This window comes from Pseudomonas paraeruginosa (assembly GCF_003025345.2).
Classification (GTDB): domain Bacteria; phylum Pseudomonadota; class Gammaproteobacteria; order Pseudomonadales; family Pseudomonadaceae; genus Pseudomonas; species Pseudomonas paraeruginosa.
This window is the reverse complement of sequence record NZ_CP020560.1, coordinates 4827678-4883734: the sequence shown is the minus strand read 5'-3', so window position 1 is coordinate 4883734 and position 56057 is coordinate 4827678. Positions and strand designations below refer to the sequence as shown.

Annotated in this window: 54 protein-coding genes (2 of these 54 cut by a window edge); 33 read left to right on the top strand and 21 right to left on the bottom strand. The window is 66.6% G+C overall.

Features of this window, described 5'->3' with window-relative positions:
- Positions 1-342, bottom strand: partial view of a transcriptional regulator PsdR gene (psdR, locus tag B7D75_RS23140; RefSeq protein ID WP_012077255.1) — the 5' portion only. 222 nt of this gene lie to the left of the window's left edge; the window shows 342 of its 564 coding nt (coding positions 1-342); the start codon lies at positions 340-342; its stop codon lies off the left edge, out of view.
- A 168-nt stretch (positions 343-510) separates the two neighbouring features.
- Here psdR and B7D75_RS23135 point away from each other — a divergent pair, with 168 nt between their 5' ends.
- Positions 511-1728, top strand: a complete 1218-nt coding sequence (locus B7D75_RS23135) for a M24 family metallopeptidase (protein WP_033998188.1) — start codon at positions 511-513, stop codon at positions 1726-1728.
- 57 nt (positions 1729-1785) lie between these two features.
- On the opposite strand, the gene B7D75_RS23130 is transcribed toward B7D75_RS23135, so the two are convergent.
- The 3 genes from B7D75_RS23130 to B7D75_RS23120 form a co-directional block, all read right to left on the bottom strand.
- Positions 1786-3384 (bottom strand): ABC transporter substrate-binding protein, encoded by a 1599-nt coding sequence (locus B7D75_RS23130; RefSeq protein WP_053817740.1) that lies wholly within the window; start codon positions 3382-3384, stop codon positions 1786-1788.
- 93 nt (positions 3385-3477) lie between these two features.
- The gene (locus B7D75_RS23125) at positions 3478-5091 is read right to left on the bottom strand and encodes an ABC transporter substrate-binding protein (RefSeq protein WP_033998184.1); all 1614 of its coding nucleotides are present in this window, start codon (positions 5089-5091) and stop codon (positions 3478-3480) included.
- Between the two features lie 253 nt (positions 5092-5344).
- Positions 5345-6055, bottom strand: coding sequence for an SIMPL domain-containing protein (locus tag B7D75_RS23120; protein WP_107114458.1), 711 nt, complete (start codon positions 6053-6055; stop codon positions 5345-5347).
- A 277-nt stretch (positions 6056-6332) separates the two neighbouring features.
- On the opposite strand from B7D75_RS23120, the gene B7D75_RS23115 reads away from it, so the two are divergent.
- The 8 genes from B7D75_RS23115 (at position 6333) to B7D75_RS23080 (ending at position 18621) form a co-directional block, all read left to right on the top strand.
- The gene (locus B7D75_RS23115; RefSeq protein ID WP_012077251.1) at positions 6333-7601 is read left to right on the top strand and encodes an ATP-binding protein; all 1269 of its coding nucleotides are present in this window, start codon (positions 6333-6335) and stop codon (positions 7599-7601) included.
- Positions 7602-7626: 25 nt separating this feature from the next.
- Positions 7627-8187 (top strand): response regulator transcription factor, encoded by a 561-nt coding sequence (locus B7D75_RS23110; protein WP_003094419.1) that lies wholly within the window; start codon positions 7627-7629, stop codon positions 8185-8187.
- A gap of 161 nt (positions 8188-8348) precedes the next feature.
- Positions 8349-9158 (top strand): YfaP family protein, encoded by an 810-nt coding sequence (locus B7D75_RS23105; RefSeq protein WP_058146789.1) that lies wholly within the window; start codon positions 8349-8351, stop codon positions 9156-9158.
- Between the two features lie 39 nt (positions 9159-9197).
- Positions 9198-10967 carry a DUF2138 domain-containing protein gene (locus B7D75_RS23100; RefSeq protein WP_107114457.1) on the top strand — a complete coding sequence of 590 codons (1770 nt, stop codon included), beginning with the start codon at positions 9198-9200 and terminating at the stop codon, positions 10965-10967.
- Positions 10964-11602 carry a DUF1175 domain-containing protein gene (locus B7D75_RS23095; RefSeq protein ID WP_003152479.1) on the top strand — a complete coding sequence of 213 codons (639 nt, stop codon included), beginning with the start codon at positions 10964-10966 and terminating at the stop codon, positions 11600-11602. The genes B7D75_RS23100 and B7D75_RS23095 overlap by 4 nt, the downstream gene beginning before the upstream one ends.
- Positions 11603-11628: 26 nt before the next feature.
- Complete coding sequence (magD, locus tag B7D75_RS23090) at positions 11629-16179, top strand: alpha-2-macroglobulin MagD (protein ID WP_107114456.1); 4551 nt, start codon at positions 11629-11631, stop codon at positions 16177-16179.
- Positions 16176-17825 (top strand): YfaQ family protein, encoded by a 1650-nt coding sequence (locus B7D75_RS23085; protein WP_107114455.1) that lies wholly within the window; start codon positions 16176-16178, stop codon positions 17823-17825. The genes magD and B7D75_RS23085 overlap by 4 nt, the downstream gene beginning before the upstream one ends.
- A 4-nt stretch (positions 17826-17829) precedes the next feature.
- Positions 17830-18621 carry a YfaP family protein gene (locus B7D75_RS23080; RefSeq protein ID WP_107114454.1) on the top strand — a complete coding sequence of 264 codons (792 nt, stop codon included), beginning with the start codon at positions 17830-17832 and terminating at the stop codon, positions 18619-18621.
- A 135-nt stretch (positions 18622-18756) separates the two neighbouring features.
- Here the strand turns inward: B7D75_RS23080 and B7D75_RS23075 are convergent, their stop codons facing one another.
- The 5 genes from B7D75_RS23075 to gatC all read right to left on the bottom strand — a co-directional run bounded on the left by B7D75_RS23075 (position 18757) and on the right by gatC (position 22921).
- Positions 18757-19143, bottom strand: a complete 387-nt coding sequence (locus tag B7D75_RS23075) for a carboxymuconolactone decarboxylase family protein (protein ID WP_058130325.1) — start codon at positions 19141-19143, stop codon at positions 18757-18759.
- 31 nt (positions 19144-19174) lie between these two features.
- Positions 19175-19552 (bottom strand): septal ring lytic transglycosylase RlpA family protein, encoded by a 378-nt coding sequence (locus B7D75_RS23070; protein WP_012077245.1) that lies wholly within the window; start codon positions 19550-19552, stop codon positions 19175-19177.
- A gap of 59 nt (positions 19553-19611) precedes the next feature.
- Positions 19612-21072 carry an Asp-tRNA(Asn)/Glu-tRNA(Gln) amidotransferase subunit GatB gene (gene gatB, locus B7D75_RS23065; protein ID WP_260394497.1) on the bottom strand — a complete coding sequence of 487 codons (1461 nt, stop codon included), beginning with the start codon at positions 21070-21072 and terminating at the stop codon, positions 19612-19614.
- A 91-nt stretch (positions 21073-21163) separates the two neighbouring features.
- A complete protein-coding gene (gatA, locus tag B7D75_RS23060) occupies positions 21164-22618 on the bottom strand; it encodes an Asp-tRNA(Asn)/Glu-tRNA(Gln) amidotransferase subunit GatA (protein WP_079977092.1) in 1455 nt (484 codons plus the stop codon).
- Positions 22619-22633: 15 nt separating this feature from the next.
- Positions 22634-22921 (bottom strand): Asp-tRNA(Asn)/Glu-tRNA(Gln) amidotransferase subunit GatC, encoded by a 288-nt coding sequence (gatC, locus tag B7D75_RS23055; protein WP_003094397.1) that lies wholly within the window; start codon positions 22919-22921, stop codon positions 22634-22636.
- Between the two features lie 238 nt (positions 22922-23159).
- Here gatC and mreB point away from each other — a divergent pair, with 238 nt between their 5' ends.
- The 8 genes from mreB to tldD all read left to right on the top strand — a co-directional run bounded on the left by mreB (position 23160) and on the right by tldD (position 34132).
- Complete coding sequence (mreB, locus tag B7D75_RS23050) at positions 23160-24197, top strand: rod shape-determining protein MreB (RefSeq protein WP_003094393.1); 1038 nt, start codon at positions 23160-23162, stop codon at positions 24195-24197.
- Between the two features lie 31 nt (positions 24198-24228).
- Positions 24229-25269, top strand: coding sequence for a rod shape-determining protein MreC (mreC, locus tag B7D75_RS23045; protein ID WP_071537173.1), 1041 nt, complete (start codon positions 24229-24231; stop codon positions 25267-25269).
- The gene (gene mreD, locus B7D75_RS23040) at positions 25269-25763 is read left to right on the top strand and encodes a rod shape-determining protein MreD (RefSeq protein WP_012077241.1); all 495 of its coding nucleotides are present in this window, start codon (positions 25269-25271) and stop codon (positions 25761-25763) included. Before mreC ends, mreD begins: the two co-directional genes overlap by 1 nt.
- Positions 25764-25850: 87 nt before the next feature.
- Positions 25851-26456: a Maf family protein gene (locus B7D75_RS23035; RefSeq protein WP_058146795.1), complete on the top strand. Its 606-nt coding sequence runs from the start codon at positions 25851-25853 to the stop codon at positions 26454-26456.
- A 33-nt stretch (positions 26457-26489) separates the two neighbouring features.
- Positions 26490-27947, top strand: coding sequence for a ribonuclease G (rng, locus tag B7D75_RS23030; RefSeq protein WP_003156999.1), 1458 nt, complete (start codon positions 26490-26492; stop codon positions 27945-27947).
- A gap of 14 nt (positions 27948-27961) precedes the next feature.
- Positions 27962-31789 (top strand): YhdP family protein, encoded by a 3828-nt coding sequence (locus tag B7D75_RS23025; protein ID WP_107114685.1) that lies wholly within the window; start codon positions 27962-27964, stop codon positions 31787-31789.
- Between the two features lie 49 nt (positions 31790-31838).
- Positions 31839-32687, top strand: a complete 849-nt coding sequence (locus tag B7D75_RS23020; RefSeq protein ID WP_003156636.1) for a carbon-nitrogen hydrolase family protein — start codon at positions 31839-31841, stop codon at positions 32685-32687.
- Between the two features lie 2 nt (positions 32688-32689).
- Positions 32690-34132 carry a metalloprotease TldD gene (gene tldD, locus B7D75_RS23015; protein WP_003156635.1) on the top strand — a complete coding sequence of 481 codons (1443 nt, stop codon included), beginning with the start codon at positions 32690-32692 and terminating at the stop codon, positions 34130-34132.
- Positions 34133-34162: 30 nt separating this feature from the next.
- Here tldD and yjgA read toward each other — a convergent pair whose 3' ends face one another.
- The gene (gene yjgA, locus B7D75_RS23010) at positions 34163-34687 is read right to left on the bottom strand and encodes a ribosome biogenesis factor YjgA (protein WP_322887928.1); all 525 of its coding nucleotides are present in this window, start codon (positions 34685-34687) and stop codon (positions 34163-34165) included.
- Between the two features lie 98 nt (positions 34688-34785).
- Between yjgA and pmbA the strand changes: the two genes are divergently transcribed.
- The 6 genes from pmbA (at position 34786) to B7D75_RS22980 (ending at position 40124) form a co-directional block, all read left to right on the top strand.
- A complete protein-coding gene (pmbA, locus tag B7D75_RS23005; RefSeq protein ID WP_058130329.1) occupies positions 34786-36135 on the top strand; it encodes a metalloprotease PmbA in 1350 nt (449 codons plus the stop codon).
- A gap of 150 nt (positions 36136-36285) precedes the next feature.
- The gene (locus B7D75_RS23000; protein WP_003155111.1) at positions 36286-36681 is read left to right on the top strand and encodes a hypothetical protein; all 396 of its coding nucleotides are present in this window, start codon (positions 36286-36288) and stop codon (positions 36679-36681) included.
- Positions 36674-38050, top strand: coding sequence for a class II fumarate hydratase FumC (gene fumC / locus B7D75_RS22995; RefSeq protein ID WP_107114452.1), 1377 nt, complete (start codon positions 36674-36676; stop codon positions 38048-38050). Before B7D75_RS23000 ends, fumC begins: the two co-directional genes overlap by 8 nt.
- A 28-nt stretch (positions 38051-38078) precedes the next feature.
- A complete protein-coding gene (locus B7D75_RS22990) occupies positions 38079-38528 on the top strand; it encodes a hypothetical protein (RefSeq protein WP_012077234.1) in 450 nt (149 codons plus the stop codon).
- Positions 38529-38540: 12 nt separating this feature from the next.
- The gene (locus B7D75_RS22985) at positions 38541-39155 is read left to right on the top strand and encodes a superoxide dismutase (RefSeq protein ID WP_034080946.1); all 615 of its coding nucleotides are present in this window, start codon (positions 38541-38543) and stop codon (positions 39153-39155) included.
- Positions 39156-39221: 66 nt separating this feature from the next.
- Positions 39222-40124 (top strand): ZIP family metal transporter, encoded by a 903-nt coding sequence (locus tag B7D75_RS22980; protein ID WP_034080945.1) that lies wholly within the window; start codon positions 39222-39224, stop codon positions 40122-40124.
- A 71-nt stretch (positions 40125-40195) separates the two neighbouring features.
- Here B7D75_RS22980 and B7D75_RS22975 read toward each other — a convergent pair whose 3' ends face one another.
- From B7D75_RS22975 to kdsD, 10 genes are all read right to left on the bottom strand, one after another.
- On the bottom strand, positions 40196-40468 hold the full coding sequence (locus B7D75_RS22975) for an HPr family phosphocarrier protein (RefSeq protein WP_003155102.1): 273 nt from the start codon (positions 40466-40468) through the stop codon (positions 40196-40198).
- 29 nt (positions 40469-40497) lie between these two features.
- A complete protein-coding gene (gene rapZ, locus B7D75_RS22970) occupies positions 40498-41358 on the bottom strand; it encodes an RNase adapter RapZ (RefSeq protein ID WP_003155100.1) in 861 nt (286 codons plus the stop codon).
- Between the two features lies 1 nt (position 41359).
- A complete protein-coding gene (gene ptsN / locus B7D75_RS22965; protein WP_003155098.1) occupies positions 41360-41824 on the bottom strand; it encodes a PTS IIA-like nitrogen regulatory protein PtsN in 465 nt (154 codons plus the stop codon).
- Between the two features lie 13 nt (positions 41825-41837).
- A complete protein-coding gene (gene hpf, locus B7D75_RS22960; RefSeq protein ID WP_003155096.1) occupies positions 41838-42146 on the bottom strand; it encodes a ribosome hibernation-promoting factor, HPF/YfiA family in 309 nt (102 codons plus the stop codon).
- A gap of 77 nt (positions 42147-42223) precedes the next feature.
- Entirely contained in the window at positions 42224-43717 is a 1494-nt protein-coding gene (locus tag B7D75_RS22955; RefSeq protein ID WP_034080943.1) for an RNA polymerase factor sigma-54, read from the bottom strand.
- 226 nt (positions 43718-43943) lie between these two features.
- Positions 43944-44669 carry an LPS export ABC transporter ATP-binding protein gene (lptB, locus tag B7D75_RS22950; RefSeq protein WP_003155093.1) on the bottom strand — a complete coding sequence of 242 codons (726 nt, stop codon included), beginning with the start codon at positions 44667-44669 and terminating at the stop codon, positions 43944-43946.
- Entirely contained in the window at positions 44669-45196 is a 528-nt protein-coding gene (gene lptA / locus B7D75_RS22945) for a lipopolysaccharide transport periplasmic protein LptA (protein WP_012077214.1), read from the bottom strand. Before lptA ends, lptB begins: the two co-directional genes overlap by 1 nt.
- Entirely contained in the window at positions 45183-45755 is a 573-nt protein-coding gene (lptC, locus tag B7D75_RS22940) for an LPS export ABC transporter periplasmic protein LptC (RefSeq protein ID WP_003155089.1), read from the bottom strand. Before lptC ends, lptA begins: the two co-directional genes overlap by 14 nt.
- Before the next feature lie 8 nt (positions 45756-45763).
- Positions 45764-46303, bottom strand: a complete 540-nt coding sequence (locus B7D75_RS22935; protein WP_107114451.1) for a KdsC family phosphatase — start codon at positions 46301-46303, stop codon at positions 45764-45766.
- Positions 46303-47283, bottom strand: coding sequence for an arabinose-5-phosphate isomerase KdsD (gene kdsD / locus B7D75_RS22930; RefSeq protein WP_170870649.1), 981 nt, complete (start codon positions 47281-47283; stop codon positions 46303-46305). Before kdsD ends, B7D75_RS22935 begins: the two co-directional genes overlap by 1 nt.
- Positions 47284-47692: 409 nt before the next feature.
- Between kdsD and B7D75_RS22925 the strand changes: the two genes are divergently transcribed.
- From B7D75_RS22925 to hisC, 10 genes are all read left to right on the top strand, one after another.
- Positions 47693-48502 carry an ATP-binding cassette domain-containing protein gene (locus B7D75_RS22925; RefSeq protein ID WP_003094343.1) on the top strand — a complete coding sequence of 270 codons (810 nt, stop codon included), beginning with the start codon at positions 47693-47695 and terminating at the stop codon, positions 48500-48502.
- Positions 48502-49299, top strand: a complete 798-nt coding sequence (gene mlaE, locus B7D75_RS22920; RefSeq protein ID WP_003155085.1) for a lipid asymmetry maintenance ABC transporter permease subunit MlaE — start codon at positions 48502-48504, stop codon at positions 49297-49299. Before B7D75_RS22925 ends, mlaE begins: the two co-directional genes overlap by 1 nt.
- The gene (gene mlaD / locus B7D75_RS22915) at positions 49300-49773 is read left to right on the top strand and encodes an outer membrane lipid asymmetry maintenance protein MlaD (RefSeq protein WP_003094339.1); all 474 of its coding nucleotides are present in this window, start codon (positions 49300-49302) and stop codon (positions 49771-49773) included. It abuts the gene before it with no gap.
- An 11-nt stretch (positions 49774-49784) separates the two neighbouring features.
- A complete protein-coding gene (locus tag B7D75_RS22910) occupies positions 49785-50432 on the top strand; it encodes an MlaC/ttg2D family ABC transporter substrate-binding protein (protein WP_003155083.1) in 648 nt (215 codons plus the stop codon).
- Positions 50429-50737, top strand: coding sequence for an STAS domain-containing protein (locus B7D75_RS22905; RefSeq protein ID WP_107114450.1), 309 nt, complete (start codon positions 50429-50431; stop codon positions 50735-50737). The genes B7D75_RS22910 and B7D75_RS22905 overlap by 4 nt, the downstream gene beginning before the upstream one ends.
- A gap of 116 nt (positions 50738-50853) precedes the next feature.
- Complete coding sequence (locus tag B7D75_RS22900) at positions 50854-51093, top strand: BolA family protein (protein WP_003094334.1); 240 nt, start codon at positions 50854-50856, stop codon at positions 51091-51093.
- A gap of 22 nt (positions 51094-51115) precedes the next feature.
- On the top strand, positions 51116-52381 hold the full coding sequence (gene murA, locus B7D75_RS22895) for a UDP-N-acetylglucosamine 1-carboxyvinyltransferase (RefSeq protein WP_107114449.1): 1266 nt from the start codon (positions 51116-51118) through the stop codon (positions 52379-52381).
- 16 nt (positions 52382-52397) lie between these two features.
- Entirely contained in the window at positions 52398-53033 is a 636-nt protein-coding gene (gene hisG / locus B7D75_RS22890) for an ATP phosphoribosyltransferase (protein WP_012077209.1), read from the top strand.
- A 127-nt stretch (positions 53034-53160) separates the two neighbouring features.
- Positions 53161-54483: a histidinol dehydrogenase gene (hisD, locus tag B7D75_RS22885; protein ID WP_003155076.1), complete on the top strand. Its 1323-nt coding sequence runs from the start codon at positions 53161-53163 to the stop codon at positions 54481-54483.
- Positions 54484-54485: 2 nt separating this feature from the next.
- Positions 54486-55541 carry a histidinol-phosphate transaminase gene (gene hisC / locus B7D75_RS22880; RefSeq protein WP_012077207.1) on the top strand — a complete coding sequence of 352 codons (1056 nt, stop codon included), beginning with the start codon at positions 54486-54488 and terminating at the stop codon, positions 55539-55541.
- Positions 55542-55587: 46 nt separating this feature from the next.
- Here the strand turns inward: hisC and algW are convergent, their stop codons facing one another.
- On the bottom strand, positions 55588-56057 hold the 3' end of the coding sequence (algW, locus tag B7D75_RS22875) for a Do family serine endopeptidase AlgW (protein ID WP_012077206.1). It continues 700 nt past the right edge of the window; only the last 470 of its 1170 coding nucleotides appear in the window; its start codon lies off the right edge, out of view — the gene reads right to left on this strand; its stop codon occupies positions 55588-55590.

Here is a 56057-nt window from a genome sequence, read left to right as displayed (position 1 = left end):
GCCCACCGGCATGTTCATCTTCACCGCGTTGATCAGGTTGCCGGGAAAGGAGCTGGACAGGCGCTCGTAGGCCAGCGGCTGGCCCTCGATGGTGTAGCGCACCCGTTCGCCTTCGTGGGAATCGGGCTGTGGCTGGGCCGGTTGGTCGAACAGGGCGTTGAGCGGGATGTTCAGCGACTTGGCGATGTTGGCCAGGGAGGAGATCGATACGCCGGTGAGGTTGCGCTCCGCCTGGGAAAGGAAGCTCGCGGTGAGACCGGATTCGCTGGCGACTTGGTGCAGGGTTTTCTTGGCGGCGCGGCGATAGCGACGCAGGCGTTCGCCGATGCGGTCTACGGTCATTGGGGAGACTCTTGTTGAAAGGCGCAGTATACCCAGCGCGGTGCGTCAATGAAGTCTGACAGATGAGCTACCCGAGGCAGTATTTTTTAAGTGTGACTGAAAATTTGCTTTGACCTGAATTTAAGCTCGACTTAAATTTCAGCCCGGTCCAGACGAGGAGAACAACAAATGACCGTGGGTGTTGGCGGTAGTACCCCTGAGCAGGCGCTGGCGCGTCTGCGGAACATGACGGACGGTGCGCAGCCGATCGGCCTGCCGGCCTATCGCCAGCGCATCGCCGCGGCCCAGGCCTGGATGCGTGAGCGCGGCATCGCCGCGGCCTACCTGCATGCGGGCAGCAATCTGCGTTACTTCAGCGGTGTGCAATGGCACCCCAGCGAACGCCTGGTGGGCGCCCTGCTGCCCGCCGAAGGAGCGCTCGAATACCTTGCGCCGGCCTTCGAGGAAGGTACGGTACGCGACTTCCAGGTGGTCGACGGCATCATCCACACCTGGGAGGAACACCAGGATCCCTACCGCCTGCTGCTCGAGCGCCTGGCCGCGCTCGGCATCGACGAGGCGCGTCCGGTCGCGTTGTGCCCGACCTTGCCGTTCGAGATGTTCGACCGGCTGCGCCGGCTGGCGCCGGCGCGGTCCTTCGTCAGCGCCGCGGCGCTGGTCGACCAGGGGCGGATGCGCAAGTCGGCCGAGGAACTGGCGCTGATGCAGCGGGCCAAGAACATGACCCTGGAAGTGCAGAAGGCTGCGGCGAGCATTCTCCGCGAAGGCATCAGCACCACCGAGGTCGCCGAATTCATCCACCAGGCGCACCGCAAGGTGGGCGCCCCCGGCTCGACCTTCTGCATCGTCCTGTTCGGCGCCGCCAGCGCCTTCCCCCATGGGGTGAAGCACGCGCAGGTGCTGAAGGGGGGCGACATGGTGCTGATCGACACCGGCTGCCAGCTCCACGGCTACCAGTCGGACATCACCCGCAGCTACGTGTTCGGCATGCCCAGCACTCGTCAGCGCGAGTTCTGGGCGATGGAGCGTGACGCCCAGCTGGCGGCCTTCGACGCCGCGCGCCTGGGCCAGCCCTGCGAGGCGGTGGACGCCGCGGCGCGGCGTTCGCTGGAAGCCAACGGCCTGGGGCCGGACTACCGCTTGCCCGGCCTGCCGCACCGCACCGGGCACGGCATCGGCCTGGACGTCCATGAAGGTCCCTACCTGGTGCGTGGCGACCGCACGCCGCTGGACGTCGGCATGTGCTTCAGCAACGAACCGATGATCTGCGTGCCCGGCGAGTTCGGCATCCGCCTGGAAGATCACTTCTACATGACGGCGCAGGGGCCGTGCTGGTTCACCCAGCCGAGCCCGTCGATCGACGATCCGTTCGGCCTGCAAGGCTGAGCCGCGCGCCGGCGGCGAGCGGGGGCCTGGACCCCGCTGGCATCGCCGGCTGTTCCCTCACTCCAGCGTGACCCGGGAAAAGTCCCGTGCCGACATCGGGCTCATGCGGTAACCGCCGACGTTCTTGCGTTGCGCGTCGAACATCAGCGGGTGGGCCAGCGGCAGCCAGGGCATCTGTTCGTGGAAGATCCGCTGCGCTTCCTTGTACAGCGCTACCCGTTGGCTCTCGTCGTTGCTCATGCGCGCCTTGCGGATCGCCTCGTCGAACGCCTTGTCGCACCAGCGCGCACGGTTCTCGCCGGATTCCACCGAGGCGCAGCCGAGGTTGTGGGTGAGGAAGTTGTCCGGATCGCCGTTATCGCCGATCCAGCTGTAGAGCATCATGTCGTGCTCGCCAGCCTTGGTGCGCTTGACCATCTCGCCCCATTCGAACTGGCGGATATTCACCTGCAGGCCGATCCCGGCCAGGTCGGACTGGATCAGTTGCGCCACCCGCGCCGGGTTGCCGCCGGGGCCGCTGCCGGTGCTGATGTAGAGGTTCAGCGGGGTGCCCGGGGCGACCCCGGCTTCCTTCAGCAGGGCCTTGGCCTGTGCGGGGTCGTAGGGCCAGTCGTGGATGCTGTCGTCGTAGCCGAGCAGCATCGGCGGGTACGGGCCGATGGCCGGGCGGGCCTGGTCGCCGAAGACGATCTTCAGGTAGGACGGCTTGTTGAAGCCCAGGGAGATCGCGCGGCGCACGCGGGGGTCGTCGAACGGCTTGTGCCGGGTATTGATCGCTGCGTGGGAGGTGATCATCGCCGCCTCCTGGAGCACGGTCAGCTGCGGGTCCTGGCGCAGCGCTGCGATGTCTTCCGGCTTGGGCGTCAGGGCGATCTGGCATTCGTTGCGGCGCAGGCGCTGCACGCGCACGTTGGGGTCGAGGGTGATCGCCAGCACCAGGTGGTCGATGGCCGGCTTGCCCTTCCAATAGTCGGGATTGGCCGCGTAGCGCACCTGAGCGTCCTTGCGGTAGCGGGTGAAGACGAACGGACCGGTGCCGATCGGCTTGCTGTTGAGTTCGTCGCCCTTGCCCAGGGCGATCAACTGGCCGGCGTACTCGGCGGAGAGGATCGAGCCGAACGGCATCGCCAGGTCGGCCAGGAACGGCGCCTCCGGGTGCTTGAGGACGAAGCGCACCTGGTGCTCGTCGATCTTCTCGATACGCTCGATGATCTCGCGCAGTTGCATGGCGTCGGCGTAGGGGTAGCCGCTGGGAGAAAGGTCGTGGGCGGGATGCCGCGGGTCGAGCATGCGCTGGAAGCTGAACAGCACGTCGTCGGCGTTGAATTCGCGGCTTGGCTTGAAATAATCGGTGCTGTGGAATTTCACGCCTTGGCGCAGGCGGAAGGTGTAGACGAGGCCGTCAGCGGAGATGTCCCAGCTTTCCGCCAGGGCCGGGATCACCGTGGCGCTGCCCGGAGCGAACGCGGCCAGCGCGTTGTACAGCGGATGGGCGGAAGCGTCGAAGGTATAGCCGGAGGTATAGCGGGCCGGATCGAACCCTTCCGGCGCCGCTTCGGTGCACACCGCCAGGGTCTTCGGCTGAGCCTGGATGGCGGCGCTGGCGGCGAAGGCGAGCAGCAGCAGGCTGTAGCGCAGGGCAGAGCATGGTCGCATGGATGACTCCTCTGGAACGGGACGGCCGGGTCGGACGCCCCGGGGGGAGACGCCGCCGCGCTCGTGGCGGGGCGGCGCGGCTGGCAGGCGAAGCTACTTGCCGACGCTGACCTCGTAGAACGAGTTCAGGCCGAAGGGGCTGATCTTGAAGTCCCGGACCGTCTTGCGCATCGGCTGGTAGACGGTGGAGTGGGCGATCGGGGTGATCGGCACCTGCTCCTTGAGGATGTGCTGGGCCTGCTTGTACAGCTCGGTGCGCTTGCCCTGGTCGGTGGTGCGCTTGGCGTCCTTGACCAGCTTGTCGTAGCCGGCGTCGCACCATTTCGAGAAGTTGTTGCCGTCCACCGCGTCGCAGCCGTAGAGGGTGCCGAGCCAGTTGTCCGGGTCGCCGTTGTCGCCGCTCCAGCCGATCAGCATGGCGTCGTGCTCGCCGCCCTTGGCGCGCTTGATGTATTCGCCCCACTCGTAGGTGACGATCTTCGCCTTGATGCCGATCTTCGCCCAGTCGTTCTGCAGCATTTCCGCCATCAGCTTGGCGTTGGGGTTGTAGGGACGCTGTACCGGCATGGCCCAGAGGGTGATCTCCGTGCCCTCGGCGACGCCGGCCTTCTTCAGCAGCTCCCTGGCCTTGGCCGGATCGTAGGGCGCGTCCTTGATGGTCTCGTCGTAGGACCACTGGGTCGGCGGCATGCCGTTGCTCGCCAACTGGCCGGCGCCCTGGTAGACGGCATCGATGATCGCTTTCTTGTTCACCGCCATGTCCAGCGCCTGGCGTACTTCCAACTGGTCGAACGGCTTGTGGGTGACGTTGTAGGCGATGTAGCCGAGGTTGAAGCCGGCCTGCGACGGCAGGTTCAGGTTCGGGTCTTTCTTCAGTGCGTCGAGATCGGCGGGGCGCGGGTTGAGGGTGATCTGGCACTCGCCGGCCTTGAGCTTCTGCGCGCGCACCGAGGCGTCGGTGTTGATGGCGAAGATCAGGTTGTCGACCTTCACTTCGCCCGGCTTCCAATAGTCCTTATTGCCCTTGAAGCGAATCTGCGCATCTTTCTGGTAGCGGCTGAACACGAAGGGCCCGGTACCGATCGGCTTCTGGTTGATGTCGCTGGCCTTGCCCTGCTTGAGCAGTTGCGCGGCGTATTCGGCGGACTGGATCGACGGGAAGGGCATCGCCAGGTTCTGGATGAAGGCGGCGTCGACCTCGTTGAGGGTGAACTTCACCGTGTGCTCGTCGAGCTTCTCGACCCTGGCGATGTTCTTGTCCAGGCCCATGTCGGTGAAGTAGGGGAACTCGGTGGGGTAGGCCTTCCTGAACGGATGGTTCTTGTCGAGCATGCGTTCGAAGGTGAACAGCACGTCGTCGGCGTTGAATTCGCGGGTCGGCTTGAAGTAGTCGGTACTGTGGAACTTCACGCCCTTGCGCAGGTGGAAGGTGTAGGTCTTGCCGTCGTCGCCGACCTCCCAGCTCTCCGCCAGGCCGGGGATCACCCGGGTGCCGCCGCGCTCGAACTGGGTCAGCCGGTTGAAGACGGTCTCCGCCGCGGCGTCGAAATCGGTACCGGTGGTGTACTGGGCGGGATCGAAGCCGGCCGGGCTGCCTTCCGAGCAGAAGATCAGGTTGCTGGCGAAGGCCTGGGGAACACTGGCGATCAGGGCGGCGCCGAGCAGGGACGGCATGATCGCGGAGCGGATGACGGCGTTTCTACGCATGGAATGACCTCTGGTTATTTTGATTGTCTGCGAGGGACAGCCTCGTGAGCTGTCTTGCGCGAAGCTATGCAGGGCATGTGCCGGCCGCAAGCGTCGAGGTCGGTTCAGTGTAGATGTTGTTATCTGGTTGAAAGGGAATGTCGCATTTTCGAATTTGCGCAAACGCGATCTGGGCGCGTTTGCCGCGCGAGCGACAGCGGCAACGCAAGAGGCAGCCCCTGGGCTGCCTCTGGTGGTGCGGCGAGGTTCCGGATCAGGGCATCTGCACTTCGATCACGCCGTCGGCGTTCACCGTGACCTGGCTGGTACCGGCCTCGATCTCCGGCGCCTGGGCGCCACCGAAGCTGGCGTCGGCCTTCATCGCCGCCATCCGCATCACCGGATACGGGCGCGGTGCGCCGGCGCTGTTCACGTTCAGGCTGACCAGCTTGTAGCCTTTGCCGCCGAGTGCCTCGGTGAGCAACTGGGCGCGTTCCTTGAACGCGTCCACAGCGCCTTTCATCAACTGCTCCTCGTTCTTCTTGCGGGTCGCCTCGGCGATGCTGAAGTCCATGCCGCCCATCTTCAGCTTGCCCAGCAGGTCGGCGGAGAGCTGGCCGAGGGCGGCGAAGTCGGAGCTTTCCAGGCGCAGCTCGGCGCGCTCGCGCCAGCCGGTGATCTTCTGGCCCTTGTCGTCATAGACCGGGTAGCTGTTGCGGCTGCCCAGGCTGATGGTCACGCCCTTGACCTTGCGCGCGTCGGCGACGGCGGCATTGAGGACGCTGGTGGTCTCGGCGGCGAGCTTGGCCGGGTCGCTGCCCTGGCTTTCGCTGTAGAGGGTGACCTGCATCAGGTCGTGGGCCACCTGCTGGCTGACTTCGGCGTGCAGCGAGACCTGGTTGTAGCGCGGCGCTTCCTCGGCCACCGCCGAGAGGCTGGCGGCGCAGAGGGTGACGGCGGCGGCCAGGCGGGAAATCGCGGACATTGGGCAACTCCTTGTACTTGAGGCTGAATTCACACTGTAGAGCATGGTTCCGGTGGGCGCGGCGAGCGCGCCTGCAAGCCGGTCTTGGACCCTGAGACGGAAGTTTTTCGCAAAACGGGTTAGGCGATTTCGGAAAAAACGAGAAATTTACTGATCTGGGCCCTGACAGGGTCCGGCGAAACAGGGCAGGATGGCGACCTGCGAGGTTTCTGAGTCACTTTGCCGCAGAGTTGCCGACAGTGTCTTGGCTATACTCGCGCTTATTCCGGAAGAAAACATGCGCGCACCGGTTTTCCTGCTCTCCGCCAGTCGCCAGAATCTTGGCCGTCTGCTCCTCATCCGTATTCTCGTGCTGGCCGCGCAGGCCGGCTCGGTGGGTTTCGCCTGGCTCTCCGACCTGCTGCCGCTACCCTGGCTGGCGCTGGGCCTGACCCTCGGCCTGTCCGCCGGCCTGATCCTGTTCACCGCCCTGCGCCTGCGCGCGCCATGGCCGGTGACCGACCAGGAATACGCGGTGCAACTGGCCTGCGACCTGATCATCCACAGCACCCTGTTGTATTACTCCGGCGGCTCGACCAACCCCTTCGTCTCCTATTACCTGGTACCGCTGACCATCGCCGCGGCGACCCTGCCCTGGATCTATTCCATGGTCCTCTCCGGCCTGGCCCTGACCGGCTACACCCTGCTGCTGATCTGGTACCACCCGCTGCACCTGCAGGCGGTGCAGCACGAGGCGATGCTGATCAACCTGCACCTGTTCGGCATGTGGCTGAACTTCGCCCTGTCGGCGGCCTTCATCACCTTCTTCGTGGTGAAGATGTCCGAGGCGCTGCGTTGGCAGGCGCACGTACAGGCCGAGCGGCGCGAGGAAAGCATGCGCGACCAGCAGTTGCTGGCGGTGGCCACGCAAGCGGCCGGCGCCGCGCACGAACTGGGCACGCCGCTGGCGACCATGAGCGTGTTGCTCAACGAACTGCGCCAGGAGCGTCCGCAGGATCCGACCCTGCAGGAAGACCTGGCCCTGCTGCAGGAGCAGGTCAAGCAGTGCAAGCACACCCTCCAGCAACTGGTGCGTGCCGCCGAGGCCGACCGCCGCCAGGCGGTGGAAGAGCAGAGCGCCGCCGAATGGCTGGAGTCGGTGCTGCGCCGCTGGCACCTGATGCGCCCCGAGGCCTCCTACCGCTACCAGTGCCTGGGCCTGGGCGCCGCGCCGCGCCTGACCCCGCCGACCGACCTCAGCCAGGCCCTGCTGAATCTGCTGAACAACGCGGCGGACGCCTGTCCCGACGACCTCGACATCCGCCTGGACTGGGATAGCAGCAATATCTGCCTGAGCATCCGCGACCATGGCGTCGGGGTGCCCCTGGCGATCGCCGAGCAGATCGGCAAACCGTTCTTCACCACCAAGGGCAAGGGCTTCGGCCTTGGCCTGTTTCTCAGTCAGGCCAGCGTGACCCGCGCTGGTGGAACGGTGAAGTTGTATAACCACGAAGATGGCGGCACTCTGACCGAACTGCGCCTGCCGCGCATGTACGGGATGGCTTGAGTGATCCGTCTGAGAGGCCCTGCCTATGTCTGAAGAGCTGCTCTTCGAAGGGGAAGAACATCCCCATCTCCTGCTGGTGGACGACGATCCCACCTTCACCCGCGTCCTGGCGCGGGCCATGAGCCGCCGCGGCCTGCGGGTCAGTACCGCCGGCTCCGCCGAGGAAGGCCTGGCGCTGGCCCAGCAGGACACCCCGGACTACGCCGTGCTCGACCTGAAGATGGAGGGCGATTCGGGACTGGTGCTGCTGCCGAAACTGCTGGAACTGCACGCGGACATGCGGGTGGTGATCCTCACCGGCTATTCCAGCATCGCCACCGCGGTCGAGGCGATCAAGCGCGGTGCCTGCAACTACCTGTGCAAGCCGGCGGACGCCGACGACGTGCTGGCCGCGCTGCTCTCAGAGCACGCCGACCTGGACACCCTGGTGCCGGAGAACCCGATGTCGGTGGATCGCCTGCAATGGGAGCACATCCAGCGCGTGCTCGCCGAGCACGAGGGCAACATCTCCGCCACCGCCCGCGCCCTGGGCATGCATCGACGGACCTTGCAGCGCAAGCTGCAGAAGCGGCCGGTCCGGCGCTGAAGCGAAAATGACGCCAGGGGCGCCGCAGGGCGCCCCTGGCGTTTTCGCTTTCCGTCGATTCGCGCTCGGTTTCGCGGATTCCACCGGTCGCCGGGGATATCCAGCGGGCCGAGCAATCGTTAAGATGCAACTTTCATAAATCGCACGACCAGGGATTGATCATGCGTATCTTCGGTTCGAGTGCCGGCTGCCTGTCGGTGCTGTTCGGACTGGCCTTCGGGCTGCCTGCACTAGCCGAGCCCTCGGTGGACCTGGATGGTCCGACGGCGGGCTGGCGCTATTCCGGCCTGCTCGAACAGCCCGATGCCCCGCGTGTCGCCTATCCGACTCCGCCCATCGATCGCGGCGGCCAGCGCGGCCGCAGCCTGATCGAAGGACATCTGCGCGAACTGGTCGGCACCGAGCGCGCCCAGCGCCTGGTGGTCAACGGCAATCCTCTCCCTCTCTATACCGACGGCGTCGGGCGTTTCGTCCGCCCCTATGCGTTCGGCCATGGCTCCAATGGCGTCCAGGTCGGCAGCGCCGACGGCAAGATCCTCAAGCGCGTGCAGTTCTACGAGGCCAACCGCTCCCAGGTGCCCCCGCGCGTACGCGTGGTGCTCGGCTGGGACGACCCCAAGGCCGAGCTCGACCTGCATATCGTCACCCCCGATGGCCAGCACGCCTATTGGGCGCATCCGCGCCTGAGCAACAGCGGCGGCCTGGATCCGGACGGCGTCGACGGGCCCGGCCCGGAGATGTTCACCATGGGCGCGCCGCTGCACGGCACCTACCTGATCTACGTGAACTACTGGGGCAACCTCAACAACCAGGGCTACAACTTCCAGGCCGGCAGCAACGTACAGGACGTGATCACCGCCCAGGTCAACCTGGTGTTCAACGAAAACAGCGTCGACGAGAAGCACGAGACCTTCGTCGTGCCCCTGCGCACCATCGGCGACCTGGTGCTGGTCAAGACCTTTACCTACTGAAGCATCCCCCTCGTACGGATGACACGGGATTAGCGAACCATGAGCGAGAACAATACCCCTAGCCCTGCCAACGGAACCCCTGCGCCCGCCGCTGCGCGCCCGCGAAGCGCCCTGTGGCCGGTGCTGGGGATCGTCGCCGCGCTGGCCGCCGGCGGTGTGCTGGCCTGGCAGATGGGCTGGCTGGAGCGGCTCGGTAGCGGTGGCCCGGTCGAGGAGGACCTCGGCCAGCCGATCGGCGCCCAGGCACCCGCGGACGCCGCCGCGCCACGCGCCTACCGCGACCTGCGCAAGCCCGACGCGCTGATCGAGAGCGTATCGCTGAGCCGCCTGCCGAAGGAAATCCTCGAGGTGCCGCTGCTGCGCGATACCCTCACCGAGGACTTCGTCTTCTATTACGAGAACAACGGCGACCGCCTCGGCCTGACCGGTACGTTGCGACGGATCATCTACGAACACGACCTGACTCTGAAGGACAGCCTGGTCGAGGAACTCCTCGACCAGCCGGCCCAGGTCGCCCTCTGGCGCGGCGCCGACGGCCGCCTGCGCGACTTCGTGGTGGTGCTCAAGCGCGGCGGCCTGGCACGGGTGCTCGAGCCGCTGGCACATATCGCCGCAGACGACCAGCAGTTGCGCAAGGTCGGCGAGCTGGCTGGAACCTCGGTCTATCGCCTGCGCTACGGCAACGACAAGGCGATGCTGTTCCTGTCCAAGGGCGACCGGCTGTTGCTGCTGTCGAACCCACGAATGCTCTTCGACGATGGCGGCGAAAGCGACGACAGCCCGTTGAACGGTCCGGCCAGCGAGGAACTGGCGGCGTTGATCGATGGCGACGAGCTGTTCCCCGAGCGCTTCGGCCTGCCGGACCGTGGCGAGCTGCGCCAGCGCATCACCCTAAATGCCAGCGTCCTGGCCATGGGCTACCAGCGCTTCATCCCGAGCTTCGCCGGGGTGCGCTTCGAGAAGGGCGAGCAGGGCTGGAGCAGCTACCTGGCGCTGAACGAGGTGGAGCGTCAGCCGCCGCTGGACTTCTCCCCGGTCTGGCAGGCCATGCCGATGGGCGCCAGCGCCTGCGTGGCGCTGCCGGTCACGCCCGGCCTGTACGGTGTGATGCTGGAGCGCCTGGGGGCCGAGCAGAAGATGGCCCAGGCCTTCTCCGAGCATCTCAGCGGCGCCGCCGGTCTCTGCTGGTACGCCAGTTCGCGCCTGCATTCGCCGCTGCTGGTAGGCCAGTTGAGCGCGCCGGCCAGTGTCGAGCTCGACGACGAGCTGGGCAAGCTGTTCGGCCGCGTGATCGGCGCGAAGGAAGCCAAGGTCGAGGGTGGCAGCTTCCCGGTGGACGACCGGGTGGATGGCCAGACCCGCCGCTGGACCCGCCAGGTCAGCTCGAACTTCGGCGCCTATCCGGCCAGCCAGGCGGACGACCCGGACAGCATCAGCGGCCGCGCGTTCTTCCGCATCGGCATGGCGCGGCATGGCCAGACCCTGCTGTTCTCCCTCGACGACCAGTTGCTCGGCAAGGCCCTAGACACCCTCGACAAGCGTTATCCGCCGCTCGCCGAAGTGCTGCCCAAGGATGCGCTGGTGCCAGCCTACCTGGCGCCGCAGCCGCTCTCCGAACTGCTGCAGCGGGAAACCCTCGACAGCCTGCCGCAGGACATGGAGCCGGTATTCCGCAATGCCGCCGACACCTACCTGATGCCGCGCCTGAAGACCCTCGCCGGCAAGGGCGGCTATGCCCTCGGGCTGCCTGCCGGCAGCCAGGCCAACGCGCCGTGGCAGTGGCTGCCGCTGGAATGGCGGCCGCTGTGAGGCGCCTGACGACCTTCGGCCTGGCGCTGCTCCTGCTGGCCAGCGGCGGTGCCCGTGGCGAGACCCCGGTAGCGCTCGACCCGCAGCAATCGCAGGTGTTCCGCGCCTGGTTCGTGCGCATCGCCCAGGAACAGTTGCGCCAGGGACCGAGCCCGCGCTGGCACCAGCAGGACTGCGCCGGCCTGGTGCGCTTCGCCGCCAACGAGGCGCTGAAGGTCCATGACGGCAAATGGCTGCGCGCCAACGGCCTGTCCAACCGCTACCTGCCCCCGGAGCTGGCGCTCAGTCCCGAGCAACGGCGCCTGGCGCAGAACTGGCAGCAGGGGGGCGGCCAGGTCGGACCCTACGTGAATGCGATCAAGCTGGTGCAGTTCAACAGCCGGCTGGTCGGCCGCGACCTCAACCAGGCGCGCCCCGGCGACCTGATGTTCTACGACCAGGGCGACGACCAGCACCTGATGATCTGGATGGGCCGCTCCATCGCCTATCACACCGGCAGCAGCACCCCGACCGACAACGGCATGCGCTCGGTCAGCCTGCAACAACTCATGACATGGAAGGACACCCGATGGATCCCCGACGAATCCAATCCCAACTTTATCGGCATCTATCGGCTGGCTTTCCTTTCTCAATGAATCACGTCCCAGTGAAGACCACAGCAATGAGCAACCTGCGTCGTTTCAGCCGTAGCCTGGCGGTCGCCGCCCTGGCCCTGCTGCCGTTCGCCGCCGTCCAGGCGGAAGATGCGGTGGAGCCGAGCGGCTACACGCCGATGGCCGGTGAATCCTTCTTCCTGCTCGCCGACAGCAGCTTCGCCACCGACGAGGAAGCGCGGGTCCGCCTCGAGGCGCCCGGCCGCGACTACCGGCGCTACCGCATGGAGCCCTATGGCGGGGTCGACGTGCGCCTGTACCGGATCGAACAGCCGCTGGAGTTCCTCAAGCGGCAGAAGAACCTGCACCGTGTCCTGGCCGAAGGACAGTTCAAGGGCGAAGGGCTGTCGAATACCCTGGCCTATCTCTGGGACAACTGGTATCGCAAGTCGCGCCGGGTGATGCAGCGCGCCTTCTCCTACGAGTCGCGGCAACAGGTCACCGAGGCGGTGCCCGAGCTGAAGATGGGCAACGCCATGAGCGCGCCGACGCCCTACGACGCGCAGCCGCAGTACGCGCCGATTCCCGGCCTGCCGCTGGTCAGCCAGTTCCGCTACCCGCTGTGGGACGCCAAGCCCATCGAGCCGCCGCAGGACGTCAAGCTGGCCGGCTCCTCCAGCGAGTTCATCAACGTCGTGCCGGGCAATGTCTACATCCCGCTGGGCAAGCTGAAACCGGGCCTGTACCTGGTCGAGGCGCTGGTCGGCAAGTACCGCGCCACCACCGTGGTGTTCGTCTCCAATAGCGTGGCGGTGAGCAAGGTCGCCGGCGACGAGCTGCTGGTCTGGACCGCGCGCAAGCACGAAGGCACCCCGGTGCCCGACACCAAGGTGCTGTGGACCGACGGCCTGGGCGTGATGAGCAGCGGCAATACCGACGCCGATGGCCTGCTGCGGCTCCGGCACGCCAGTCCGGAGCGCTCCTACGTGATCGGCGAGGACCGCGAGGGTGGGGTCTTCGTCTCCGAGAACTTCTATTACGACAGCGAGATCTACGACACCAAGATCTACGCCTTCACCGACCGTCCGCTGTACCGGCCGGGCGACTGGGTCTCGTTGAAGATGGTCGGCCGCGAGTTCAAGAACGCCCGCCAATCCCAGGCCGCCGCCAGCGCTCCGGTGCGCCTGAGCGTGATCGACGCCAGTGGCACCGTATTGCAAAGCCTGGACCTGCGCTTCGACGCGAAGAGCGGCGCCAATGGCCGCTTCCAACTGCCGGAGAACGCCGTCGCCGGCGGCTACGAGCTGCGCTTCGACTACCGTGGGCAGACCTACAGCAGCGCCTTCCGCGTCGCCGAATACATCAAGCCGCACTTCGAGGTTTCCCTCGACCTGGCCAAGCCGGACTTCAAGACCGCCGAGCCGGTGAAGGGCGAGATCGTCCTGCTCTATCCGGACGGCAAGCCGGTGGCCAATGCGCGCCTGCAACTGAGCCTGCGCGCCCAGCAGTTGTCGATGGTGGATAACGAACTGCAGTATCTCGGCCAGTTCCCGGTGGAACTGAGCAGCACCGAACTGACCACCGACGGCAAGGGCCGCGCCACCATCGAATTGCCGGCGGCGGAGAAGCCCAGTCGCTACATGCTGACCATCTTCGCCAGCGACGGCGCCGCCTACCGGGTCAAGACCAGCAAGGAGATCCTCATCGAGCGCGGCGCCGCGCGCTACCGCCTGAGCGCGCCGCAGCGCTTCAGCGCCGCCGGCGAGAAGGTCGAGTTCAGCTATGCCAGCGAACAGCCGACCCCGCTCAAGCCGAGCAGCTACCAGTGGATCCGCCTGGAGGACCGCGCCACCGACAGCGGTCCGCTCGCCGACGGCCGCTTCGCGCTGACCTTCGAGCGTCCCGGTACCTATTCCGTGGAGCTGCGCGACGACAAGGGCCAGCTCCTTGGCGCCACCGGCCACTCGGTGAGCGGCGAGGGCGTGAAGTCGGTGCCCGGCACCGTCGAAGTGATCTTCGACAAGCCCGAGTACCGCACCGGCGAGGAAGCTTCCGCACTGATCACCTTCCCCGAGCCGGTGGAGGATGCGCTGTTGTCCCTGGAGCGCGACAAGGTCGAGGCCACCGCCCTGCTGTCCAAGGGCGCCGACTGGCTGCGCCTGGAAAAGCTCAACCCGACCCAGTACCGCGCGCGGATCCCGGTGCGCGAGGAGTTCGCGCCGAACCTGACCTTCTCCGTGCTCTACACCAAGGGCGGCGACTACAGCTTCCAGAACGCCGGGATCAAGGTCGGCATGCCCCAGGTGGAGATCGACATCGCCACCGACAAGGAGCGCTACGAACCGGGCGAGACGGTGACCGTGACCCTGGCCACGCGCTTCGCCGGCAAACCGGTTTCCAGCCACCTGACCGTCAGCGTGGTGGATGAGATGGTCTATGCCCTGCAAGCGGAGATCGCCCCCGGCATCGACCAGTTCTTCTACCATCCGCGGCGCAACAACGTGCGCACCAGCGCCAGCCTGGCCTTCATCAGCTATGACGTGGCGCTGCCCGGCAGCACCAGCGCACCCGGACGGGCGAACCGCAGCGAGCGCGGCGTCAAGGTACTGGAGCGGCCGCGCCGCGAGGACGTCGACACCGCCGCCTGGCAGCCGGAGCTGGTCACCGACGCCCAGGGCAAGGCCAGCTTCAGCTTCCGCATGCCCGACTCGCTGACCCGCTGGCGGATCACCGCGCGGGCCATCGACGACAACGGCCAGGTCGGCCAGAAGAAGCAGTTCCTTCGCTCGGAGAAGCCGCTGTACCTGAAGTGGAGCGGGCCGACCCGCTTCCGCCAGGGTGACCGGCCAGACCTCGGTCTGTTCGTCTTCAACCAGGGCGAACAGCCGGTCAAGGCCGAACTGCTCAGCGGGCCGCCCGGCAGCCAGCGCAGCCAGACCCTGGAGCTGGCCAAGGGGGTCAACTACATTCCGCTGGCGCAACAGCCGCTCGCCGATGGCGACTGGAGCGCCGAGCTGCGCCAGGACGGGCAGGTCCGCGACCGCCTGGCGGTGCGCTTCAACCTGCTGGCCGACGGCTGGCAGGTGGAGCAGGCGCAGAACCTCAGCCTGGCGGCGGCGAGCAACCCGCTGCAACTGCCGGCGGACGCCCGCGACGTACGCCTGCGCCTGGCCGACGGACCGTCGGCGGCCTACCTGGGCAATCTCGATGATCTGCTGGAGTATCCCTACGGCGGCGTCGAGCAGACCGCCAGCCAGTTGCTGCCGCTGAGCATCGCCTATCCGGCGCTGGCCGGCGGCGAGCCGCGGATTCGCGACCGCCTGCGCCTGATCATGCAGAACAGTCGCCTGCGCCTGGTGCAGATGGCCGGCCCGGACGCCTGGTTCGCCTGGTGGGGCGGCGACGTCGATGGCGACGCTTTCCTCACCGCCTATGCCTACTACGCCGACTGGTACGCCAGCCGCGCACTGGAGATCCAGCTGCCGGCCGAACACTGGCAGCGCATCCTCGAGCCTTACGCCAAGCAGGCGGCGCAGACTCCGCTGTTGCAGCGCGCGCTGATCCTGGCTTTCGCCCGCGACATGCAGTTGCCGGTGAACACCCTGCTTGGCGGCCTGCTCAACGATCTGGCCAACGCCGGCGAAGGGCAGGCGCGCGCGCAGCCGCTGGAGGCCGATGACGGCCTGGTGCTGGGCGATCCGGACTCGGCCCTCGGCCTGGCCGCGGCGCGGGTGCTGGCGGTGGACCTGGCGCGGCAACTGCGGGTCGCGGTGCCCGCACCGCTGGCGGCGCAGTCCGAGGCGGCGACGCAGCGCCTGCGCGAGGCCGGCCTGCCGTTCACCGACGCCTTGCTGGCGTCCCGCTCGAGCGTGGACGCGCAGCAGGCCGGCGTCTTGCTGCAACGCCTGGCGCCGGCGCAATCGACCCTGGAACGCGCGCTGGCCCTGACCTGGTTGCAGGGTGTCCTGGCCCAGGCGCCTCAAGGCAAGCTGCCGCAGCCGCCGAAGGACTGGCAGGCGCAGCGCGGCGCTACTGGCGAGACCTACTGGCAATGGCGCGGCCGCGGCATCCCGAGCTGGGTCGACCTGGACGAGGCGCCGGCCCGGCCGCTGCCGGTCGCGCTCAGCTACCGCAGCGCCCAGGCGCCGAACGCGCAGTTGCCGGTGCAGATCAGCCGTCGTCTGCTACGCCTGGTGCCCGGCGAAGGGGCGTTCGAGTTCAAGGTCGAGGAGGTCGGCGACAGGCCGCTCTCCAGCGACGAGCTGTATCTCGACGAAGTGACGCTGAACGTTCCGGAGAACACCGCCCTGCGCTACGGCATGCTGGAGATGCCGCTGCCGCCCGGCGCGGATGTCGAGCGCACCACCTGGGGCATCAAGATCAGCGGCCTGGCCGGCGACGAGGCGACCACCCTGGAGCGCGCGCGCAACGAACCGGGCGAGCTGTTCTATGGGGTGCCGGTGGACAGCCTGAGTGGCGAACAGCGTTTCCGTCACCTGGTGCGTTTCTCCCAAAAAGGCAGCTTCAACCTGCCTCCGGCCCGCTACCTGCGTCTCTACGCGCCGGAACAGCAGGCCTTGGAAGCCAAGCCGGCGCTGGCCAAGGTCAAGGTCGAGTGATCGCGTTGCGCGCCTGGCTGGTCCTGCTGTGCGCCGTGCCGTTGCTGCTTCGCGCGGCGGAGGCGCCGGTGCAGCTGGCCTGGCGCACGGCCCAGGGCTACGAACTGGTGAGCCTGGATCGCCAGCGGGTGCTCGAGCGCCGGCCATTGCCGGCCGATTTGCAGGCTCCGCTGGGCAGCCTGTGGAAATTGTTCGTCTTCGCCTGGCTGAGCGACACCGGCCAGACCGAGCCGCCCTATGCCTGCCAGGGGCGCAGCCGCGAAGAGGTCTACTGCTGCGAGAATGGCCAGACGATCGGCCGTGATCGCGCCCTGGTGCGTTCCTGCGGGCTGTATTTCGACCCGCAGCGCCTCGCCGTGCGGCCGCAGGCCTGGCGCGACTACTGGCAGGCGCGCCAGGCGCCGGCCTGGCTGCTCGATCTGGAGCGGCTGCAACCGCAGACGCGGGTGCCGGTTAAAGAGCTTCTGGAACAGTTGCAGCAGTTGCCGGCCCAGGACGAAGCGCGGCGTGTGCTGCTCGACGTGGCGTTGCAGGCCGGCGATGGGCATGCCATTGCCAGTCTGGGCGGGCGCCTGCGGGTGAAGACCTGGAGCTGGCTCGATGACCGCGATCCACAGGCGCGCCAGGGCGGTTTCGCCGGCTGGCTGGTCGACGGGACGCCGCTCTGGCTCGGTGGCCCGGGGACCAGCAAGGTGATCCTGGACCGTTACGCCGAGGTGCTCGGGCGCTTCCTGCCGAGTCCGTGGCCGACCGATCCGGGCCGTTGCGTGGAAGTGAACCTGTTCAGCCGCTATCCGCTGCGTTCGGTCAGCGCTCCCGCCGGCCAACCGGCCCCCGAAGGTCTGCTGCACGGTCCGCAGCAAGTGCTCTTCGCCAACGGCAATCGCCTGGACATCGCCAGCGCCGGCGACCTCTTCCTGCAGCGGGTGGATGGCGTGCCGCGCCTGGTCGCCCGGGTTTCGCGCGAAGAGTACGTGGCGCGGGTGCTGGAGCGCGAAGCCTCGGCGCAGCCGAAGGAAGCCGCCCGCGCGCTGGCGGTGACCATTCGCACCTATCTGTTGCAGAACGCCGCACCGCGCGGCGAGTGCCTGGCCATCGATGACAGCAGCCAGCGCCAGCGCGTGGCGCCGCGCCCGGCCAGCGCGCCGGCACGGCGCATCGCCGCCTGGAGCGCCGACCTGGTGCTGGCCGGGGCGACCGTCAACTATCACTCCGACCAGCCTGGCCCGGCGCGCCTGTCCTGGAAGCAGGCGGTGGAGCAGGCCGGCCAGGGCCTGGGCTACGACAGCATCCTCGCCCAGGCCTTCCCGCGCAGCAGCCTGAGCCGCTGGGACAACCCGGTGGCCGCCTGCCAGCCGTTGCCGGCCGCCGAAGAGTGGCTGCGCAAGCAGCGCCGGCAGTGGCGCGAGCGCCTCGACCGCGAGCCCGGCTACGAGGAAATACCGAGTTTTTCCGTATGCCGCCTGGCTTCCGGGCGGCCCTATGTCGATCGCGAGCGCGAACGCATCTTCGTCCGTGGCCTGTATTCCCTCCAGGAGCGCCTGGACCTCACCCACGAATACCTGCACCTGGCCTTCCGCGCCCATCCCAGCGGCCAGGACGAAAACTATGTCGAAAGCCTGGCCCGGCGCCTGCTACTGGAATGACTCCATGAACCGAATGTCCCTTGTCGCCCTGCTCAGTTGCCTGCCCCTCGTCGCCTGGGCGGACAACCCCGTGAAACTGGATACGCCGGTCTCCGGCTGGCGCGCCGGCGACGGTTCCGCCGCCAATTACCGGCAGGTGGTGAATTACCCGGCGTCCTCGGTCAACGTCGCCGCCGACCAGGCGACCACCGCGCGCATTCGCGGCGCGATCGCGGCCCAGTCCAAGGACCGCCCGGCGACGCTGGTGGTGAACGGTGTGAGCATGCCGCTGAAGGTGGACGCCGATGGCAGCTTCGATCGCCCGTTCGCCTTCCCGTCCGGCAGCAATAGCGTCGAGGTGCGCAACGCCGCCGGGCAGTCGCGACGGGTCCAGTTCTATCACGGTGGCGGCGGCGGGGAAGTGCCGGCCAAGCTGCGCGTGCTGCTGTCCTGGGACAGCGACAACACCGACCTCGACCTGCACCTGGTGACCCCGGACGGCGACCACGTCTGGTATGGCAACCGTTCGCTGGCCAATGGCGCGACCCTGGATGTCGACGTCACTACCGGCTACGGACCGGAAATCATCGCCACGCCGACTCCGCAGAAGGGGCCTTACCTGGTCTACGTCAACTATTTCGGCGGTGGCTACGGCAGCAGCGAGGACGGCGCCGAGCAGGCCGCCCAGGACCTGACCACGGCGCGCATCACCCTGGTCACCGAGGAAGGCACGCCGAACGAGAAACAGGAAACCTTCCTGGTACCGATGCGCAAGCCCGGCGAGCTGACGCTGGTGAAGCGCTTCAGCTACCCGTAGGCGGGGGAGACGCGCCGCGCGCCGTCCCGTAGGGCGGATAACGCCCCTGGCGTCATTCGCCGTCGCTCCGGCATCGGCGCTACGAACCGCGTGGCATGACGGCGGCGCGCATGCCGCTGCGAATGGCTCCTGGGCTCAGGCGGGCTGCTCGCCTTGCCAGGTATCGATCACTTCCTGCGCCGCGCGGAACGCGTCGATCGCCGCCGGTACCCCGGCATAGACCGCGCAGTGCAGCAGCGCCTCGCGGATTTCCTCCACCGTGCAGCCGTTGTTCAGCGCGCCGCGCACGTGGCCTTTGAGCTCCTGCGGGCATTTCAGCGCGGTCAGGGCGGCCAGGGTGATCAGGCTGCGGGTCTTGAGCGGCAGCGTATCGCGGGCCCAGACCGAGCCCCAGGCATGCTCGTTGACGAAGTCCTGCAATGGCTGGGTGAAGGCGGTGGCGTTGCCCATGGCGCGCTCGACGAAGGCGTCGCCCATGACTTCACGTCGGATCTCCAGACCGGTCTTGTGGTGTTCGCTCATCGGAAGTTTCCTGTCGAGGGTAGGAGGCGGCTCAATCCAGCGACTCTATCCGAACCGGCGCCACGCCGCTGCGGATCATGCCCAGGCCTTCGGCGGCCTTGCGCGATACATCGATGATCCGCCCGCGGCGGAACGGCCCGCGATCGTTGATGCGGACCACCACGCTGCGGCGGTTGTCGAGGTTGGTTACCCGCACGCGGGTACCGAACGGCAGCGTACGGTGGGCAGCGGTCATCGCGTTGGGGTTGTAGCGTTCGCCGCTGGCGGTACGCAGGCCGGCGTGGCGGCTGCCATAGTAGGAGGCTTCGCCGGTATCCGCGGAACCGCTGCCGCCGAGGCTGGAGCAGCCGGCGAGGAACAGCGGTAGGACGGCGAGGGCGAGGCGCACGGCGGCGGATGGGTTGGGCATGGACAATAGGCTCCTGGCGGACAAGAAGACGCCGGGCGAACCCGGCGTCTGGCTTTGACTCACGCTTCGAGCTTTTTCTTCAGCAACTGGTTCACCTGCTGCGGGTTGGCCTTGCCTTTCGAGGCTTTCATCGCCTGGCCGACGAAGAAGCCGAACATCTTGCCGCGCTTGGCCTCGTCGGCGGCGCGGTACTGCTCGACCTGCTCGGCGTTGGCCGCCAGCACCTCGTCGAGCATCTTCTCGATGGCGCCACTGTCGGTGACCTGCTTCAGGCCCTTGGCCTCGATGATCTGGTCGGCGGAACCCTCGCCGTTGGCCATGGCTTCGAAGACCATCTTGGCGATCTTGCCGGAGATGGTGTTGTCCTTGATACGCAGGATCATGCCGCCCAGTTGCTCGGCGGACACCGGCGACTGCTCGATCTCCAGGCCGTCCTTGTTGAGCAGGCTGCCCAGCTCGACCATCACCCAGTTGGCCGCCAGCTTGGCGTCGCCGCAGATGTCCTGGACCTTCTCGAAGTAGTCGGCCATCTCGCGGCTGGCGGACAGCACGCTGGCGTCGTAGGCCGACAGACCGTACTGGCTCTCGAAGCGCTCGCGCTTCTGCACCGGCAGTTCCGGCAACTGCTCGCGCAGCTTCGCCAGGTACTCGGGCTCGATGATCACCGGCAGCAGGTCGGGGCAGGGGAAGTAACGGTAGTCGTTGGCTTCTTCCTTGCCGCGCATGGAGCGGGTCTCGTCCTTGTTCGGGTCGTACAGGCGGGTTTCCTGGACCACCTTGCCGCCGTCCTCGATCAGCTCGATCTGGCGCTGGATCTCATGGTTGATCGCCTTCTCGATGAAGCGGAAGGAGTTGACGTTCTTGATCTCGGCGCGGGTGCCGAACTCGGCCTGGCCCTTGGGCCGCACCGAGACGTTGCAGTCGCAGCGCAGCGAACCCTCGGCCATGTTGCCGTCGCAGATGCCCAGGTAGCGCACCAGGGCGTGGATCGCCTTGACGTAGGCCACGGCTTCCTTGGCGCTGCGGATGTCCGGCTCGGAAACGATCTCCAGCAGCGGCGTGCCGGCGCGGTTCAGGTCGATCCCGCTCATGCCCTGGAAGTCCTCGTGCAGGCTCTTGCCGGCGTCTTCCTCCAGGTGCGCGCGGGTGATGCCGATGCGCCTGGTGGTGCCGTCTTCCAGGGTGATGTCGAGGTGGCCCTTGCCGACGATGGGGTGGTCCATCTGGCTGGTCTGGTAGCCCTTCGGCAGGTCCGGGTAGAAGTAGTTCTTGCGGGCGAACACGTTCTGCCGGTCGATCCGCGCGTCGATCGCCAGGCCGAACAGGCAGGCCATGCGCACGGCCTCCTCGTTGAGCACCGGCAGGGTGCCTGGCATGGCCAGGTCGACCAGGCTGGCCTGGGTGTTCGGCGCTGCGCCGAAGGCGGTCGGGCTGCCGGAGAAGATCTTCGATTGGGTGGCGAGCTGTGCGTGGATTTCCAGCCCGATCACGGTTTCCCATTGCATGTGGTGTTCCTCAATCCTTCTGTGCCTGCGCAGTCCCGCTGCCGACCCTGCGGGCCGCCCTCTCCGTGCGGGGAGAGGGGAGGGGACTGCGCGGCGTTGCCATGGCTTAGAAGCCGGCCGGGGTGCGGGTGTGCCAGTCGCTGACCTGCTGGTACTGGTGCGCGACGTTGAGCAGGCGGCCTTCCTGGAAGTAAGGCGCGAGCAATTGGACACCCACCGGCAGGCCGTCGACGAAGCCGGCGGGCATGGACAGCCCCGGCAGGCCGGCGAGGTTGGCGGTGATGGTGTAGATGTCTTCCAGGTACTGGGAAACCGGGTCGTCGTTCTTCTCGCCGATCTTCCAGGCCGGGTTCGGCGTGGTCGGGCCGAGGATCACGTCCACTTCGGCGAAGGCGTTGACGAAGTCGTTCTTGATCAGCCGACGAATCTTCTGAGCCTGCAGGTAATAGGCATCGTAGTAGCCGGCCGACAGCGCGTAGGTGCCGACCATGATGCGGTTCTTCACCTCGCTGCCGAAGCCTTCGGCGCGCGAGCGCTTGTACAGGTCTTCCAGGTTCTGCGGGGCGTCGCAGCGATAGCCGTAGCGCACGCCGTCGAAGCGCGACAGGTTGGAGGAGGCCTCGGCCGGGGCGATCACGTAGTAGGCGGGAATGGCGTGCTGCATGTTCGGCAGGGAAATGTCCTTCACCGTGGCGCCGAGCTTCTTCAACTCCTCCACCACCGCCAGCACCGCGTCGGCGATGCGACTGTCGAGGCCGGCGCCGAAGTATTCCTTCGGCAGGCCGATGCGCAGGCCGCTCAGCGGCTTCTGCAGGGCGGCCAGGTAGTCGTCCACCGGCTGCTCGACGCTGGTGGAGTCCTTCGGGTCGAAGCCGGCCATCGCCCCCAGCATCAGCGCGCAATCCTCGGCGGTGCGCGCCAGCGGGCCGCCCTGGTCGAGGCTGGAGGCGTAGGCGATCATGCCCCAGCGGGATACCCGGCCGTAGGTGGGCTTGATCCCGGTGAGGTTGGTCAGCGCCGCCGGCTGGCGGATCGAGCCGCCGGTATCGGTGCCGGTGGCGGCCGGCAGCAGGCGCGCGGCGACCGCCGCGGCGGAGCCACCGGAGGAGCCGCCGGGCACGCGGTCGAGGCTCCAGGGGTTCTTCACCGCGCCGTAGTGGCTGGACTGGTTCGACGAGCCCATGGCGAATTCGTCCATGTTCAGCTTGCCGAGGGTCACGGTGCCGGCGGCGGCGAGTTTCTCGACGACGGTGGCGTCGTAGGGCGAGACGAAGTTGTCGAGCATCTTCGAACCGCAGCTGGTGCGTACGCCCTGGGTGCAGAACAGGTCCTTGTGGGCGATCGGCGCGCCGAGCAGGACGCCGTTCTCGCCGTTGGCGCGCCGTTCGTCGGCTGCCTTGGCCTGGGCGATGGCCAGGTCGTCGGTGACGCTGATGAAACTGTTGAGCTGGGGATCCAGCTGCCGGATGCGACCGAGCAGGGTGCGGGTCAGCTCTTCGGCGGAAAATCGCTTGTCGGCGAGGGCGCGGGCGATCTCGGCGAGGGTCAATTGATGCAGCATGTGTCCGCGTCCTTATTACTCGATGACTTTCGGAACCAGGTACAGACCTTCTTCCACGGCGGGGGCGATGGTCTGGTAGGCGTCGCGGTGATCGGTCTCGGTGACCGCGTCCGGGCGCAGGCGCTGGGTGGCTTCCAGCGGGTGGGCGAGCGGTTCTACGCCGCTGGTGTCGACCGCCTGCATCTGGTCGATCAGGCCGAGGATGTTGTTCAGGGTCTCGGTGGTACGCGGAAGATCGGCCTCGCTCAGGCCCAGGCGGGCGAGATGGGCGATTTTTTCCACGTCGGAGCGTTCAAGCGCCATCGGGAGTCTCCAGCAAAAGCGGCCTTGGAAGGGCGGCGGGCGCCATGCGATATATAAGGCAGGGAACGGATGCCGCGGTCGGCGGTCTAATTCCGCCTGGACGGGCCTTGTGGGGCCGGGAAAAGCCAGCAATTTAGCATATTGCCCGCCTTGCCCAAAATCCCCGTCGTTGTTAGAGTTTGCCGCACTTTTTTACCCGCGTATTTTTCACCCACGCTTCGCCTAGGGTTTCTTTCCCATGTTCAAAAAATTGCGTGGCATGTTTTCCAGCGATCTGTCGATCGACCTGGGTACTGCCAATACCCTTATTTATGTGCGCGAGCGCGGCATCGTCCTGAACGAACCGTCCGTGGTCGCCATTCGCAGCCATGGCAGCCAGAAGAGCGTCGTCGCCGTGGGCACCGAGGCCAAGCGCATGCTCGGCCGTACCCCGGGCAACATCGCCGCCATCCGTCCGATGAAAGACGGCGTGATCGCGGATTTCAGCGTCTGCGAGAAGATGCTGCAGTACTTCATCAACAAGGTTCACGAAAACAGCTTCCTGCAGCCCAGCCCGCGCGTGCTGATCTGCGTACCGTGCAAGTCCACCCAGGTTGAACGCCGGGCGATCCGCGAATCCGCCCTGGGCGCCGGCGCCCGCGAAGTGTTCCTGATCGAGGAGCCGATGGCCGCCGCCATCGGCGCCGGCCTGCCGGTCGAGGAGGCCCGCGGCTCGATGGTCGTCGACATCGGCGGCGGCACCACCGAGATTGCCCTGATCTCCCTCAACGGCGTGGTCTATGCCGAGTCCGTCCGGGTCGGCGGCGACCGCTTCGACGAAGCCATCGTCACCTACGTGCGGCGCAACTACGGCAGCCTGATCGGCGAATCCACCGCCGAGCGGATCAAGCAGGAGATCGGCACCGCCTTCCCCGGCGGCGACGTCCGCGAAGTCGACGTCCGCGGCCGCAACCTGGCCGAAGGCGTGCCGCGCAGCTTCACCCTGAACTCCAACGAAGTCCTCGAGGCCCTGCAGGAATCCCTGGCGACCATCGTCCAGGCGGTCAAGAGTGCCCTCGAGCAGTCGCCGCCGGAGCTGGCCTCGGACATCGCCGAGCGCGGCCTGGTGCTGACCGGCGGTGGCGCCCTGTTGCGCGACCTGGACAAGCTGCTGGCCCAGGAAACCGGCCTGCCGGTGATCGTCGCCGAGGAGCCGCTGACCTGCGTGGCGCGCGGCGGTGGCCGTGCGCTGGAGATGATGGACCGCCACTCCATGGACCTGCTCTCCACCGAGTAAGGTGGCGAGCATCGTCGTCTAGGAGCGGATCATCAAACCGCTATTCTCCAAAGGCCCGTCGCTGGGCGTTCGCCTGTTGGTGCTGGCCGTGCTGTCGGTCAGCCTGATGGTGGTGGACGCCCGGTTCGACTATCTGGAGCCCGTCCGCAGCAAGCTGGGGATGGTGCTCACGCCTTTCTACGGCCTGGCGGAAATGCCGGTGCGCGCCTGGGAAGGCGTGCGCGACCAGTTCAGCAGCCGTAGCGAGCTGATCGCCGAGAACGAGCGCCTCAAGGCCGAGTCCCTGCTGATGCAGCGTCGCGTGCAGAAGCTCGCGGCCCTCACCGAGCAGAACGTGCGCCTGCGCGAACTGCTGAATTCCGCCGCGCTGGTCGACGACAAGGTGCTGGTCAGCGAACTGATCGGCGTCGACCCGAACCCCTTCACCCAGCGCATCATGATCGACAAGGGCGAGAACGACGGCGTTTTCGTCGGCCAGCCGGTGCTCGATGCCAGCGGCCTGATGGGCCAGGTGGTCGAGGTCATGCCCTACACCGCGCGGGTCCTGCTGCTCACCGATACCACCCATAGCATCCCCGTGCAGGTCAACCGCAATGGCCTGCGCGCCATCGCCGTCGGCACCGGCAACCCGGAACGCCTGGAACTGCGCTATGTCGCCGACACCGCCGACATCAAGGAGGGCGACCTGCTGGTCAGTTCCGGCCTTGGGCAGCGTTTCCCCGCCGGCTATCCGGTGGCCACGGTCAAGGAAGTCATCCACGATTCCGGCCAGCCGTTCGCCGTGGTCCGCGCGGTGCCGACCGCGAAGATGAACCGCAGTCGCTACGTGCTGCTGGTGTTCAGCGACAGTCGTACGCCGGAACAGCGCGCCAATGACGCCGCAGAGGCCCAGGAAGAAGCGGACAAGAAGGCCGCCGCCGGCGCCCAGGCGGCCCCGCCGGCCGCCGCGCCCGCCCCGGCACCGGCACCGGCAAGCCCCGCGCCGCAGGGTGGCGCCACTCCTGCCGCCGGTGCCCCCGCCGCGCCCGCACAACCCGCCGCACCGACGGCGCCCGCCGGGGGACGTCGCTGATGGCTCGCGCGACCCAGGGTTCGAACAATGTCTGGGTGATCTGGCTGAGCCTGCTGGTCGGCCTGCTGCTGGCGGTGGCGCCGATGCCGACCTTCACCGAGATCGGCCGCCCGCTGTGGCTGGCGATGCTGCTGACCTACTGGGTGCTGCTGCTGCCCGAGCGGGTCGGGATGGTCACCGCCTGGCTGCTCGGCCTGGCCCAGGACGTGCTCTACGGCAACCTGCTCGGGCAGAACGCGCTGATCCTCGGCCTGATCACCTTCCTCGTACTGTCCCTGCACCAGCGCCTGCGCATGTTCCCGGCCTGGCAGCAATGCCTGGTGCTGGTGGTGGTCTACGGCCTGGCGCAACTGCTCCAGCTGTGGCTCAACGCTCTCACCGGAAACCGTCCGCCGACCCTGACCTTCCTGCTCCCGGCACTGGTCAGCGCACTGCTCTGGCCCTGGGTGTACGCCCTGCTGCAGTTCGTACGGCTGCGCCTTAACGTGAGGTAGGTCCGTTCCGCGGCTATGCTGCGGCGGATATCGTCATTCTTCGAGACGGGGGGCGCCGCATCCCCGTCGCGTTTCCCGGGAGCCTCCATGTCCTCGCTGTACCTAGCCTCCGCCTCGCCCCGCCGCCGCGAACTGCTGGCCCAGATCGGCGTGCCGCTCTGCGTGCTGTCCATCGCCATCGACGAAACCCCGTTGCCGGACGAGGCGCCGGCCGCCTATGTCGAACGCCTGGCGCGTGGCAAGGCCGCCGCCGGCCTGGCTATGCTGGAAGAGCTGGGTGGGGAGGGCTGCGTGCTGGGCGCGGATACCTCGGTGGTGATCGATGGCAGGATCCTCGGCAAGCCGGCCGACGAGTCCGACGGGCTGGCGATGCTCGCCGCGCTTTCCGGACGTGAACACCAGGTCCTCACCGCGGTGGCGCTGGCCGCCGCCACTGGCATCGAGGCGCGGGTGGTGGAGTGCCGGGTGCGCTTTCGCCAGATCGGTCGCGACGAGGCCCTGCGTTACTGGCTCAGCGGCGAGCCGGCGGACAAGGCGGGTGGCTATGCGATCCAGGGCCTTGGCGCGATATTCGTCAGCCGTATCGAAGGCAGTTACAGTGCGGTGGTCGGGCTGCCTTTGTGTGAAACTGCGGAACTGTTGGGGGAATTCGGCATCCCTTGCTGGCAGCCCGTGGGCGGGAATCCGCCGTAACGCCTAACGCGCCGAAATAAGGACAGTGGACGCATGAGCGAAGAGATCCTGATCAATATCACGCCGATGGAATCGCGCGTGGCGGTGGTGGAGAACGGCGTCCTGCAGGAAGTGCATGTCGAGCGCACCCAGCGTCGCGGCATCGTCGGCAATATCTACAAGGGGCGGGTGGTGCGGGTGCTGCCGGGGATGCAGGCGGCGTTCGTCGACATCGGCCTGGAACGGGCGGCGTTCATCCATGCCGCCGAGATCTCCACCCGCGAAGGCAGCGCGGTGGAAAGCATCAGCGCGCTGGTCCACGAAGGCCAGGCGCTGGTGGTGCAAGTGACCAAGGACCCCATCGGCACCAAGGGCGCGCGCCTGACCACCCACCTGTCGATTCCCTCGCGCTACCTGGTCTACATGCCGCGCACCAGCCATGTCGGGATTTCCCTGCGGATCGAGGACGAAGTCGAACGCGAGCGGCTGAAGAAGGTGGTCGCCGACTGCGTCGCGGCGGAGGGGATCGAGGGGCAGGGCGGCTTCATCCTGCGCACCGCCGCGGAAGGCGCGGGAGAGGACGAGATTCTCGCTGACATCCGCTACCTGCGCCGGCTATGGGATCAGATCGCCGCGCAGATCCAGAGCATCGGCGCGCCTTCGGTGATCTACGAGGACCTGTCCCTGGCGATCCGTACCCTGCGCGACCTGGTCAACCCGCGGATCGAGAAGATCCGCATCGATTCCCGGGAGAATTTCCAGAAGATCACTTCCTTCGTCGAGGAACTGATGCCGGAGATTTCCGATCGGCTCGAGCACTATCCGGGCGAGCGGCCGATCTTCGACCTGTACGGCGTCGAGGACGAGATCCAGAAGGCCCTGGAGCGCAAGGTGCTGCTGAAGTCCGGCGGCTACCTGATCGTCGATCCGACCGAGGCGATGACCACCATCGACGTCAACACCGGCGCCTTCGTCGGCCATCGCAACCTCGAGGAAACCATCTTCAAGACCAATCTCGAGGCGGCCACCGCGATCGCCCGCCAGTTGCGCCTGCGCAACCTGGGCGGGATCATCATCATCGACTTCATCGACATGGAGGACGAGGAGCACCGCCGGCAGGTCCTGCGCACCCTGGAGAAACAGCTGGAGCGCGACCACGCCAAGACCAACATCATCGGCATCACCGAACTCGGCCTGGTGCAGATGACCCGCAAGCGCACCCGCGAAAGCCTGGTGCAGATCCTCTGCGAGCCCTGCCCCTGCTGCCAGGGACGCGGCATGCTGAAGACCGCGGAGACCACCTGCTACGAGATCTTCCGCGAAATCCTCCGCGAGGCGCGCGCCTACCAGGCCGATTCCTACCTGGTGCTGGCCAACCAGAAGGTGGTGGACCGGCTTCTCGACGAGGAGTCGGGCAATGTCGCCGACCTCGAGGCGTTCATCGGTCGCACCATCAAGTTCCAGGTCGAGGCGATGTACTCGCAGGAGCAATATGACGTGGTCCTGCTCTGAGGCTGATGGCTGAAATGGTGGATGTGGCGAGCCTCGGAACACGACTGCTGCGGATCCTCCTGGGTCTGTGCGCCCTGGTGCTGGTATTGCTGGCGCTGTATGTCAGCCTTGGGCGGCAACTGGTGCCGCTGGTGGCCGAGTACCGCCAGCAACTGGAGGACGAGGCCGGCAAGCAGCTCGGCATCCCGGTCCGTATCGCCGAGCTGAGCGGTAGCTGGCGTGGTTTCGAGCCCCTTGTGGTGGCGCGCGACATCCAGCTCGGCGAAGACCCGCAGGGCCTGCGCCTGGCGCGGGTCAGGGTGGTGCCGGACCTGCTCGGCAGCCTGCTGGCGCGCCAGGCGCGGATCGCCAGCCTGGAGCTTGAAGGGCTGAAACTGACCCTGCGCGAAGGCGCCGACGGCCAGTGGAGCCTGGACGGCCTGCCACGGAGCGACAAGCCGAGCGATCCGCGGCAACTCCTCAACTTCCTGTTGCAGACCCAGCGCATCTCGTTGCTCGACAGCCAGCTGGAAGTGGCGCCGCGTGGGCGGAAGACGCTGTCCCTGAGCGCACTCGGCGCGACCCTGCGCAGTTCATCCGTTGCCGGACAGCGCCTCGATGCCCGCCTGACGCTGCCGGATGGCCAGCCCCTGGCGCTGCACGCCGAAGGCCGGATCAAGCCCGAGGACTGGTTGCGCAGCAGCGCCCGGGTCTATCTCGGCCTGCCGCAGAGCGACTGGGCGCAGTGGCTGCCGGCCGGCCTGACGGGGGAGTGGAAGATCGCACGGGCCAAGGCCGGCGGCGACTTCTGGTTCGACTGGCGCGACGGCAAGGCGCAACGGCTGGTGGCGCGGCTGCTGGCGCCGCAGCTGAAGGCGTCGTACGCCGCGCGCCAGCCGGTGGAGATCAACGATCTGGGCATGAATCTGTTCTTCGATCGCGAGGCGCAGGGCTGGAAGGTCCGCGTTGGCGATCTCGCGGCGAATTTCGGCGAGCAGCGCTGGGGCGAAGTGGAACTGCTGTTGCGTCGCGACCAGCAGCAGAACGAGCCGCACTGGAAGCTGCAGGCCGACCGCGTCGACCTGACGCCCCTGGTGCCGGCGATAGAAGCGCTGGCGCCATTGCCGGACGCGGCGGCGGCGTGGGTGGCGGGCCTGAAGCCGAAGGGCGTCCTGCACAACCTGAACGCCGACTTCTGGCCGCAGCGAGCGCTGCCCGAGCGGGTCAGCTACGCGACCAACCTGGAAAAGGTCGGTATCTCGGCGTTCCACGAAGTCCCGGCGGTGGAAAACGTCAGCGGCACGCTGACCGGCACCCTGGCCGGAGGCCAGCTCGACGCGTCGGCGCAGGATTTCATGCTGCACCTGGCCAAGGTGTTTCCCGAACCGTGGCGTTACCGCGAGGCCCGCACGCGGATGTTCTGGAGCCTGGACGAGCGGGCCTTCACCCTCGGCAGCCACCTGATGCGGGTCGAGGGCGAGGAGGGCAGCCTGGCCGGCGACATGCTGATCCGTCTGATGCGTGATCCCGGCGCTGAAGATTACATGGACCTGCAGGTCGGCCTCAGCGACGGCGACGCGCGCTTCACCGCCAAGTACCTGCCGACCCGGTTGCCGGGGATGAACAAGAGCCTGGCGAACTGGCTGAAGACCGCGATCCGCGGCGGCCACGTCGACCAGGGCTATTTCCAGTGGCAGGGTTCGCTGAACCGCGGGGCGGCGCGCGAGGCCCATGTGATGAACCTGTATTTCAAGGTCCGCGACGGTGAACTGGCCTACCAGCCCGGCTGGCCCGCCCTGAGCAAAACGGTCGGCGAGGTGTTCGTCGAGGACTCCGGGGTCCGCGTGCTGGCCTCCGGCGGGAACCTGCTGAACTCCCGGGTCAGCGATGTCAAGGTCGACATACCTCTCGGCCGTCCGGGGCAGACGCCGCACCTGTATGTGGATGGCGCCGTCGACAGCAACCTGAAGGACGGGATCAAGCTGCTCCAGGAAGCGCCGATCCCGACCCGCAAGATCTTCGCCGGCTGGGAGGGCGACGGGCCCTTGCAGGGCCACCTGAAGCTGGATATTCCGCTGGACCACGACGAGGCCGGCAAGACCGGGGTGGTCGTGGATTTCTCCACCGTGGGCGCAACCCTGAAGATGCCCAGTCCGAAACTGGATATGAGCGAAGTGAAGGGCGACTTCCGCTTCGACCTGGCCAAGGGCCTGAGCGCGCCGGCGGTGCGGGCGCGGGTGCTGGGCAGCGAGGTACGCGGGCGAATCGTCGCCGAGGGGCGCGGCGATGCGCGCACGCGCTTGCTGCTCAACGGCCAGGTGGCGGTCAGGTCGCTGAGCGACTGGCTCGGCGCTGGCCAGCGTCCCTTGCCGGTCTCGGGGCGCCTGCCGTACCAGCTCAACCTGCTGCTGGATGGCAAGGACAGCCAGTTGCAGATCAATTCGGACCTCAAGGGCGCCGTGGTCGACCTGCCGGCGCCGTTCGGCAAGACGGCCGCCCAGGCGCGGCCGACCGAGTGGCGGATGACCCTGGATGGCGCCGAGCGGCGTTACTGGGCGCGCTACGACGGCCTCGCCAGCCTGGCCTATGCGGCCCCGGCGGACAAGCCGCTGAACGGACGCGGCGCCCTGCGCCTGGGCGGTGATCCGGCGTTGCTGCCCTCGGCGCCCGGATTGCGGGTGCGCGGGCGCCTGGCGGAGCTGGACTGGGACGCCTGGCAGGCGACTCTCAAGCGCTACGCCGGCGGCGGCCAGGCCGGCGCAGCCGGCGGCGTGCTGCGCGGAGCCGAACTGCGCATCGACAGCTTCAAGGGCTTCGGCCAGCAACTGAAGAACCTCACCGTCGATCTGGCGCGCCAGGAGCGGGCCTGGCAACTGGTACTGGTCAGCGACCTCGCCTCGGGCCGGGTGGTCCTGCCGGATGCCCGGGGCGTGCCGATCATGGTCGATCTCGACCGCCTGAACCTGCCGAAAACGACGCTGCCCGACGAGGACAAGGTGCAAGACACGGATCCGCTGGCCGCCGTCGACCCACGCAGCCTGCCGGCGGTGGACGTGAAGATCGGCCAGGTCGCCCTCGGCGGCCAACCGCTGGGCGCCTGGAGCCTGAAAGTACGGCCGGGCAGCAACGGCGTGGCGTTCAACGACCTGGACCTCGACCTGCGTGGCTTGCACGTCAACGGCAGCCTGCGCTGGGACGGCAGTCCGGGCAATACCCGCAGCACCTACCAGGGCCGGATCGAGGGCAAGAACCTGGCGGATGTGCTCAAGGCCTGGAATTTCGCGCCGAGTGCCACCAGCGAGCGTTTCCGCATGGATATCAACGGCCAGTGGCCTGGATCGCCGGCCTACATGGCCCTGAAACGCTTCAGCGGCAGCATGGATGCATCGCTGCGCAAGGGCCAGTTCGTCGAGGTCGAGGGGGGCGCCCAGGCGCTGCGGGTGTTCGGCCTGCTCAACTTCAACGCGATCAACCGCCGTCTGCGCCTGGATTTCTCGGACATCCTCGGCAAGGGCCTGAGCTATGACCGGGTGAAGGGGGTCCTCTCCGCCACCGACGGCGTCTACATCACCCGCGAGCCGCTGAAGCTGGAAGGGCCTTCGAGCAACCTGGAGTTGAACGGTACCCTGGACCTGGCTCACGATCGGGTCGACGCCAAGCTGCTGGTGACCCTGCCACTGACCAACAACCTGACCCTGGCGGCACTGATAGTCGGCGGTCCGGCGGTCGGCGGCGCGGTCTTCGTCGTAGACAAGCTGCTCGGCGACCGGGTCTCGCGTTTCGCCAGCGTGCAATACAGCGTCAAGGGCCCCTGGCAGGACCCGAAGATCAGTTTCGACAAGCCATTCGAGAAGCCCCGCTGAGCGCCGCCCGGTGCTGCGCCGGGGCGTTCTCGCCCGCGTGGAGGAACGCATGTCCATTGCCGTGATCCAGATGGTCAGCCAGGACGACGTGATGGCCAACCTGGCCGCCGCCCGTCGGCTGCTCGAAGAGGCCGCCGAGGGCGGCGCGCGCCTCGTCGTGTTACCGGAGAACTTCGCCGCCATGGGCCGCCGTGACCTCGCCGAACTCGGTCGGGCCGAGGCACGGGGGGAGGGGCCGATCCTGCCCTGGTTGAATTCCACCGCCCGCGACCTCAGGTTGTGGATAGTCGCCGGCACGCTGCCGCTGCCGCCCGAAGGCCAGCCCGAGGCGAAGGCGAATGCCTGTTCGCTGCTGTTCGACGAACATGGCGAGCGGGTTGCCCGCTACGACAAGCTGCACCTGTTCGACGTGGATGTAGCCGATGCGCGGGGCCGCTACCGTGAATCCGACGACTATGCTTTTGGTCAGAAGATCGTGGTGGCGGATACGCCGGTTGGTCGCCTGGGCCTGACGGTCTGCTACGACCTGCGTTTTCCGGAGCTCTATACCGCGCTGCGCGAGGCCGGCGCGGAGCTGATCACGGCGCCGTCGGCATTCACCGCGGTGACCGGTGCGGCGCACTGGCAAGTGCTGGTCCGCGCGCGCGCCATCGAGACCCAGTGCTACCTGCTGGCGGCCGGGCAGGGCGGCGTTCATCCGCGGGGCCGCGAGACGTTCGGTCACTCGGCGATCGTCGATCCCTGGGGACGGGTCCTGGCCGAGCGGCCGCAGGGCGAAGCGGTGCTGCTGGCGGCGCGCGACGCCGCAGAACAGGCGGATATCCGCCGGCGCATGCCGGTGGTGGCGCACAGACGATTTTTCCCGCCGGCCGAACCACGGCCGGCGCGTACGGAGTGAATATGAGCGAGTTGTTGTCATCCGTCAGCCAGCAGTTGCTGGCCCCCGGTGGTCTGGAGCTGGACAGCCTGCCCGGTATCCTGCATGAACTGAGCGGCCCCGGCATCGATGCCGCCGATCTGTATTTCCAGAGCCAGGTCTCCGAGTCGTGGATGCTCGAGGACGGCATCGTCAAGGAAGGCAGCTTCAATCTCGACCAGGGCGTCGGGGTGCGTGCGCAGTCGGGCGAGAAGACCGGCTTCGCCTACAGCAACGCGATCACCGGCGAGGCGCTGAAGCAGGCCGCCCAGGCGGCCCGCTCGATTTCCCGGGCGGGACAGAACGGCAGCGTGCAGGCGTTCAAGGCCGTGCTGCCGGCTCGCCTGTACGCCGGGGAGAACCCGCTGGACGTGCTCAGCCGCGCCGAGAAGGTCGAGTTGCTGAAGAAGATCGATGCCGCGACCCGCGCCCTCGACCCGCGCATCCAGCAGGTCACGGTGAGCATGGCCGGGGTCTGGGAGCAGATCCTGGTCGCCGCCAGCGACGGTTCGCTGGCCGCCGACATCCGTCCGCTGGTGCGTTTCAATGTCAGCGTGATCGTCGAGCAGAACGGCCGCCGCGAGCGTGGCGGCCACGGCGGCGGAGGACGTACCGACTACCGCTACTTTCTCCAGGAAGACCGCGCCATGGGCTACGCCCGCGAGGCCCTGCGCCAGGCGCTGGTCAACCTCGAGGCGATTCCCGCGCCGGCCGGTACCCTGCCGGTGGTCATGGGCGCCGGCTGGTCGGGGGTACTGCTGCACGAGGCGGTAGGCCACGGCCTGGAGGGCGACTTCAATCGCAAGGGCAGTTCCGCCTACAGCGGCCGGGTCGGCGAGAAGGTCGCCTCGAGCCTGTGCACCATCGTCGACGATGGCACCCTGGCCGGGCGCCGCGGCTCGTTGAGCGTCGACGACGAAGGCACGCCGAGCAACTGCAACGTGCTGATCGAGAACGGCGTGCTCAAGGGCTACATGCAGGACAAGCTCAACGCCCGCCTGATGGGCGTGGCGCGGACCGGCAATGGTCGTCGCGAGTCCTACGCGCACCTGCCGATGCCGCGCATGACCAACACCTACATGCTGGCAGGCGAGAGCGATCCGCAGGAGATCATCGCCTCGGTGGAGAAGGGCATCTACTGCGCCAACCTCGGCGGCGGCCAGGTGGACATCACCAGCGGCAAGTTCGTGTTCTCCACCAGCGAGGCCTACCTGATCGAGAACGGCAGGATCACCACCCCGGTGAAGGGCGCGACCCTGATCGGCAATGGCCCGGAGGCGATGAGCCGGGTCTCGATGGTCGGCAACGACCTGGCGCTGGACAGTGGCGTGGGGACCTGCGGGAAGGACGGTCAGTCGGTGCCGGTCGGCGTCGGCCAGCCGACCCTGAAGATCGATGCGATCACCGTCGGCGGTACCGGCGCCTGAGGCATGGCCCAGAGGCCGGCGCTGCGGGACCTAGCGCAAGCCGCGCTTGGTCTCGTCCAGCTCGCGGATGTACTTGAACACCTTGCGCGCGGCGGCCGGCGGCTTGTTGTGCGCGGCTTCGTGCTGGGCATGGCGGACCAGGCTGCGCAGATGCTGGCGGTCGCAGTCGGGGAATTCGCCGACGAAGGCGTCGAGCGCGGCGTCGCCGCCGGCGATCAACTGGTCGCGCCAGCGTTCGAGGGCGTGGAAGCGTTCGTTGTACTGGCGGGTGGAGGTGTCCACCTGCTCGATGAGGGCGACGATGGCGTCCACGTCCTGGTCGCGCATCAGCTTGCCGATGTACTGGATATGTCGCTTGCGGGCGATGTGCGCCTTGTGTTTCGGCGCGTCGAGCACGGCCTTGCGCAGCGGGTCGGTCAGCGGCAGGCGCTCCAGCAACTGCGGTTGCAGGGTGGTCAGGTGTTCGCCGAGGTCCTGCAGGGCATGCAGCTCGCGTTTGATCTGCGACTTGCTCTTCTCTTCGAATTGCGCGTCGTCGTCGTGAAATTCAGCCATGGTGGTGGTCCAGTGGAAAACGCCGCCATGATAACGAGTCAGGGGCCGCTTGTCCGGCCCGGCCGCGTAGGCGGCCATGTCTACAGGAGAACCAACAGATGAGTCTACATGCCGCGGCAGTCGGTCCCGCCGTTCTTCCGGACCTTCGCGAGCAGGTCGAGCAGATCATCGCCGAGGCCCGCCGCCAGGGCGCCAGTGCCTGCGAAGTGGCGGTATCGCTGGAGCAGGGGCTGTCCACCAGCGTACGCCAGGGCGAGGTGGAAACCGTCGAGTTCAACCGCGACCAGGGTTTCGGCATCACCCTCTACGCCGGCCAGCGCAAAGGCTCGGCGAGCACTTCGGCGACCGGCGAGGCGGCTATCCGCGAAACCGTGGCGGCGGCGTTGGCGATCGCCCGGCACACCTCCGAGGACGACTGCGCCGGCCTCGCCGACGCGGCGCTGATGGCCCGTGAATTGCCAGAACTGGATCTCTACCATCCCTGGAGCCTGAGTCCCGAGCAGGCCGTGGAGCGTGCCCTGGCCTGCGAGGCGGCGGCGTTCGCCGCCGACAGGCGGGTGACCAAGGCCGACGGGACCACCCTGAATACCCATCAGGGCTGTCGGGTCTACGGTAACAGCCACGGCTTCATCGGAGGCTATGCCAGCACCCGGCACAGCCTCAGTTGCGTGATGATCGCCGAGGGCGAGGGGCAGATGCAGCGCGACTACTGGTACGACGTCAATCGTCGCGGCGAGGCCTTGGCCAGCGCCGAGTCCATCGGCCGGCGCGCCGCCGAGCGCGCCGCCAGCCGCCTGGGCGCCCGCCCGGTACAGACCGCGGAAGTCCCGGTGCTGTTCGCCCCGGAAATCGCCGTCGGCCTGTTCGGCCATTTCCTCGGGGCAATTTCCGGTGGCAGCCTGTACCGCAAGTCGTCGTTCCTCGAAGGTGCGCTGGGCCAGCGTCTGTTCCCCGAATGGCTGAGCATCGACGAGCGTCCGCACCTGGTCGGTGCGCTCGGCAGCGCCAGCTTCGACAGCGACGGCCTGGCCACCTACGCCAAGCCCTTCGTGGAGAGCGGCGAGCTGGTCTCCTATGTGCTGGGTACCTACTCCGGGCGCAAGCTCGGCCTGCCGAGCACAGCCAACGCCGGTGGCGTGCACAACCTCTTCGTCAGCCATGGCGACGAGGACCAGGCCGCCCTGCTGCGACGCATGGGGCGCGGCCTGCTGGTCACCGAGTTGATGGGGCAGGGGGTCAACCTGGTGACCGGCGACTACTCCCGTGGCGCTGCCGGCTACTGGGTGGAGAACGGCGAGATCCAGTTCCCGGTGCAGGAAGTCACCATCGCCGCCAACCTGCGCGACCTGTTCCGCCGCATCGTCGCGATCGGCAAGGACGTGGAGGGACGCGGCAACCTGCACACCGGTTCGGTGCTGGTCGAGTCGATGATGGTTGCCGGCCGCTGACCCCCCGCCCCAGCTTCTTCCGAACGCCAGCGCCTGTCGCTGGCGTTTTGCTTTGTGCCTGATCGATTGCCGGGTTCTATCGGCCCCATGGCTTGTGTTTTGGAAAGAAGAAAACAATAATCAATCTCATTATCGTCTAGTGAGGTTGCCATGTCCGTCGAGACGCACGACCCGGAAGCACTGGATCACTGGTACTGGCTGGGCATGCAGATCCGCTGCGCGCTCGCTCCCGACGAACCGCGCCTGCTCGACCAGTACTTCGGCGAGGCTCGCTATCTCGCCGGCTGGGAAGGCATGGCCGCCTGGCCACTGTTCGAGAAGACCTACAACCTCCTGCTCGCTACCGGCCGCGATCCGGCATTGCCCTGGCACTGGCGCAGCCTCTGTCTCGACTACGCCTACCGGCCCCTCTGCGAACTGCAGCGACTGACCACCAACGGCAGCCAGCGTCGCCGGCTGCGCCAGCTCTCGGTACGGATGGCCAGGCAAGACCTGGTGCCGTCGATGAGCTTCGATCATCCGCAACAAGGAAACCAAGATGACTGATACCCGCATCGAACGCGACAGCATGGGCGAACTGGCGGTCCCGGCGACCGCCCTCTATGGCGCCCAGACCCAGCGCGCGGTGAACAACTTCCCGGTCAGCGGCCAGCGCATGCCGCAGGCCTTCGTCCGTGCCCTGCTGCTGGCCAAGGCCGCAGCGGCGCGGGCCAACGTCTCCTTGCAGCAACTGGACGCACCGATGGGCGAGGCGATCGCCGAGGCCTGCCTGCAATTGCTCCAGGAAGATTTCATGCAGCACTTCCCGGTGGACGTGTTCCAGACCGGCTCCGGCACCAGTTCCAACATGAATGCCAACGAAGTGGTGGCGACCCTGGCCAGCCGGCGCCTGGGCGATAAGGTCGATCCGAACGACCATGTGAATCGCGGGCAGAGTAGCAACGACATCATCCCGTCGACCATCCACATCAGCGCCGCCCTCGAGATCGGCGAACGCCTGCTGCCGGCGTTGCGCCACCTGGAGCAGACCATCGAGCGCAAGGCCGGCGAAGTGCACGCTTACGTGAAAACCGGGCGCACCCACCTGATGGACGCCATGCCGGTGCGCATGAGCCAGGTGCTCGGCGGCTGGGCGCAGCAGGTCCGGCAGGCCGCCGGACATATCGAGGGCGTGTTGCCGGCCTTGCAGCAACTGGCCCAGGGCGGCACCGCGGTGGGAACCGGGATCAACGCCCATCCGCAGTTCGCCGAGCGCTTCAGCCAGGAGCTGAACGACCTGACCGGCCTGGCGTTCCGTCCCGGCGACGACTTCTTCGCCCTGATCGGTTCGCAGGACACCGCAGTCGCCGCGTCCGGCCAACTGAAGACCCTCGCCGTGACACTGATGAAGCTGGCCAACGATCTGCGCTGGATGAACTCCGGCCCGCTCGCCGGGCTCGGCGAGATCGAGCTGGAAGCGTTGCAGCCGGGTTCCTCGATCATGCCCGGCAAGGTCAACCCGGTGATCCCCGAGGCCACCGCCATGGTCGCCGCCCAGGTGATCGGCAACGACGCCGCCATCGCCGTCGCCGGCCAGTCGGGCAACTTCGAACTGAACGTGATGCTGCCGCTGGTGGCCGACAACCTGCTGCACAGCATCCAGCTGCTGGCCAATGCCAGCCGCCTGCTGGCGGACAAGGCCATCGCCAGCTTCAAGGTCAACCAGGGCAGGCTCGGCGAGGCGCTGGCGCGCAATCCGATCCTGGTCACCGCGTTGAATCCGATCATCGGTTACCAGAAGGCCGCGGAGATCGCCAAGCAGACCTATCGCGAAGGCCGGCCGATCATCGATGTGGCACTGGAAAACACCGACCTGGACCGCGCGCGCCTGGAGGCGCTGCTCGATCCGGAGAAACTCACGGCCGGCGGCCTCTGAGGCCGCCCCAGTACTGGAGGTCCCGGCCATGCGTCATTGGCAACGTACGATCGAACAGGGCAACCGCTGCTTCGTCACCGGCGCATTGATCGATGCGCGCGAGCACTATCTCCACGCCCTGGCGCTGGCCCAGGTCCTGCTGGAGCGCTGGGGCGATCCGGACGAGGCGGTGATGGCGTTCGTCATCTCCCATCACAACCTGGCCGACCTGCATCTGCAACTGGAGCAGCCGGAGGAGACCGCCGAGTACCTCTGTGCCTGCCACGAGCGCCTGCTGCGGGTCAGCGCCGACCAGAAGCTGCCGCAGGCCCTGCGCCTGGCGGCCCAGCATCATAGCCGGCGTACCTATGTCGAACTGCTGTCGTTCATCGGCGAGCACGGCGCCTATCCACGCACCGAGCGCCTGCTCAAGGGACCGCCGAATGCGGAAGTCCGCCCCGAGTTCCTCGCTCCGCCCCCCTCACTTCGCTATCACTGACGGAGAGTTTCCATGCCGCATGCCTTGCCACCCTTGCCCTATGCCTACGATGCCCTGGAACCGCACATCGATGCGCTGACCATGGAGATTCACCACAGCAAGCACCACCAGACCTACGTGAACAACCTGAACGCCGCGCTGGAAGGCACGCCCTACGCCGGGCAGCCGGTGGAAAGCCTGCTGCTGCAACTGGCCGGGCTGCCGGAGAACCTGCGCACGGCGGTAATCAACAACGGTGGCGGGCATGCCAACCATTCGCTGTTCTGGACGGTGATGTCGCCCGAGGGTGGTGGCCATCCGGAGGGAGATCTGGCGCGGGCCATCGACCAGGAACTCGGCGGCTTCGAAGCGTTCAGGGAGGCCTTCACCAAGGCCGCGCTGACCCGCTTCGGCAGCGGCTGGGCCTGGCTCAGCGTGACCCCGCAGGGCAGGCTGCTGGTGGAAAGCAGCGGTAACCAGGACAGCCCGCTGATGAACGGCAACACGCCGATCCTCGGCCTGGATGTCTGGGAACATGCCTATTACCTGAAGTACCAGAACCGCCGCCCGGAATACATCGGCGCGTTCTACAACGTGATCGACTGGCGAGAGGTCGCGCGTCGCTATGCGCAGGCTCTGGCCCGCTGATGTCCGTGAAGGAGGGCGGGCGCGGCTGCGGCGCTGCCCTGGTGTGGCCCGTGTCGCGGAGGTGCGATGAAAGCCTTGCTGCATAGCATCGCCGAGGGCCATGCCCGGCCCCTGCGCAACCTGCTTGGCCTGCTGATATTCATCGGTGGCGGCTATCTGCTCGGTCGCCACGCGCTGTTGCTGGCCGAACTCAACCTCCCGGCACCCGTCGTGCTGGCGCTGAAGGGCGGCCTGCTGTGCGCCTTCGGTACCGCTCTCGGGGCGATGCCGGTGCTGGTGGTAAGGACCATGCCGGCGCGCCTGTCGGATGCGCTGCTGGGATTCGGCGCCGGGGTGATGCTGTCGGCGACGGCCTTTTCGCTGATCATGCCGGCGCTTTCCGCGGCCGGCGACCTCGGCTACTCCAGGTTCGGCGCCGGTTTCCTGGTCAGCTTCGGCCTGGCCCTGGGCGTCATGGGGCTGTTCGTCCTCGGTCGGCTGATGCCGGACGTGCATCCCGGCCGCGAGGGCGCGCCCCTGTCCGGCGGGATCCCTCCGCGCATCCTGCTGTTCGTCACGGCGATCGTCCTGCACAACATCCCTGAAGGCATGGCGGTTGGCGTCTCGGCCGGGGCCGGCCTGGACGAGGCCAACGGCCTGGCCCTGGGCATCGCCCTGCAGGACGTGCCGGAAGGGCTGGTGGTGGCGCTGGTGCTGGCCGGGGTCGGCATGTCGCGGTTCAAGGCGATGCTGGTCGGCGCCGCGTCTGGCCTGGTCGAGCCGCTGTTCGCCGTGCTCTGCGCCTGGCTCGTCGGTCTCTCCGCGCTGCTCCTGCCCTGGGGCCTTGCGGCGGCGGCGGGGGCAATGCTCTTCGTGGTCACCCACGAGATCATTCCCGAGTCCCATCGCCAGGGGCATGCCGCCGAGGCCACGCTGGGCCTGGTGTTCGGTTTCTGCCTGATGATGGTGCTGGATACCGCGCTGGGCTAGTTGCCGAGCGGAAGGGAAGAAACGAAAAAGCCGCCAGTTGGCGGCTTTTTTCTTCAGTGGCGGAAGAGAGGCTATTCGCCTTCGTCGAAGCGGTTGTTGATCAGTTCGACCAGTGCGTTCAGCGCTTCGTCCTCCTGCTCGCCCTCGGTATGCAGGTGCAGGCTGGTGCCCTTGCCGGCGGCCAGCATCATCACGGCCATGATGCTCTTGCCGTCGACACAGCTGTCCGCCTGGCGGCCGACGCGGACCTGGCAGGGATAGCGTCCCGCGACGCCGACGAACTTGGCCGCGGCGCGGGCATGCAGGCCGAGCTTGTTGATGATGGTGATCTCGAGGGCGGGCATCGTGGGGAGTCTGTCCTTCTTGTTATGGGCTAGCTGTTGAGATCGCGGTGGCGGATCTGCACGTTCTTCAGGGATTCCCTGAGTGCAGCGCCAATCCGTTCGGCGAGGTAGACCGAGCGATGGTGGCCGCCGGTACAGCCGATCGCAACTGTCACATATGAGCGGTTACTGGCGGCGAAGCGCGGCAGCCATTTGTTCAGGTAGCCGACGATATCCTGGTACATCTCCTCGACGTCCGGCTGGGCGGCCAGGTACTCCCTGACTTCCGGCTCCAGCCCCGAATGGTCGCGCAGCTCGGGCTTCCAGTAGGGGTTCGGCAGGCAGCGCACGTCGAACACCAGGTCGGCGTCGACCGGCATGCCGCGCTTGAAGCCGAAGGACTCGACGAGGAACGCTGTTCCCGGCTCCGGCTTGTTCAGCAGGCGCAGCTTGATGGTGTCGCGCAGCTGGTAGAGGTTGAGGCTGGTGGTGTCCAGCTTTAGGTCGGCGAGGTCGGCGATCGGTCCGAGCAGCTGGCTCTCGTCGCCGATGGCTTCGGCCAGCGAACGGGTATCGGTGGTCAGGGGATGGCGTCGACGGGTTTCCGAGAAACGCTTGAGCAGCGTTTCGTCGTCGGCGTCGAGGTACAGCACGTCGCAGTTGATATGGTTGTCGCGCACTTCCTGCAGCAGCTCGGGGAAGCGTTGCAACTGGCTGGGCAGGTTGCGTGCGTCGATCGATACCGCGACCTGCGGGTGCAGCAGCTCGGTGTGCAGCAGCGCGCGTTGCGCCAGGTCGGGAAGCAGGCTGGCGGGCAGGTTGTCGATGCAATAGAAGCCGTTGTCTTCGAGGACGTTCAGGGCGGTGCTCTTGCCCGACCCCGAGCGGCCACTGACGATGATCAGGCGCATGTCATTGCCCGTTCTGTACGTCTACCACGATCTGATAAAGCGCTTCGGCACTGGGAGCGCTGCGCAGGCGCTCGCGTACGTCGGCACGGTCGAGCATGGCGGCGATCTGCCGGAGCAGTTCGAGGTGTTCTTCGGTCGCGGCCTCCGGTACCAGGAGGACGAAGACCAGGTCGACCGGCGCGCCGTCCAGCGCGTCGAAGTCCACCGGGGCATCCAGATGCAGCACGGCGCTGATCGGGCTCTGGCAGCCGGCCAGGCGGCAGTGTGGAATGGCGATGCCATTGCCGAAGCCAGTGGAGCCGAGCTTTTCCCGGGCCACCAGGTTTTCGAAGATGTCCTGGGCGTCGAATTCCGGCAGCTCCCTGGCTACCAGGTTGGCGATTTGTTCGAGGACGCGTTTCTTGCTGCCGCCCGGCACGTTCACGAGGGAACGGCCGGGGGTCAGGATTTGCTCAAGTCGGATCATAGGGGAGGGGAGATCAGCGGGCGCCTACGCCTTGCTGCCGTTCGAGGTACTTCTCTTTGTGTTTGATCAGTTGACGGTCGAGTTTGTCGATCAGCAGGTCGATGGCCGCGTACATGTCCTCATGTTCCGCATTGGCCACGATCTCGCCACCGGCGACGCGCAGGGTGGCTTCGATCTTCTGCTTCAGTTTCTCGACCTCCATGATCACCTGCACATTGGTGATCTTGTCGAAATGGCGCTCCAGACGGCTCAGTTTCTCGCCGACATAGTCGCGCAGGGCGTCGGTCACATCCAGTTGATGGCCACTGATGTTGACTTGCATACCGCGTTCTCCTTGTTGCCCGTGTGTAAGTGGCAGGTTAGCAACCTGCCTCCGGAACACCTTGGCGTGGATCAACGTCACACCAGTCGCTTGCGCTCGCTCGAAGGGGCTATGCCCAGGGATTCGCGGTACTTGGCGACGGTGCGGCGAGCCACTTGAATGCCCTGTGCCTCCAGTAAACCAGCGATCTTGCTGTCGCTCAATGGCTTTTTCGCATTTTCCGCGGCCACCAGTTTCTTGATGATCGCGCGGATCGCGGTGGACGAGCATTCCCCGCCTTCGGCGGTGCTGACGTGACTTGAAAAGAAATATTTCAGCTCGAAAATACCGCGCGGCGTATGCATGTACTTCTGCGTGGTGACCCGCGAAATGGTCGACTCGTGCATGCCCACCGCTTCGGCGATGTCGTGCAGGACCAGCGGCTTCATGGCTTCCTCGCCGTAGTCGAGAAAGCCACGCTGGTGTTCGACGATCTGCGTCGCCACCTTCATCAGGGTCTCGTTGCGGCTCTGCAGGCTCTTGATGAACCAGCGCGCTTCCTGCAACTGGTTGCGCATGAAGGTATTGTCGGCACTGCTGTCGGCACGGCGGACCATGCCGGCATAGGTGGCGTTGACACGCAGGCGTGGCATCGCCTCCTGGTTCAGTTCCACCAGCCAGCGCTCGTTGTCCTTGCGCACGATGACGTCCGGGACGATGTATTCGGCCTCGCTCGACTCGATCTGCGAGCCGGGCCGTGGATGCAGGCACTGGATCAACTCGATGACCAGGCGCAACTCGTCTTCCTTGAGCTTCATGCGCCGCATCAACTGGCCGTAGTCGCGGCCGCCGAGCAGGTCGAGGTAGTCGGAAACCAGGCGCAGGGCTTCGTCCAGCCAGGGCGTGGCGGGTGGCAGCTGGCGCAGTTGCAGCAACAGGCACTCGCGCAGGTTGCGGGCGCCGATGCCGGCGGGCTCCAACTGCTGGATGCGGCGCAGCACGACTTCGACTTCGTCGAGCTCGACGTCCAGCTCCGGATCGAGGGCGGCGAGGATCTCCTCGAGGGACTCCTCCAGATAGCCGTCATTGTTGATGCTGTCGATGATGGTCACCGCGATCATGCGGTCGGTGTCCGACATCGGCGCCAGGTTCACCTGCCAGAGCAGGTGGCTGTGCAGGCTCTCGCCGCTGCTGGTGCGCGCGGTGAAGTCCCATTCGTCGTCGTCGCTGCTGGGCAGGCTGCTGGCGCTGGTCTGGTAGATGTCCTCCCAGGCGGTATCCACCGGCAGTTCGCTGGGGATGCGCTCGCTCCACTGGTCGTCGTCGAGGCTTTCTACGCTGGGCGTGGTGCTTTCCTGGAGGGCGCTCTCCTGCGGCGCGCTGGTTGCCTGTTCGGCGCCATCGGCGAGCGGGTCGCTGCCGTCGAAATCGTCGCCGTCTTCCTGGCGTTCGAGCATGGGATTGGATTCCAGCGCTTCCTGGATTTCCTGCTGGAGGTCCAGGGTGGAGAGCTGGAGGAGGCGTATGGCCTGTTGCAGCTGAGGCGTCATCGTCAGCTGCTGGCCCATCTTGAGGACTAGCGATGGTTTCATGGCTGAGGGCTTAGTACCTTATTCGCTGGTACCGGATGGCACCATCCACTACTACGGGTGCCGAGGTGGCGGCACCGCCAGGAAGCAAATTATATGCCTGAATTTTCGTACTTTGCCTAGGGTTGCTCCGAATAAATCATCCGCCCGTGGCGACACCTCTACCCGTAAAAACCGGGGACGTGCGAAACCGCTCCGGCAGGGCCGGAGGGCACGGTAGGAGATTTCTTCAGAGGCGGAACTCGTGCCCCAGGTAGACTTCCTTGACCAGGTCGTTGGCGAGGATGCTCTCGGCATCGCCTTCCGCGATCAACTGCCCATCATTGACGATATACGCCGTTTCGCAGATGTCCAGGGTCTCGCGGACGTTGTGGTCGGTGATGAGGATGCCGATACCCTTTGCCTTCAGGTGATGGATGATCTGCTTGATGTCGCCGACCGATATCGGGTCCACGCCGGCGAAGGGTTCGTCGAGGAGGATGAACTTCGGCGCGCTGGCCAGGGCCCGGGCGATTTCCACCCGGCGTCGCTCGCCGCCGGACAGGCTCATGCCGAGGTTGTCGCGGATATGGTGGATGTGGAACTCCTGCAGCAAGCCTTCCAGGGCGTCCTTGCGTCCGTTGCGATCGAGGTCGCTGCGGGTCTCGAGGATCGCCATGATGTTGTCGGACACCGACAGCTTGCGGAAGATCGAGGCCTCCTGCGGCAGGTAGCCGATACCGGCGCGCGCCCGCCCGTGCATCGGCAGGTGGGTGACGTTCTGCTCGTCGATGCGGACCACGCCCTGGTCGGCCTGCACCAGGCCGACGATCATGTAGAAGCAGGTGGTCTTGCCGGCACCGTTCGGGCCGAGGAGGCCGACGATCTGCCCGCTATCGATGGACATGCTGACGTCGCGGACGACTTGCCGGCCTTTATAGCTTTTGGCCAGGTGCTGGGCTCTGAGCGTTGCCATTACTGGGCCTTTTTCTTCGGCTGGATGACCATGTCGATGCGCGGGCGCGGACTGGTCACCTGGGAACCGGTGGCGCGGCCGGCGTTGACGATCTGGCGCTGGGTGTCGTAGACGATCTTCTCGCCTTCGAAGGTGTTGCCTTCCTGGATCACCTTGGCCTGGTCGATCAGCACGACCCGGTTCTGCGTGACGAAGTACTGGATGGTCAGGCCGTAGGCCTTGGTCACGTCCTTGTCAGGCGCGGGCTTCTGCTCGTAGTAGGCGGGCCTGCCGACCGAGGTCACCACCTCGACGTCGCCGTTCTTGTCCCGTTTCAGGGTCACGGTGTTACCGGTCAGCCTGGTGCTGCCCTGGGTCACCACGACATCGCCGCGGTAGACCGCGACGCCTTGCTTGTCATCCAGTTCGGCGCTGTCGGCCTGGACGCGGATCGGTTGCTCGCGATCCGAGGGCAGGGCCCATGCCAGGGAACTGCCGAGGACGGCAGTCAGACCGAATACAAGGGGGAGGGTGTTAACGAACCTCATGCTGACCTCTTACGTTGGACAGCAGGTGCATCCGGCTGTCTTTCAGATACGCTTTCATTCCAACAGCCGTCGTCACTCCATTGGCCGCGTCGATTTTAACGGCTTGCTCGGTCTGTGCATAATTCTTGTCGGGGAATACGGTCAGCCGGGTGGTGGTGAGGATGCTTGGCTGGCCCTTGGCATCGGTGCGCGCGACGCGCACGTCGTCGATCAGTTCGACTTCCTTGCCTTTCGGCCCGACTTCGGCGCGGGCGCTCTGGATATGCCAGGGCTGCACGTTGCCGCGGAACAGCAGCAGATCGGGGGTGGTGACGAAGGTGATGTCGGTGGCCTTCTGGTGTTCCAGCTTCACCGCCGTCATCTCGTAGTCGAGGCTGCCGTTCTCCTGGTATTGCAGGCTGTGGGCGTTCTCGGCGTAGTAGTCGATGGTGTTGTCCTGGCCGGGCCGGGCTGGCTGTTCGTTGAACAGTTCAAGTCCGACGTTCCAGTAATAGCCCGCGACGATCAACAGCAGGGCGATCAGGGCGAGCAGCAGTTTCTGTTGCAGTGTTTTCGGCATGGTCGGCTCTACAGGTAGGCGCTCTGGGCGGCTTCGAGCGTGCCCTGGGCGCGCATGATCAGTTCGCAGAACTCCCGGGCCGCGCCTTCCCCGCCGCGGGTCGCGGTGACTCCGTGGGCGTGCTGGCGGACGAACGGGTCGGCGCTGGCCACCGCCATGCCGAGGCCGACGCGGCGGATAACCGGCAGGTCGGGCAGGTCGTCGCCCAGGTAGGCGACCTGCTCATAGCCTAGCCCGAGTTCGCCGAGCAGTTCGTCGAGCACCGCGAGCTTGTCTTCCCGGCCCTGGTAGAGATGCTGGATGCCCAGGTTGCGCGCGCGGCGCTCGACCACCGGGGTGTCGCGGCCGGTGATGATGGCGGTGCGCACGCCGGAGGCGATCAGCATCTTGATGCCGTGGCCGTCGAGGGTGTTGAAGGTCTTGAACTCGCTGCCGTCGACGAGGAAATACAGCTTGCCGTCGGTCAGCACGCCATCGACGTCGAAAATCGCCAGGCGCACCTGGCGGGCCCGGGCCGAGAGTTCCATGGCCGATTGGGTATCGCTCATTACATCACTCCTGCGCGCAACAGGTCGTGCATGTTCAGGGCTCCGACCGGACGGTCGTCCGCGTCGACCACCACCAGTGCGCCGATCTTGTTGTCTTCCATGATCTTCAGGGCTTCCGCGGCGAGGATCTCGGCGCGGACGGTCTTGCCGTGGACGGTCATCACCTGGTCGATGGTGACCTGGCGCACGTCGACGCCCCGGTCCAGCGCGCGGCGCAGGTCGCCATCGGTGAATATGCCGGCGAGCTTGCCGTGTTCGTCGAGCACCACGGTCATGCCCAGGCCCTTGCGGGTCATCTCCATCAGCGCGCCGGTCAGCGAAGTGCCGAGCAATACCTGTGGCAGTTCTTCGCCGACGTGCATGACGTTTTCCACCTTCAGCAGCAGGCGCCGGCCCAGCGCACCTCCCGGATGGGAAAAGGCGAAGTCCTCGGCGGTGAAGCCGCGGGCCTCGAGCAGGGCAATCGCCAGGGCGTCGCCGAGCACCAGGGAGACGGTGGTGGAAGAGGTCGGCGCCAGGTTCAGCGGGCAGGCTTCCTGGCCGACGCTGGCGTCCAGGTTGACCTCCGCGGCCTTGGCCAGCGGCGATTCGGGGTTGCCGGTCATGCTGATCAGGGTGATGCCCAGGCGCTTGATCAGCGGCAGCAGGGTGACGATTTCCGCGGTGGAGCCCGAATTGGACAGGGCGAGGACCACGTCGTCCTCGGTGATCATGCCCATGTCGCCATGGCTGGCTTCGGCCGGATGCACGAAGAAGGACGGGGTGCCGGTGCTGGCCAGGGTCGCGGCGATCTTCTTGCCGATGTGGCCGGACTTGCCCATGCCGACCACGACGACCCGGCCCTTGCCGGCCAGCAGCAGTTCGCAGGCCCTGACGAAATCGTCGCCAATCCGCGCCAGCAGGCTGTCTACCGCGTCGCGCTCGAGGCCGATGGTGCGCTGGGCGGAATGGATGAAATCGAGGTTCTGGCTCATGTTCAACGAATGTGGCGCCTGGATGAAAGGCGGGATTATAACGGGAAAGCGTGCCCGGCTTACACCAACCGTGCAGCGAACCCGGTCGGCGGCGCGCGAACGATGGCGCGGCGGCTGTAACGCGCTGTTACGCCGTGGTTATCCGCCCTCCGCGCTATGACTGCGCAAATGTCGATATATTCGACCACGGTGTGATTTTTTTCTGTCCGCGCTGAACCTGAAGTGTGCGATATGTCCTAAAAGGCTTGGAGATCGCTCCGAACAAGCTGAATTCAAGCTGAACGGCACGGCACCGGGCCTTGGGCGACAACCCGCCGCGGTGCTATAGTCCGCGCCCATTCGGCCCTCCCGGATGCGTGCCTCTGCGACGGGGCAGAGCGTCTAGCATGGACGGGTCGCATCGCAAGGAGTCCTGATGAGCACCGATAGTGCCTACGCGGTCGAGTTGAAGGGCCTGACCTTCAAGCGCGGATCGCGGGCGATTTTCGACAACATCGATGTGCGTATTCCGCGCGGCAAGGTGACCGGCATCATGGGTCCGTCCGGCTGCGGCAAGACCACGCTGTTGCGGCTGATCGCCTCCCAGCTGCGTCCCTCGAAAGGGGAAGTCTGGGTCAACGGTCAGAACCTGCCGCAACTCTCGCGCGGCGACCTGTTCGACATGCGCAAGCAGTTCGGCGTGCTGTTCCAGAGCGGCGCGCTGTTCACCGATCTCGACGTGTTCGAGAACGTGGCGTTTCCGCTGCGGGTGCATACCCAGCTGCCGGAGGAAATGATCCGCGACATCGTCCTGATGAAACTCCAGGCCGTCGGCCTGCGCGGCGCCGTGGAGCTGATGCCCGACGAGCTGTCCGGCGGCATGAAGCGCCGCGTCGCGCTGGCCCGGGCGATCGCGCTGGACCCGCAGATCCTTCTATACGACGAGCCTTTCGTGGGTCAGGACCCGATCGCCATGGGCGTTCTGGTGCGCCTGATCCGCCTGCTCAACGATGCCCTGGGCATCACCAGCATCGTGGTTTCCCACGACCTGGCCGAAACCGCCAGCATCGCCGACTACATCTACATCGTCGGCGATGGCCGGGTGCTTGGCCACGGGACCCCGGACGTGCTCAAGGAAACCGACGATCCCCGTATCCGCCAGTTCGTCAAGGGAATCCCGGATGGCCCCGTTCCGTTCCATTACCCGGCCCGCGACTACCGGGCCGACCTGCTGGGAGAACGCTGATGCGTAGAGTCTCTCCCCTCGAGCGCGTGCGCCTGTTCGGTCGCGCCGGCCTCGACGTGGTCGCCGCGCTCGGCCGTTCGACCCTGTTCCTCGGCCATGCATTGCTCGGTCGGCGCACGCCGGGCGCCGGCCTGCACCTGCTGGTGAAGCAACTCTACTCAGTGGGCGTGCTGTCCCTGGCGATCATCGTCGTCTCGGGGCTGTTCATCGGCATGGTGCTCGCCCTGCAGGGCTACAACATCCTGATTTCCTATGGCTCCGAGCAGGCCGTCGGGCAGATGGTGGCGCTGACCCTGCTGCGTGAACTCGGCCCGGTGGTGACCGGTCTGCTGTTCGCCGGCCGGGCCGGTTCGGCGCTGACCGCGGAAATCGGCAACATGAAGGCCACCGAGCAGCTTTCCAGCCTGGAAATGATCGGCGTCGACCCGCTCAAGTACATCGTCGCGCCGCGCCTGTGGGCCGGCTTCATTTCCATGCCGCTGCTCGCCGCGATCTTCAGCGTGGTCGGCATCTGGGGCGGGGCGATGGTCGCGGTCGACTGGCTGGGAGTCTACGAGGGATCGTTCTGGGCGAACATGCAGAACAGCGTGCAGTTCACCGAGGATGTGCTCAACGGCGTGATCAAAAGTATCGTGTTCGCTTTCGTGGTGACCTGGATCGCGGTCTACCAGGGCTACGACTGCGAACCGACCTCGGAAGGGATCAGTCGCGCGACGACGCGTACCGTGGTCTATGCCTCCCTGGCGGTGCTGGGGCTCGACTTCATTCTGACTGCTTTGATGTTTGGAGATTTCTGAATGCAAACCCGCACCCTGGAAATCGGTGTCGGCCTGTTCCTCCTGGCCGGCCTGCTGGCCCTGTTGCTGCTGGCCCTGCGCGTCAGCGGCCTGAGCGTGGGCAACGCTGGCGATACCTACAAGGTCTATGCCTACTTCGACAACATCGCCGGCGTCACCGTGCGTGGCAAGGTGACCCTGGCCGGCGTGACCATCGGCAAGGTGACCGCGGTAGACCTGGACCGCGACAGCTACACTGGTCGCGTGACCATGGAAATCAACCAGAACGTGAACAACCTGCCGGTCGACTCCACCGCGTCGATCCTCACCGCCGGCCTGCTGGGCGAGAAGTACATCGGCATCAGCGTGGGTGGCGATGAGGACGTCCTGAAGGACGGCAGCACCATCCACGACACCCAGTCGGCGCTGGTGCTGGAAGACCTGATCGGCAAGTTCCTGCTGAACTCGGTTAACAAAGACGAAGCCAAAAAGTGAGGTTCTCTTCCATGCTGACTCTCCTGCGTCGTGGCCTGCTGGTGCTCCTGGCGGCTTTCCCGCTGCTTTCCGTGGCCGCGTCGACCCCGCAACAGGTCGTGCAGGGCACGGTCGACGAGCTGCTTTCCGACATCAAGGCCAACAAGGCCGCCTACAAGGCAGATCCGCAAAAGCTCTACGCCACCCTCGACCGCATCCTCGGGCCGGTGGTCGACGCCGAGGGCATCGCCAAGAGCGTGATGACCGTGAAGTACTCGCGGCAGGCCTCGCCGGAGCAGATCAAGCGCTTCGAGGAAGTGTTCAAGAACAGTCTGATGCAGTTCTACGGCAACGCCCTGCTCGAGTACGACAACCAGGACATCCGTGTCCTGCCCAGTTCGGCCAAGCCCAGCGACGAGCGCGCCAGCGTCAACATGGAGATCCGCGACAGCAAGGGCACCGTCTATCCGGTGTCCTACACCATGACCAACCTGGCTGGCGGCTGGAAGGTCCGCAACGTGATCATCAACGGTATCAACATCGGCAAGCTGTTCCGTGACCAGTTCGCCGACACCATGCAGAAGAACCGCAACGACCTCGAGAAAACCATCGCCGGCTGGGGCGAGGTGGTCGCCAAGGCCAAGGAAACCGCGAAGGCGGAAGAGGCCGGGGCGAAATGAGCCAGGCCAGCCTGCGCGAAGGCGCGCCTGGCGAGCTGCAGCTCGTCGGCGTGCTCGACTACAGCAGCGGGCCGGCGCTGCGCGAGCAGGGCGGACGGCTGATCCATGCCAGCCAGGCGGCGCAGTTGGTGGTCGACTGCTCGGCGGTGGAGCGCTCCAGCAGCGTGGGCATTTCCCTGCTGCTGTCCTTCATGCGCGATGCGCGCAAGGCCGGCAAGACCCTGAGCATCCGGGCACTGCCGGACGACATGCGGGAGATCGCCAAGGTCAGCAGCGTGCTGGAAATCCTGCCGCTGCAGGCGTGACCGGCCGGCGGAACGAGCGGCCCTCCGTCTGCGCGTCCCTTCCTGGGGTTCGCAGGCGGAGGGCTTTTTTGTATGATGGCCGACCGTGCGCGTAGGGCGCCCGATTGAGGTTGAGCATGCAGGCCGAAGACGTTAAGAGCCTTCTCCAGGAAAAACTCCCCGGCACCCAGGTGGAAGTCGAGGGCGAAGGGTGCAATTTCCAACTGAATCTGATCAGCGACGAGCTGGCCGGCCAGAGCCCGGTCAAGCGCCAGCAGCAGGTCTACGCCCATTTGAACGCCTGGATCGCCGATGGCAGCATCCACGCCGTCACCATGAAATTCTTCAGCCGCGCCGCCTGGGCCGAGCGTTCCTGAGCCCACGGGGGAAATCACTGCGATGGACAAACTGATCATTACCGGCGGCAACCGCCTCGATGGCGAAATCCGCATTTCCGGCGCGAAGAACTCGGCGCTGCCGATCCTGGCCGCGACCCTGCTGGCCGATACCCCGGTCACCGTGTGCAACCTGCCGCACCTGCACGACATCACCACCATGATCGAGCTGTTCGGCCGCATGGGCGTGCAGCCGATCATCGACGAGAAGCTCAACGTCGAAGTCGACGCCAGCAGCATCAAGACCCTGGTCGCGCCCTACGAACTGGTGAAGACCATGCGCGCCTCGATCCTCGTGCTCGGCCCCATGCTGGCGCGCTTCGGCGAGGCCGAGGTGGCCCTGCCGGGCGGTTGCGCGATCGGCTCGCGCCCGGTCGACCTGCACATCCGCGGTCTCGAGGCGATGGGCGCGCAGATCGAGGTCGAAGGTGGCTACATCAAGGCCAAGGCCCCAGTCGGTGGCCTGCATGGCGGCCAGTTCTTCTTCGATACCGTTAGCGTGACTGGGACCGAGAACCTCATGATGGCCGCCGCGCTGGCCAACGGCCGTACCGTGCTGCAGAACGCCGCGCGCGAGCCGGAGGTCGTCGACCTGGCCAACTGCCTGAACGCCATGGGCGCCAACGTCCAGGGCGCCGGTTCCGACACCATCGTCATCGATGGCGTTAAGCGCCTCGGCGGCGCCCGCTACAATGTCCTTCCCGACCGTATCGAGACCGGTACCTACCTGGTGGCGGCGGCAGCGACTGGTGGCCGGGTGAAACTGAAGGACACCGATCCGACCATCCTCGAGGCGGTCCTGCAGAAGCTGGAAGAGGCCGGTGCCCACATCAACACCGGCAACAACTGGATCGAACTGGACATGAAGGGCAACCGGCCGAAGGCGGTGAATATCCGCACCGCGCCGTACCCGGCATTCCCCACCGACATGCAGGCCCAGTTCATTTCCATGAACGCCGTCGCCGAAGGCACCGGCGCGGTCATCGAGACGGTCTTCGAGAACCGTTTCATGCACGTCTATGAAATGAACCGCATGGGCGCGCAGATCCTCGTCGAGGGCAACACCGCGATCGTCACCGGCGTACCCAGGCTCAAGGGCGCTCCGGTGATGGCCACCGACCTGCGCGCCTCCGCGAGCCTGGTGATCGCCGGCCTGGTGGCCGAGGGCGACACCCTGATCGACCGCATCTACCACATCGACCGTGGCTACGAGTGCATCGAAGAGAAACTCCAGCTGCTCGGCGCGAAGATCCGCCGCGTACCGGGCTAGCGGAGGCAGTCGCGAAATGCTGACCATCGCCTTGTCCAAGGGCCGGATTCTCGACGACACCCTGCCGCTGCTCGCAGCGGCGGGGATCGTGCCGTCGGAGAACCCGGACAAGAGCCGCAAGCTGATCATCCCGACCTCCCTGCCCGATGTGCGCCTGCTCATTGTCCGCGCCACCGACGTGCCGACCTATGTCGAGCATGGCGCCGCCGATCTCGGCGTGGCCGGCAAGGACGTCCTGATGGAGTACGGCGGCCAGGGACTCTACGAACCGCTGGACCTGCGGATCGCCAACTGCAAGCTGATGACCGCCGGCGCCATCGGCGCGGCCGAACCCAAGGGACGCCTGCGGGTGGCCACCAAGTTCGTCAATGTCGCCAAGCGCTACTACGCCGAGCAGGGCCGTCAGGTCGACGTGATCAAGCTGTACGGCTCGATGGAGCTGGCGCCGCTGGTCGGCCTCGCCGACAAGATCATCGACGTGGTGGATACCGGCAACACCCTGCGCGCCAATGGCCTGGAGCCCCAGGAACTGATCGCCACGATCAGTTCGCGCCTGGTGGTCAACAAGGCCTCGATGAAGATGCAGCATGCTCGCATCCAGGCGCTGATCGATACCCTGCGCGACGCCGTCGAGGCGCGACACCGTCACTGATACCCGTGCGGCCCCTCGCGCCGCACCTGCCTATCCGTGTCATAGCCAAATTTTCTCGGGTGCCCGCACGGTGGGCTTGGTAGTCTAGCGGCGCCCGAGACAACGCCATCCATAAAAGAGGCTCGCTATGACCGCTCCCTTCGCTATCCGTCGACTCAACGCCGCTGATCCGGACTTCGGGCGTCATCTGGATCATCTGCTGAGCTGGGAAAGTGTTTCCGACGACTCGGTCAACCAGCGCGTCCTCGATATCATCGCCGCCGTGCGCAGCCGCGGCGACGCCGCCGTGGTCGAGTTCACCCAGCGCTTCGACGGCCTGCAGGCCGCCTCGATGGCCGACCTGATCCTGCCGCGCGAGCGCCTGGAACTGGCCCTGACCCGTATCACGGCGGCCCAGCGCGAGGCCCTGGAAGTTGCCGCCGAGCGCGTGCGCAGTTACCACGAGAAGCAGAAGCAGGGCTCCTGGCGCTATACCGAGGCCGACGGTACGGTGCTCGGCCAGCAGGTCACTCCGTTGGACCGCGCCGGCCTCTACGTGCCGGGCGGCAAGGCGTCCTACCCGTCCTCGGTGTTGATGAACGCGATCCCGGCCAAGGTCGCCGGGGTGACCGAGGTGGTCATGGTGGTGCCGACCCCGCGCGGCGAAATCAACGAGATCGTCCTCGCCGCCGCCTGCATCGCCGGCGTCGACCGGGTCTTCACCATCGGCGGTGCGCAGGCCGTGGCCGCGCTGGCCTATGGCACCGAAAGCGTGCCGCGGGTAGACAAGATCGTCGGCCCCGGCAACATCTACGTGGCCACCGCCAAGCGCCACGTGTTCGGCCAGGTCGGCATCGACATGATCGCCGGCCCCTCGGAAATCCTCGTGGTCTGCGACGGCCAGACCGATCCCGACTGGATCGCCATGGACCTGTTCTCCCAGGCCGAGCACGACGAGGACGCCCAGTCGATCCTGGTCAGTCCGGACGCGGCGTTCCTCGACCGGGTCGCGGAAAGCATCGCCCGCCTGCTGCCGACCATGGAGCGCGCCGAGATCATCCGCACCTCCCTGGAGGGGCGCGGCGCGCTGATCCAGGTCGCCGACCAGGCCCAGGCCTGCGCGGTGGCCAACCGCATCGCGCCGGAGCACCTGGAACTGTCGGTGGCCGATCCGGAGAGCTGGTTGCCGGAGATCCGTCATGCCGGCGCGATCTTCATGGGCCGCTACACCGCCGAGGCGCTGGGCGACTACTGCGCCGGGCCGAATCACGTGCTGCCGACCTCCGGTACCGCGCGTTTCTCTTCGCCGCTGGGGGTATATGACTTCCAGAAACGTTCTTCGATCATCAACTGCTCGGCGCAGGGCGCGTCGGTCCTCGGCCGCACCGCCTCGGTACTGGCCCGCGGCGAGTCGCTGACCGCCCACGCGCGTAGCGCCGAATACCGCATCCTCGACGAGAAGGAGAGCTGAGCATGAGCAAGTTCTGGAGCCCGTTCGTCAAGGATCTGGTGCCCTATGTGCCGGGCGAGCAGCCGAAGCTGTCGCGGCTGGTCAAGCTGAACACCAACGAGAACCCCTACGGTCCGTCGCCCAGGGCCCTCGCCGCCATGCAGGCGGAGCTCAACGACGACCTGCGTCTGTACCCCGACCCCAACGGCGAGCGCCTGAAGAAGGCGGTGGCCGGGCACTACGGCATACGGGACGACCAGGTGTTCGTCGGCAACGGCTCCGACGAGGTCCTGGCGCACATTTTCCACGGCCTGTTCCAGCACGACCTGCCGTTGCTGTTCCCGGACGTGACCTACAGCTTCTACCCGGTCTACTGCGGCCTGTACGGCATCGCGTACGAGAAGATCGCGCTGGACGAGCAGTTCCGCATCCGCGTCGAGGACTATGCGCGGCCCAACGGCGGGATCATCTTCCCCAACCCGAACGCACCGACCGGCTGCCTGCTGCCGCTGGACGCCATCGAGGCGATGCTGAAGGCATCGCCGGACTCGGTGGTGGTGGTCGACGAGGCCTATGTCGACTTCGGCGGCGACAGCGCCATCGCCCTGGTCGATCGCTACCCGAACCTGCTGGTCACCCAGACCCTGTCCAAGTCGCGTTCCCTGGCCGGTCTGCGGGTCGGCCTGGCGGTCGGCCATGCCGAGCTGATCGAGGCGCTGGAGCGGATCAAGAACAGCTTCAACTCCTATCCGCTGGATCGCCTGGCGATCGCCGGCGCGGCGGCGGCCTTCGAGGACGATGCCTACTTCCGCCGCACCTGCCAGGCGGTGATCGACAGCCGCGAGACGCTGAGCGGCTCGCTGCGGGCGCTGGGCTTCGAGGTACTGCCGTCGGCGGCCAACTTCGTCTTCGCCCGCCATCCGCGGCACGAGGCCGGGCAGATCGCCGCGACCCTGCGCGAGCAGGGGGTGATCGTCCGCCATTTCAAGCAGGCGCGGATCGAGCAGTTCCTGCGCATCACCATCGGCAGCCCGGAGCAGAACCAGGCGCTGCTGGACGCCTTGCACTTCCTCAAGTGAAACGAAAACGGCGCCCGCGGGCGCCGTTTTCATTCGGGCAGGCTCTCTACTCGCCGCCGTCCTGTTTCTGCTGCGGCGCCGGCGCCGGCGGCGGACGCAGGCCGACCTCGGCGGTCAGGTTGACCTTCTGCCCGTTGCGCAGCACCAGGATGTTGATCTTCTGCCCCGGCCGGGTGCGCGCCACCTGGTTCATCGAGCGGCGGCCATCGCTGGCTTCCTGCTTGTCGATGGTCAGGATCACGTCGCCCGGCAGCAGGCCGCCGCGCGCCGCCGGGCCGTCGCGGTAGACGCCGGCGACGACGATCCCGGCGGTTTCGCCGAGGCCCAGGGAGTCCGCCAGCTCCGGGGTCAGCGCCTTGACCTCGACGCCGAGCCAGCCACGGATCACCTGGCCATGCTCGATGATCGACTGCATGACCTCCAGGGCCAGCTTGGTCGGGATGGCGAAACCGATGCCCTGGGAACCGCCGGACTTGGAGAAGATCGCGGTATTGATGCCGATCAGGTTGCCGGCGG

Coding starts and splice junctions, on each gene's coding strand:
- B7D75_RS23110 (WP_003094419.1), top strand. CDS start 7,627: ATGTCTGAAGAGCTGCTCTTCGAAGGGGAAGAACATCCCCATCTCCTG.
- B7D75_RS23125 (WP_033998184.1), bottom strand. CDS start 5,091: ATGCGTAGAAACGCCGTCATCCGCTCCGCGATCATGCCGTCCCTGCTC.
- B7D75_RS23000 (WP_003155111.1), top strand. CDS start 36,286: ATGTCCGTCGAGACGCACGACCCGGAAGCACTGGATCACTGGTACTGG.
- B7D75_RS22955 (WP_034080943.1), bottom strand. CDS start 43,717: ATGAAACCATCGCTAGTCCTCAAGATGGGCCAGCAGCTGACGATGACG.
- B7D75_RS22925 (WP_003094343.1), top strand. CDS start 47,693: ATGAGCACCGATAGTGCCTACGCGGTCGAGTTGAAGGGCCTGACCTTC.
- B7D75_RS23115 (WP_012077251.1), top strand. CDS start 6,333: ATGCGCGCACCGGTTTTCCTGCTCTCCGCCAGTCGCCAGAATCTTGGC.
- hpf (WP_003155096.1), bottom strand. CDS start 42,146: ATGCAAGTCAACATCAGTGGCCATCAACTGGATGTGACCGACGCCCTG.
- B7D75_RS23035 (WP_058146795.1), top strand. CDS start 25,851: ATGTCCTCGCTGTACCTAGCCTCCGCCTCGCCCCGCCGCCGCGAACTG.
- fumC (WP_107114452.1), top strand. CDS start 36,674: ATGACTGATACCCGCATCGAACGCGACAGCATGGGCGAACTGGCGGTC.
- B7D75_RS22900 (WP_003094334.1), top strand. CDS start 50,854: ATGCAGGCCGAAGACGTTAAGAGCCTTCTCCAGGAAAAACTCCCCGGC.
- B7D75_RS23105 (WP_058146789.1), top strand. CDS start 8,349: ATGCGTATCTTCGGTTCGAGTGCCGGCTGCCTGTCGGTGCTGTTCGGA.
- lptB (WP_003155093.1), bottom strand. CDS start 44,669: ATGGCAACGCTCAGAGCCCAGCACCTGGCCAAAAGCTATAAAGGCCGG.
- B7D75_RS23080 (WP_107114454.1), top strand. CDS start 17,830: ATGAACCGAATGTCCCTTGTCGCCCTGCTCAGTTGCCTGCCCCTCGTC.
- rapZ (WP_003155100.1), bottom strand. CDS start 41,358: ATGCGCCTGATCATCGTCAGTGGCCGCTCGGGGTCGGGCAAGAGCACC.
- B7D75_RS22910 (WP_003155083.1), top strand. CDS start 49,785: ATGCTGACTCTCCTGCGTCGTGGCCTGCTGGTGCTCCTGGCGGCTTTC.
- mlaE (WP_003155085.1), top strand. CDS start 48,502: ATGCGTAGAGTCTCTCCCCTCGAGCGCGTGCGCCTGTTCGGTCGCGCC.
- B7D75_RS22975 (WP_003155102.1), bottom strand. CDS start 40,468: ATGCCCGCCCTCGAGATCACCATCATCAACAAGCTCGGCCTGCATGCC.
- ptsN (WP_003155098.1), bottom strand. CDS start 41,824: ATGATCCGACTTGAGCAAATCCTGACCCCCGGCCGTTCCCTCGTGAAC.
- mreB (WP_003094393.1), top strand. CDS start 23,160: ATGTTCAAAAAATTGCGTGGCATGTTTTCCAGCGATCTGTCGATCGAC.
- B7D75_RS22990 (WP_012077234.1), top strand. CDS start 38,079: ATGCGTCATTGGCAACGTACGATCGAACAGGGCAACCGCTGCTTCGTC.
- mlaD (WP_003094339.1), top strand. CDS start 49,300: ATGCAAACCCGCACCCTGGAAATCGGTGTCGGCCTGTTCCTCCTGGCC.
- magD (WP_107114456.1), top strand. CDS start 11,629: ATGAGCAACCTGCGTCGTTTCAGCCGTAGCCTGGCGGTCGCCGCCCTG.
- B7D75_RS22905 (WP_107114450.1), top strand. CDS start 50,429: ATGAGCCAGGCCAGCCTGCGCGAAGGCGCGCCTGGCGAGCTGCAGCTC.
- mreD (WP_012077241.1), top strand. CDS start 25,269: ATGGCTCGCGCGACCCAGGGTTCGAACAATGTCTGGGTGATCTGGCTG.
- tldD (WP_003156635.1), top strand. CDS start 32,690: ATGAGCGAGTTGTTGTCATCCGTCAGCCAGCAGTTGCTGGCCCCCGGT.
- hisD (WP_003155076.1), top strand. CDS start 53,161: ATGACCGCTCCCTTCGCTATCCGTCGACTCAACGCCGCTGATCCGGAC.
- B7D75_RS22935 (WP_107114451.1), bottom strand. CDS start 46,303: ATGAGCGATACCCAATCGGCCATGGAACTCTCGGCCCGGGCCCGCCAG.
- B7D75_RS22980 (WP_034080945.1), top strand. CDS start 39,222: ATGAAAGCCTTGCTGCATAGCATCGCCGAGGGCCATGCCCGGCCCCTG.
- B7D75_RS23075 (WP_058130325.1), bottom strand. CDS start 19,143: ATGAGCGAACACCACAAGACCGGTCTGGAGATCCGACGTGAAGTCATG.
- rng (WP_003156999.1), top strand. CDS start 26,490: ATGAGCGAAGAGATCCTGATCAATATCACGCCGATGGAATCGCGCGTG.
- pmbA (WP_058130329.1), top strand. CDS start 34,786: ATGAGTCTACATGCCGCGGCAGTCGGTCCCGCCGTTCTTCCGGACCTT.
- gatC (WP_003094397.1), bottom strand. CDS start 22,921: ATGGCGCTTGAACGCTCCGACGTGGAAAAAATCGCCCATCTCGCCCGC.
- B7D75_RS23020 (WP_003156636.1), top strand. CDS start 31,839: ATGTCCATTGCCGTGATCCAGATGGTCAGCCAGGACGACGTGATGGCC.
- B7D75_RS23100 (WP_107114457.1), top strand. CDS start 9,198: ATGAGCGAGAACAATACCCCTAGCCCTGCCAACGGAACCCCTGCGCCC.
- hisG (WP_012077209.1), top strand. CDS start 52,398: ATGCTGACCATCGCCTTGTCCAAGGGCCGGATTCTCGACGACACCCTG.
- lptA (WP_012077214.1), bottom strand. CDS start 45,196: ATGAGGTTCGTTAACACCCTCCCCCTTGTATTCGGTCTGACTGCCGTC.
- B7D75_RS23070 (WP_012077245.1), bottom strand. CDS start 19,552: ATGCCCAACCCATCCGCCGCCGTGCGCCTCGCCCTCGCCGTCCTACCG.
- B7D75_RS23025 (WP_107114685.1), top strand. CDS start 27,962: ATGGTGGATGTGGCGAGCCTCGGAACACGACTGCTGCGGATCCTCCTG.
- murA (WP_107114449.1), top strand. CDS start 51,116: ATGGACAAACTGATCATTACCGGCGGCAACCGCCTCGATGGCGAAATC.
- gatA (WP_079977092.1), bottom strand. CDS start 22,618: ATGCTGCATCAATTGACCCTCGCCGAGATCGCCCGCGCCCTCGCCGAC.
- B7D75_RS23130 (WP_053817740.1), bottom strand. CDS start 3,384: ATGCGACCATGCTCTGCCCTGCGCTACAGCCTGCTGCTGCTCGCCTTC.
- yjgA (WP_322887928.1), bottom strand. CDS start 34,687: ATGGCTGAATTTCACGACGACGACGCGCAATTCGAAGAGAAGAGCAAG.
- B7D75_RS23120 (WP_107114458.1), bottom strand. CDS start 6,055: ATGTCCGCGATTTCCCGCCTGGCCGCCGCCGTCACCCTCTGCGCCGCC.
- B7D75_RS23135 (WP_033998188.1), top strand. CDS start 511: ATGACCGTGGGTGTTGGCGGTAGTACCCCTGAGCAGGCGCTGGCGCGT.
- B7D75_RS22985 (WP_034080946.1), top strand. CDS start 38,541: ATGCCGCATGCCTTGCCACCCTTGCCCTATGCCTACGATGCCCTGGAA.
- hisC (WP_012077207.1), top strand. CDS start 54,486: ATGAGCAAGTTCTGGAGCCCGTTCGTCAAGGATCTGGTGCCCTATGTG.
- lptC (WP_003155089.1), bottom strand. CDS start 45,755: ATGCCGAAAACACTGCAACAGAAACTGCTGCTCGCCCTGATCGCCCTG.